This window comes from Yinghuangia sp. YIM S09857 (assembly GCF_051388915.1).
GTDB lineage: Bacteria > Actinomycetota > Actinomycetes > Streptomycetales > Streptomycetaceae > Yinghuangia.
Genome location: NZ_JBPKBH010000009.1, coordinates 202,233 through 259,903 on the forward strand (window position 1 = coordinate 202,233; position 57,671 = coordinate 259,903).

The 57,671-nt window shown below is 73.1% G+C and carries 43 protein-coding genes and 1 pseudogene (1 of these 44 only partly in view); 16 read left to right on the forward strand and 28 right to left on the reverse strand.

Annotated elements, in window-relative coordinates; all coding sequences use genetic code 11:
* On the reverse strand, positions 1-1,175 hold a 1,175-nt coding region (locus tag ACRX5S_RS21130), incomplete at its 3' end, for a GAF domain-containing protein (protein WP_436774567.1).
* 150 nt (positions 1,176-1,325) lie between these two features.
* On the opposite strand from ACRX5S_RS21130, the gene ACRX5S_RS21135 reads away from it, so the two are divergent.
* The 6 genes from ACRX5S_RS21135 (at position 1,326) to ACRX5S_RS21160 (ending at position 11,369) form a co-directional block, all read left to right on the forward strand.
* Positions 1,326-2,126 carry an alpha/beta fold hydrolase gene (locus ACRX5S_RS21135; protein WP_436774568.1) on the forward strand — a complete coding sequence of 267 codons (801 nt, stop codon included), beginning with the start codon at positions 1,326-1,328 and terminating at the stop codon, positions 2,124-2,126.
* Positions 2,127-2,221: 95 nt separating this feature from the next.
* Positions 2,222-3,151 carry an SAM-dependent methyltransferase gene (locus ACRX5S_RS21140; protein WP_436774569.1) on the forward strand — a complete coding sequence of 310 codons (930 nt, stop codon included), beginning with the start codon at positions 2,222-2,224 and terminating at the stop codon, positions 3,149-3,151.
* A 459-nt stretch (positions 3,152-3,610) separates the two neighbouring features.
* A complete protein-coding gene (locus ACRX5S_RS21145) occupies positions 3,611-6,340 on the forward strand; it encodes a SpoIIE family protein phosphatase (RefSeq protein ID WP_436774570.1) in 2,730 nt (909 codons plus the stop codon).
* Positions 6,315-8,441, forward strand: a complete 2,127-nt coding sequence (locus tag ACRX5S_RS21150; protein ID WP_436774571.1) for a SpoIIE family protein phosphatase — start codon at positions 6,315-6,317, stop codon at positions 8,439-8,441. Before ACRX5S_RS21145 ends, ACRX5S_RS21150 begins: the two co-directional genes overlap by 26 nt.
* 298 nt (positions 8,442-8,739) lie before the next feature.
* Positions 8,740-9,435: a polysaccharide deacetylase family protein gene (locus tag ACRX5S_RS21155; RefSeq protein WP_436774572.1), complete on the forward strand. Its 696-nt coding sequence runs from the start codon at positions 8,740-8,742 to the stop codon at positions 9,433-9,435.
* A 149-nt stretch (positions 9,436-9,584) separates the two neighbouring features.
* Positions 9,585-11,369, forward strand: coding sequence for a hypothetical protein (locus tag ACRX5S_RS21160; RefSeq protein WP_436774573.1), 1,785 nt, complete (start codon positions 9,585-9,587; stop codon positions 11,367-11,369).
* A 122-nt stretch (positions 11,370-11,491) separates the two neighbouring features.
* Here ACRX5S_RS21160 and ACRX5S_RS21165 read toward each other — a convergent pair whose 3' ends face one another.
* The 19 genes and pseudogenes from ACRX5S_RS21165 to ACRX5S_RS21255 form a co-directional block, all read right to left on the reverse strand.
* Positions 11,492-12,613, reverse strand: coding sequence for a glycerophosphodiester phosphodiesterase (locus ACRX5S_RS21165; protein WP_436774574.1), 1,122 nt, complete (start codon positions 12,611-12,613; stop codon positions 11,492-11,494).
* 141 nt (positions 12,614-12,754) lie between these two features.
* Positions 12,755-14,419 carry a serine/threonine-protein kinase gene (locus ACRX5S_RS21170; protein ID WP_436774575.1) on the reverse strand — a complete coding sequence of 555 codons (1,665 nt, stop codon included), beginning with the start codon at positions 14,417-14,419 and terminating at the stop codon, positions 12,755-12,757.
* Between the two features lie 188 nt (positions 14,420-14,607).
* Entirely contained in the window at positions 14,608-16,878 is a 2,271-nt protein-coding gene (locus ACRX5S_RS21175; protein ID WP_436774576.1) for a (Fe-S)-binding protein, read from the reverse strand.
* A 189-nt stretch (positions 16,879-17,067) separates the two neighbouring features.
* Positions 17,068-18,048 (reverse strand): electron transfer flavoprotein subunit alpha/FixB family protein, encoded by a 981-nt coding sequence (locus ACRX5S_RS21180; RefSeq protein WP_436774577.1) that lies wholly within the window; start codon positions 18,046-18,048, stop codon positions 17,068-17,070.
* 92 nt (positions 18,049-18,140) lie between these two features.
* A complete protein-coding gene (locus ACRX5S_RS21185) occupies positions 18,141-18,938 on the reverse strand; it encodes an electron transfer flavoprotein subunit beta/FixA family protein (protein WP_436774578.1) in 798 nt (265 codons plus the stop codon).
* A gap of 239 nt (positions 18,939-19,177) precedes the next feature.
* On the reverse strand, positions 19,178-20,893 hold the full coding sequence (locus ACRX5S_RS21190; RefSeq protein WP_436774579.1) for an alkaline phosphatase D family protein: 1,716 nt from the start codon (positions 20,891-20,893) through the stop codon (positions 19,178-19,180).
* Between the two features lie 152 nt (positions 20,894-21,045).
* On the reverse strand, positions 21,046-21,852 hold the full coding sequence (locus ACRX5S_RS21195) for an SDR family oxidoreductase (protein WP_436774580.1): 807 nt from the start codon (positions 21,850-21,852) through the stop codon (positions 21,046-21,048).
* A complete protein-coding gene (locus ACRX5S_RS21200) occupies positions 21,849-23,510 on the reverse strand; it encodes an FAD-binding dehydrogenase (protein WP_436774581.1) in 1,662 nt (553 codons plus the stop codon). Before ACRX5S_RS21200 ends, ACRX5S_RS21195 begins: the two co-directional genes overlap by 4 nt.
* Positions 23,507-24,112, reverse strand: coding sequence for a TetR/AcrR family transcriptional regulator (locus ACRX5S_RS21205; RefSeq protein WP_436774582.1), 606 nt, complete (start codon positions 24,110-24,112; stop codon positions 23,507-23,509). The genes ACRX5S_RS21200 and ACRX5S_RS21205 overlap by 4 nt, the downstream gene beginning before the upstream one ends.
* A gap of 402 nt (positions 24,113-24,514) precedes the next feature.
* Positions 24,515-24,931, reverse strand: a complete 417-nt coding sequence (locus ACRX5S_RS21210) for a universal stress protein (RefSeq protein ID WP_436774583.1) — start codon at positions 24,929-24,931, stop codon at positions 24,515-24,517.
* Between the two features lies 1 nt (position 24,932).
* On the reverse strand, positions 24,933-26,456 hold the full coding sequence (locus tag ACRX5S_RS21215) for an APC family permease (protein ID WP_436774584.1): 1,524 nt from the start codon (positions 26,454-26,456) through the stop codon (positions 24,933-24,935).
* 289 nt (positions 26,457-26,745) lie between these two features.
* On the reverse strand, positions 26,746-29,067 hold the full coding sequence (locus tag ACRX5S_RS21220; protein WP_436774585.1) for a restriction endonuclease: 2,322 nt from the start codon (positions 29,065-29,067) through the stop codon (positions 26,746-26,748).
* Between the two features lie 798 nt (positions 29,068-29,865).
* The gene (locus ACRX5S_RS21225) at positions 29,866-30,153 is read right to left on the reverse strand and encodes an SCO5918 family protein (RefSeq protein WP_436774586.1); all 288 of its coding nucleotides are present in this window, start codon (positions 30,151-30,153) and stop codon (positions 29,866-29,868) included.
* Between the two features lie 288 nt (positions 30,154-30,441).
* The gene (locus ACRX5S_RS21230; RefSeq protein ID WP_436774587.1) at positions 30,442-32,157 is read right to left on the reverse strand and encodes a DEAD/DEAH box helicase; all 1,716 of its coding nucleotides are present in this window, start codon (positions 32,155-32,157) and stop codon (positions 30,442-30,444) included.
* Between the two features lie 243 nt (positions 32,158-32,400).
* Complete coding sequence (locus ACRX5S_RS21235; RefSeq protein ID WP_436774588.1) at positions 32,401-32,604, reverse strand: cold-shock protein; 204 nt, start codon at positions 32,602-32,604, stop codon at positions 32,401-32,403.
* A 439-nt stretch (positions 32,605-33,043) separates the two neighbouring features.
* Positions 33,044-33,304 (reverse strand): annotated as a pseudogene (locus ACRX5S_RS21240) (MerR family transcriptional regulator); the annotation flags it as partial.
* Between the two features lie 215 nt (positions 33,305-33,519).
* On the reverse strand, positions 33,520-34,827 hold the full coding sequence (locus ACRX5S_RS21245) for an MFS transporter (protein WP_436774589.1): 1,308 nt from the start codon (positions 34,825-34,827) through the stop codon (positions 33,520-33,522).
* Entirely contained in the window at positions 34,824-35,465 is a 642-nt protein-coding gene (locus ACRX5S_RS21250; RefSeq protein WP_436774590.1) for a GntR family transcriptional regulator, read from the reverse strand. The genes ACRX5S_RS21245 and ACRX5S_RS21250 overlap by 4 nt, the downstream gene beginning before the upstream one ends.
* A gap of 127 nt (positions 35,466-35,592) precedes the next feature.
* Positions 35,593-36,789 (reverse strand): amidohydrolase family protein, encoded by a 1,197-nt coding sequence (locus ACRX5S_RS21255; protein WP_436774591.1) that lies wholly within the window; start codon positions 36,787-36,789, stop codon positions 35,593-35,595.
* A 136-nt stretch (positions 36,790-36,925) separates the two neighbouring features.
* On the opposite strand from ACRX5S_RS21255, the gene ACRX5S_RS21260 reads away from it, so the two are divergent.
* Positions 36,926-37,549 carry a TetR family transcriptional regulator gene (locus ACRX5S_RS21260; protein WP_436774592.1) on the forward strand — a complete coding sequence of 208 codons (624 nt, stop codon included), beginning with the start codon at positions 36,926-36,928 and terminating at the stop codon, positions 37,547-37,549.
* A gap of 9 nt (positions 37,550-37,558) precedes the next feature.
* Here the strand turns inward: ACRX5S_RS21260 and ACRX5S_RS21265 are convergent, their stop codons facing one another.
* A complete protein-coding gene (locus ACRX5S_RS21265; RefSeq protein ID WP_436774593.1) occupies positions 37,559-39,988 on the reverse strand; it encodes an FtsX-like permease family protein in 2,430 nt (809 codons plus the stop codon).
* On the reverse strand, positions 39,985-40,710 hold the full coding sequence (locus tag ACRX5S_RS21270) for an ABC transporter ATP-binding protein (protein WP_436774594.1): 726 nt from the start codon (positions 40,708-40,710) through the stop codon (positions 39,985-39,987). Before ACRX5S_RS21270 ends, ACRX5S_RS21265 begins: the two co-directional genes overlap by 4 nt.
* A 163-nt stretch (positions 40,711-40,873) precedes the next feature.
* On the opposite strand from ACRX5S_RS21270, the gene ACRX5S_RS21275 reads away from it, so the two are divergent.
* Together ACRX5S_RS21275 and ACRX5S_RS21280 are read left to right on the forward strand one after the other, a co-directional pair.
* Positions 40,874-42,208: a sensor histidine kinase gene (locus ACRX5S_RS21275; protein ID WP_436774595.1), complete on the forward strand. Its 1,335-nt coding sequence runs from the start codon at positions 40,874-40,876 to the stop codon at positions 42,206-42,208.
* Entirely contained in the window at positions 42,205-42,945 is a 741-nt protein-coding gene (locus tag ACRX5S_RS21280; RefSeq protein WP_436774596.1) for a response regulator, read from the forward strand. Before ACRX5S_RS21275 ends, ACRX5S_RS21280 begins: the two co-directional genes overlap by 4 nt.
* Positions 42,946-43,036: 91 nt before the next feature.
* On the opposite strand, the gene ACRX5S_RS21285 is transcribed toward ACRX5S_RS21280, so the two are convergent.
* Positions 43,037-43,966: a S41 family peptidase gene (locus tag ACRX5S_RS21285; protein WP_436774597.1), complete on the reverse strand. Its 930-nt coding sequence runs from the start codon at positions 43,964-43,966 to the stop codon at positions 43,037-43,039.
* A 133-nt stretch (positions 43,967-44,099) separates the two neighbouring features.
* Between ACRX5S_RS21285 and ACRX5S_RS21290 the strand changes: the two genes are divergently transcribed.
* From ACRX5S_RS21290 to ACRX5S_RS21305, 4 genes are all read left to right on the forward strand, one after another.
* Complete coding sequence (locus tag ACRX5S_RS21290) at positions 44,100-45,185, forward strand: phosphotransferase family protein (protein WP_436774598.1); 1,086 nt, start codon at positions 44,100-44,102, stop codon at positions 45,183-45,185.
* A complete protein-coding gene (locus ACRX5S_RS21295) occupies positions 45,182-45,742 on the forward strand; it encodes a hypothetical protein (protein ID WP_436774599.1) in 561 nt (186 codons plus the stop codon). The genes ACRX5S_RS21290 and ACRX5S_RS21295 overlap by 4 nt, the downstream gene beginning before the upstream one ends.
* Positions 45,736-46,899: a hypothetical protein gene (locus tag ACRX5S_RS21300; RefSeq protein WP_436774600.1), complete on the forward strand. Its 1,164-nt coding sequence runs from the start codon at positions 45,736-45,738 to the stop codon at positions 46,897-46,899. Before ACRX5S_RS21295 ends, ACRX5S_RS21300 begins: the two co-directional genes overlap by 7 nt.
* A 289-nt stretch (positions 46,900-47,188) precedes the next feature.
* A complete protein-coding gene (locus ACRX5S_RS21305; RefSeq protein ID WP_436774601.1) occupies positions 47,189-49,135 on the forward strand; it encodes a PhoX family protein in 1,947 nt (648 codons plus the stop codon).
* Between the two features lie 121 nt (positions 49,136-49,256).
* On the opposite strand, the gene ACRX5S_RS21310 is transcribed toward ACRX5S_RS21305, so the two are convergent.
* The 3 genes from ACRX5S_RS21310 to ACRX5S_RS21320 all read right to left on the reverse strand — a co-directional run bounded on the left by ACRX5S_RS21310 (position 49,257) and on the right by ACRX5S_RS21320 (position 52,838).
* Positions 49,257-49,667 carry a hypothetical protein gene (locus tag ACRX5S_RS21310; RefSeq protein ID WP_436774691.1) on the reverse strand — a complete coding sequence of 137 codons (411 nt, stop codon included), beginning with the start codon at positions 49,665-49,667 and terminating at the stop codon, positions 49,257-49,259.
* A gap of 408 nt (positions 49,668-50,075) precedes the next feature.
* A complete protein-coding gene (locus ACRX5S_RS21315; protein ID WP_436774602.1) occupies positions 50,076-51,311 on the reverse strand; it encodes an MFS transporter in 1,236 nt (411 codons plus the stop codon).
* 243 nt (positions 51,312-51,554) lie between these two features.
* Positions 51,555-52,838, reverse strand: a complete 1,284-nt coding sequence (locus ACRX5S_RS21320) for an aspartate aminotransferase family protein (protein WP_436774603.1) — start codon at positions 52,836-52,838, stop codon at positions 51,555-51,557.
* Positions 52,839-52,970: 132 nt separating this feature from the next.
* On the opposite strand from ACRX5S_RS21320, the gene ACRX5S_RS21325 reads away from it, so the two are divergent.
* Both ACRX5S_RS21325 and ACRX5S_RS21330 read left to right on the forward strand, forming a co-directional pair.
* Positions 52,971-53,909 carry a LysR family transcriptional regulator gene (locus tag ACRX5S_RS21325; protein ID WP_436774604.1) on the forward strand — a complete coding sequence of 313 codons (939 nt, stop codon included), beginning with the start codon at positions 52,971-52,973 and terminating at the stop codon, positions 53,907-53,909.
* A gap of 87 nt (positions 53,910-53,996) precedes the next feature.
* Positions 53,997-54,437: a hypothetical protein gene (locus ACRX5S_RS21330; protein ID WP_436774605.1), complete on the forward strand. Its 441-nt coding sequence runs from the start codon at positions 53,997-53,999 to the stop codon at positions 54,435-54,437.
* Between the two features lie 32 nt (positions 54,438-54,469).
* Here ACRX5S_RS21330 and ACRX5S_RS21335 read toward each other — a convergent pair whose 3' ends face one another.
* Positions 54,470-56,026: an MFS transporter gene (locus ACRX5S_RS21335; RefSeq protein ID WP_436774606.1), complete on the reverse strand. Its 1,557-nt coding sequence runs from the start codon at positions 56,024-56,026 to the stop codon at positions 54,470-54,472.
* Between the two features lie 127 nt (positions 56,027-56,153).
* Here ACRX5S_RS21335 and ACRX5S_RS21340 point away from each other — a divergent pair, with 127 nt between their 5' ends.
* Positions 56,154-56,852 carry a TetR/AcrR family transcriptional regulator gene (locus ACRX5S_RS21340; protein WP_436774607.1) on the forward strand — a complete coding sequence of 233 codons (699 nt, stop codon included), beginning with the start codon at positions 56,154-56,156 and terminating at the stop codon, positions 56,850-56,852.
* Between the two features lie 218 nt (positions 56,853-57,070).
* Here ACRX5S_RS21340 and katG read toward each other — a convergent pair whose 3' ends face one another.
* On the reverse strand, positions 57,071-57,671 hold the final stretch of the coding sequence (gene katG, locus ACRX5S_RS21345; RefSeq protein WP_436774608.1) for a catalase/peroxidase HPI. Its footprint extends 1,631 nt past the window's final position; the window shows 601 of its 2,232 coding nt (coding positions 1,632-2,232); its start codon lies off the right edge, out of view; it ends in the stop codon at positions 57,071-57,073.

Sequence of the window (57,671 nt, forward strand, 5' to 3'; positions counted from 1 at the left end):
GCCGCGACGTCGCGGTCCAGGTCGAGGAAGTCGGCCTCGTACTCGCCCGTGACGCGGTACGGGTCGGAGGCCAGGCGGTGGCCGAGGATCGCGCGCAGCCGGGCCAGTTCGGCGCGTACGGTGATGGCGCGACCCTCCGGCCCGTACACCTCGGCGGCCAGCGCCTTCGCGGTCAGGCCGCCCGGCTCGGCGAGCAGCAGCGCGATGATCTCGCTGTGCCGTCGGGCCAGTTCGTGGGTCGTCCCGGCCACCTCCAGGCTCGCCCGGGCGCGGCCCAGGCCGTGGAAGCGCAGGGTCGGGGTGACGACCGGGCCGGTCGCCGCGTCTCCGGCGGTCACCAGGAACAGCCCTCCCGCGGCGAGGCGTTCGACCAGCACGACCTGGCCGCCCGGGAGCACCGCGTGGCCCTCCTGCGGGGGGCCGGGCAGCTTGCCGGGCAGCCAACCGGGCGGGTCGGCCTGCACGACGGCCCCGTCCGGCGCGACTATCGCGCTGCGCGTGCCGAGGCGGCGGGTGAGGCGTTCGACGTAGCGGTTGCGCACGCGGGCGGTCTCGCGCAGGCGTACCGCCTCCAGTTCGGACAGCGCGAGGCGGCGCGCGGTGTCCAACAGCGGCACCGCGAGCGGCTGCCAGTCGCGTTCGGCGCAGGTGAAGTCCAGGATGCCGAGCAGTTCGCCGGTCGCCGGGTCGTGGATCGGTGTGGCGGTGCAGGTGAACGCGGTTGCGGCGGACAGGAAATGCTCGGCGCCGAAGACCTGGAACGGCCGCCCGGTCGCCAGCGCGGTGCCCACGCCGCTCGTCCCGGCGAACTCCTCGCTCCACAGCGCGCCCGGCAGCAGGTGTGCCCGCTCGGCGACGCGCAGCGTGCTGTGGTCGCCCTCGACCCACAGGAGGTGGCCGTCGGCGTCGCTGAGGAACAGCAGTTGCCCCGGTCCCGAGGTGGCCGCGGCCAGCGAACGCCTGAGCACCGGCCAGACCTTGGCCAGCGGGTGCGACGCGCGGCGTTCCGCGAGTGCGTGGTCGTCCAACGGCACGGGCGGCAAATAGGCGTCCGGGGGAAGGCCGTTGCGCCGGGCCCGCGACCAGGACGCCCGGATCGACGGCCGGACGGCGGAGGATGTTCCGTCGCCGCCCAGGGCGCGTTCCCGCGCCCGTGTTCCCCCTCGATCCGACATACCGCCCAACCTACAACCCTGACGCAACCCCTTGCGTGCGCGTGCTCACCGCATGGCGTGTCGGCCAGAATCGTGGAACCGAGTCGCCGCGCGACTCGTCGAACTGGTCAGCGCCCGCTGTCGCGGAGGATGGGGTCCCCAGTGCCGTACGTGGAATTGTCCGACGGTGTGCCGCTCCACTACGAGGACCACGGCGCGGGCCGCCCCGTGGTCCTGCTGCACGGCTGGACCATGAACAGCACCTTCTGGGCCGGCAACGTGCCCGCGCTGTCGGCGGACCACCGTGTCATAGCAGCGGACTTCCGCGGCCACGGCAAATCGGGCAAGACCCCTGAAGGCCACTCCATAGCCCAATACGCGCGTGACATCCGGGAGTTGCTGGCGCAACTGGACGCCGAGGACGCCACACTCGTCGGTTGGTCGATGGGCACCGCCGTGATCCTGTCGTACGTCCGGCAGTTCGGCTGCGACGGACTGCGCGGCGCCGTCTTCGTCGACCAGTCACCGCGCTTCCTGGACGGCCCCGACTGGCAGTTCCCCCTCCTCGGCGGTTACTCGCCCACCGACCTCGCGGTCTTCGCGCAAACCGTGCGGTACGCCCGGCCGTTGGCGATCAAGCCGTTCATCGAGGCGTGCTTCGCGAAGCAGCCGCCCGCGGAGAACGTCGACGCGGCGTACGCGGAGACGACGCAAACCCCCACACAGGCCGCATTGGACGTGTGGATGGACATGGCGCACGCGGACTTCCGCACGGTTTTGCCGCGAGTCAGCGTGCCGACCTTGTTGATCTACGGAGAACAGAGCAAGATTTTCCCCGGCGACCTCGCCGGCCACTTGGCCGACACACTTCCGGACGCGCGGGTCGAGCGATTCGCCGAGAGCGGACATGTGCCATTCGTCGAGGAGCAGGCCCGCTTCGACGCCGTCGTGACGGAGTTCCTCCGCCGCTGAGGCCGCCCGAGAGGGCGGCGGAGGCGGCGGGCCACCCCGTCCTGACAGGGAAGGCCCGCAGGGCGCCCCGCGGACCAGACCGGAGACCACGAGTGATGCCGATGCCGGAGGACGAGCGCGGTTCGCGCGCACGCTCCGCGTGCCGGGCGCCGGACGCGATGGGGGCGCAGCGACTGCCCCCGCCGCGCGGACAGGCGGTGCCGCCGCAGGCGGCACACCCGCCGGAGCCGCTTCCGGTGCGCGTCCCGATGTTCCGGACCGACCGGCCGCACCCGGCCCGCATGTACGACTATTACCTCGGCGGCAAGGACAACTTCGCGATCGACCGGGAGGCCGCCGAGACGGCGCTCGCGGCGGCGCCGGAGATCCGCGAGATGGCCCGCCACAACCGGGGTTTTCTGCGCCGCGCGGTGGCTTTTGCGGCGCGCTCCGGGGTCGGGCAGTTTCTGGACATCGGCGCGGGGCTGCCCACCGCGGGCGATACGTACGACTACGCCCGCACCGGCTCCCGCGACGTGCGGGTCGTCTACGTCGACAACGACCCGATGGTCCTCGCGCACGCACGCGCCCTGCTGGCGCGCCCCGGCGGGGCGGCGAGCGTGGTGGGCGGCGACCTGCGGGAGCCGGAGGCGCTGCTGGCGGAGCCGGAGCTGGGCGCCGTGCTGGACTTCGAACGGCCGGTGGCGGTGGTCCTCACCGCCGTCGTGCACTACCTCTCCGAGGAGGACGAGCCCGGCCGCGTCCTCGCCACCCTCATGAACGCCCTCGCTCCCGGCAGCCTGCTGATCCTGTCGCACACCACCGGCGACGTGAACACCGACTCCGCCCACGCCGCCGCGGGCGCGTACCAGCAGGCCTCCACCTCGATGACCCTCCGCTCGCACAAAGAGGTCACCGCCCTCTTCGACGGCCTGGAGATCGTCGACCCCGGCATAGTCCAGGTCCCTTACTGGCGCCCCGACCGCCACCCCCGCAACGGCAGCGACCGAATGTGGATGTACGCCGGCGTAGCCCGCAAGGTCTGAACGACACCTGGAACCCCCGACCCACGAGCCTGCTCGGTGACGTCCCCCGGGCGCGCCCGGACGGCGGGTCGACGGTGGCGGTCTCCGGCTGATCGGCGGGGAGGGCCCGTCCGACGTGGTTTCGGGGGTTGGGGCGGTGCTTGACGGCGCTGGACCGCGGCGTCGGCGATTGCTCCACCGCGAGTTCCGGGGCGTGCTTGACGGCGCTGGACGGTGGCGTCGGCGATCGCTCCACCGTGACTTCACGAGCGCGATCCGTGGGGCGGGTTGTTCGGCTGTCCCGTTGGGACAGGTCTTGGTGGGCGGGGGTTTTGGGGGTGGTGTGACCGGGATGTTTAGGTGAGCGGGTTTGGTGGTTGGCTTGACATGGGGGCGGGGGAGGCGTACCCCGAGAAATATGTGCGAGCGATTTGCGTGGGTGGAACTGCGCTGCGCGAGCCGGTGTGGAGGGGCGGCACGGTGACCGGCATTGCGCCTGAGCCGGGGGCCGTTCACGGGCGTGCCCAGGAGGGGGCCGGGCGGGGGGCGCCGGAGGCGGGGGCCGAGGGGGCGGGCGCGGGCTATCAGGACGCGTTGGGGGATGCGCTCGACGAGGCTCTGTCGACGGGGCTCGCGCAGGCGGTGCAGGCCACGGGGGCGTACGGCGGGGTCGCCTATCTGCGGTCCCCCGATCGGCGGGCTCTGGTGCTGGCGAAAGTCGCGGGGCTGTCGGTGTCGCTGGTTGATCCGTGGGCGCGTATTCCGGTGCATGGGGCGATGCCCGCGGCTGAGGCGTTCCGGACCGGGCGGATCGTGTTTCTCGCCGACGCGGGGGAGACGATGCGGCGGTTTCCGCAATTGGCGCTCGGTATGCCGTACGCGTTCGCCTCGGCGACCGCCGCGGTGCGGTGTGGGAGCGAGGCGTACGGCGCCCTCGTGCTGCTCTGGCCCGCGACGCCCGGGCAGGATCTCACCGCGGCGCGCCGTCGCCGGCTGCGCGCCGCGTGCGTGCGCCTCGGCACGGTGCTGGACGAGATCGCCGACCGTGGTGAGCCCGTCGAATACGACGGCATGCCGACCGCCGCCGCGCTCTGGACCCCCGTCCTGTCCCCGATCCGTGTCGGGCTGTTCGACTGGAACACCGAGACCGGCGCCTTCGAGGCCGACGACGTGCTGTGCGAGCTGTTCGGCGTACCCCCGGGGGACTTCGACGGCCGCGCCGCCACGCTCGCCGCGCGCGTGGTGTCCGGCGGTGGCCGGGAGTTCCGTGAGGCGGCCCGGCGGGCCGTGGACACCGGGCGGGTCCTCGCGTGGCGCCTCCAGGTCGAGGCGGAGGGCGGCGTACGCAGGCTGCTGGAGGTGTGGGGCCGCGTCCCCGACAACTCCGGGCCGCACCTCGTCGGCGCGGTCCTCGACCTCGGCTTCGGCGCCGCCGCCGCGGAGGCGGTCGAGCGGCTGCGCGACGGCGTGTTCTCGCTCGACCCCGACGGTCGCATCACGTACGCCAACCGCAACCTCCAGGGCATGCTGGGCGTCCGCCTGGAGGACGTCATCGGCCGCACGCCGTGGGAGGCGTTCCCGTGGCTCGCGGACCCCTCGTACGAGGACCGCTACCGCGCCGCCATGCTGTCGCAGCAGCCCGGCGCCTTCCTGGCCCGCACGCCGCACGACCGCTGGCTCGCGTTCTCGCTCTACCCCGACCCGTACGGCGTGACCGGCAAGGTCGTCCCGGTCGGGCCGCCGCCCGGCGCGCCCGGCGGCCGTGGCGGCGCCCCCGACACCCGCCCCGCGCCTCCGCAGGCGCCGACCCTGCCCGCGACGCCCGCCCGGCTCGGCGCCATCTATCACGTGCTCCAGATGGCCGGCGCGCTCACCGAGGCGGTCAGCGTGGACGAGGTCTGCGAGGTCGTCGCGGACCAGATCCTGCCCGCGTTCGGAGGGCAGGAGCTGGCCGTCTACATCGTGCGGGACGAACGCTTCCACCTGGTCCGGCAGACCGGCTATCCGGAGGGCTTCCTGGACCGGTTCGAGGGAGTGACGACGGAGGCGGTGCTCCCCGGCGTCGACGTGCTCACGCACGGGGTGCCGATCTTCTTCGAGTCGGTGGCCGATCTCGTCGGCGCGTACCCCGGCATCCCCGTCGACGAGATGTCGTCGTGGGCGTTCCTGCCGCTCATCGCCTCCGACCGGCCGGTCGGAAGCTGCATCCTGGGCTTCGACCGGCGCCACGTGTTCAGCCCCGAGGAGCGCTCGGTGCTCACCGCACTCAGCGGGCTCATCGCCCAGGCCCTGGAGCGCGCCCGGCTGTTCGACGCGGAGTCCGCGCTCGCCCGCGGCCTCCAGCACGCGCTGCTCCCGCACCGGCTGCCCGACCTCCCGCACCTGGAGGTCGCCGCCCGCTACCTGCCCGGCACCCAGGGCATGGAGATCGGCGGCGACTGGTACGACGTCATCGACACCGGCGACGCGGTCGCGCTGGTGATCGGCGACGTCGAGGGCCACAACGTCGCGGCGGCCGGGATCATGGGCCAACTCCGCAGTGCCGTCCGGGCGTTCACCACCGGCGGCAAGGAGCCGGGACAGGTCGTCTCGTGCACCAACCAGCTCCTCGCCGACCTGGACCCCGGGCTGTACGCGAGCTGCTGCTACATCGAACTCGCCCCGCGCACCGGCGTCTGCCGCGTGGTCCGGGCGGGCCACCCGCCGCCGATCCTGCGCGGGCCGGACGCCGCGACGCGCGTCCTCGACGTGGCCGGGGGCACCCTGCTCGGCGTGGACCGCGCGTCCGAGTACCCCGTCACCCGGGTCGTCCTGCGCCCCGGCTCACTCCTCGCGCTCTACACCGACGGCCTCGTGGAGGACGCGGGCGACGACATCGGCAACGGCATCGAACGGCTGCGCACGTCCCTGGCCCGCTGCCACCCGCCGGGCGGGACCGACCGCACCCCCATGCCGGTGGCCGAGCTCGCCGACCGCCTGGTGCACGACGCGGGTCGCGTCACCGACCGGGCCGACGACGTCGCGTTGTTGCTGACGCGCTGGACGGGGGAGGGCAGCGACAAGGGAGGCATGGCGAAGACGGAGACGGGCACGGGAACGCGTACGGGATCCGGCACGCGCACCGGCCGGGACAAGGGCTTGGGGGCCGGACGGGAGCACCGGCGACGGAACGGAGCGGAGGACCATGGGCACGCCGAACGCCCGGCCTGACGGCCGCGACGCCGACGGGCCCTGGAGGCTCCCGGCCGGATGGGACTGGGCACTGGTCGACCACCTGCTCGGCCGCGCACCCCTGGGCATGGCCCTCATGGACACCGACCTGCGCTGCGTGTGGCTCAACGACGCACTGGAGCGCGGCGGCGGCATTCCGCGGGCCAAGCGCCTCGGACGCAAGCTCGCCGACATCCTCCCGGACCTCCCCGCCGCGACCATCGAGGCCAACATGCGCCGCGTGCTGGCCACCGGCGAGTCGCTGATCGACGTGGAGTACCGCGGCCGGACGGCGGCCGACCCGGAGCACGAACACGCGTACTCCACCTCGTTCTTCCGCGTCGACGACCCGAACGGCGAACCGCTCGGCATCTGCTACGCCGTCGTGGACGTCACCGACCGCTGGCGCGCGCGGCGGCGCATGGCGCTGCTGAGCGAGGCCGGGATGCGCATCGGCACGACGCTGGACGTGGCGCGCACCGCCCAGGAGCTGGCCGACGTCGCGGTCCCCGGGCTCGCCGACTTCGCCGCCGTCGATCTGCGCGAGCCCGTGCTGCGCGGCATCGAGCCGGCCCCGGGACCGGTCACCGGCGAGCCGGGGCTGCGGCGCGTCGGACAGCGATCGGCCCGCGACGACCCACGGGAGTCGTACGCCAGGAACGGCGAGTACGTCCCGGTCCGCGATGATTCGCCCGCCGCGCGCTGCCTCGTCGACCGGCGCGCGGTCCTGGAACCGGTCCTCGACCCGGAGTCCGTGGGGTGGATCGCCCGGGACCCCGAGGTCGCCCGGCGCCTGCGCGCGGTGGGGCTGCACTCGCTGATGGTCGTCCCGATAGCGGTCCGCGACCGCGTGCTGGGCGTCGCGCACTTCTTCCGGCGCGGCACCCCCGAGCCGTTCGAGGGCGACGACCTCATCCTGGCCGAGGAGTTCGTCTCAAGGGCCGCGGTCAGCATCGACAACGCGCGGCGCTTCGCGCACGAGCACGCCGCGACCCTCGCGTTGCAGCGCAGCCTCCTGCCGCACGGGCTGCCGCGCCAGACGGCCGTCGAGGTCACCTCGCGCTACCTGCCCGCCGACGACCGCACCGGAGTGGGAGGCGACTGGTTCGACGTGATCCCGCTGTCGGGCGCGCGGGTGGCCCTGGTCGTGGGCGACGTCGTCGGCCACGGTACGCACGCCGCGGCGACCATGGGACGCCTGCGCGCGTCCGTGCACACGCTCGCGGACCTCGACATGCCGCCGGACGAACTCCTCGCCCACCTGGACGACTTGGTCATGCGCTTCGTCGACGAGGAGGGCCGGGGCGAGGCCGGTCTCGACACCACCGCCCTCGGCGCGAGCTGTCTGTACGCGGTGTACGACCCGGTGAGCCGCCTGTGCACGCTGGCCCGCGCCGGACACCCGCCGCCTGCGCTGGTACGCCCTGGTGGCGAGGTGGAGTTCCCGGACCTGCCCGCGGGACCGCCGCTCGGGCTGGGCGGCATGCTGTTCGAGTCGACGGAGCTGGAACTGCCCGCCGGGACACTGCTGGTGCTCTACACGGACGGCCTGGTGGAGTCCCGGGCGCACGACATCGACCAGGGCCTCGACCTGCTGGGCGCGGCGCTGGACCGCCCCGACCGGCCACTGGACGACATCTGCGCGACCGTCCTGGACTCGCTCGTGCGCCGGCCTCCGGAGGACGACGTCGCCCTCCTCGTCGCCCGCACTCGCACGCTGGACGCCTCGCGCGTCGTCTCCTGGGAGCTGCCGGCCGACCCCGCGGTCGTGGCCGAGGCGCGCGAGCGCGCCACCACGCAACTCGCCGAATGGGGGCTCGACGACATCGCCTTCACCACCGAACTGGTGGTCAGCGAACTGGTCACCAACGCGATCCGGTACGCCGCCGGGCCCATCAACCTGCGCCTGATCCGGGACGACACCCTGATCTGCGAGGTCTCGGACGCGACCAGCACGTCCCCGCGCCTCCGCCACGCCCGAACCTCCGACGAGGGCGGCCGCGGACTGTTCCTGGTCGCCCAGTTCACGCAACGCTGGGGCACCCGCTACACGGCAGGCGGCAAGACCATCTGGGCGGAACAGCCGATCGCGGAGGCCTGAGCGGAGAACCCGGAACGGGACCACCCGTAAGCCTCCTCCGCCCTACGCGCCTGCCCGTGCCCACGCTTGCACGCCCGCTCGCTGCCGCGCCGACCCGGATCGGTGATGCAGCCTTCCCGGCACGGAATCCGCCACCATCCCCCTTCCCTTCACCCTCTTTCACCCGTCCGTGTCGTCATGCGGCGGAGTCGAATGCCCGTTTGGCGACGTGGGTACGGCCTCCTGCGGCGTCGTCGGGACGCCTCAGGCATCGCCCGGTGCGTGTGTGGCTCGGGGTGGCGGGATGGGTGGTGTTCGCGTGCGGGTTCGTGCGTTCGTCGGTGGGCTGGTCGTCGTCCTGTTGTCCGCGCTCCTCGGCCCCGGGGCCGGTACCGCGCATGCGGACTCGGTGGACTGCCGCCGCGCCAAGTGTGTCGCGCTGACGTACGACGACGGGCCCGCGGCGGAGTCGACCGGGATCCTCCTCGACCACCTGCGCGCGCACCGGGTCCGGGCGACGTTCTTCATGCTCGGCGTGCAGGCCGACAGGTTCCCGCGGGTGGCCCGCCGGGTGGCCGACGAGGGGCACGAGATCGCGAACCACACGTACGGGCACAAGGACCTGCGCACGCTCCGCACCGCGGAGGTGCGACGCGAGGTGGTCCGAGGTGCGGCCGCCGTCGCCCGCGCGACCGGGCGCCACCCGAGCCTCGTGCGGCCGCCGTACGGCTCGCAGGACCAGCGGGTCCGGGCCGCGATCAATGCGCCTGTCGTGCTGTGGAGCGTGGATCCGCGCGACTGGGCCGACCGCGAGGCGCGCACGGTGACGTCGCGGGTCCTCGGCGCCGTACGTCCGGGATCGATCGTCCTGATGCACGACATCCACCGCTCGACCGCCGACGCGGCCCCCGCGATCGTCACCGGGCTCCGTAAGCAGGGCTACCGCCTGGTGACCGTGTCCGAACTGTACGGCGGGGCGAAGCTGACGGCGGCCAAGGTCTACCGACAGCGCTGACCCCGGCGCCGACCCCCCCATCCCCAATCGAACGGCCGCCCGCAACCACGCACGTCCCAAGCTTTGGGCAAACAACGCCCTCCGGGCCCCGGTCCGCTCGGCACAGGGCGGTGCCGCCTCATACGATGGTGATCAAGTGAGGGGGCGGTGTGAGCGTCAAGACCGTAGGGCCGGCATGGCTGCCGGCAAGAGCGGGACTCGGACCGGTCGCCGCGTGGGCGTCCGCAGCGGGGTCGCCGCGTGAGGCGTTGTTCCTGGGATTCCCCGTCGAGCGCGGATCCGAGGCCGACAGCGCCGTCCAGGCCGCGCGCGGGCTCGGAGCCAGGACCGCGGTGATCGCGGACGTGCCGTACGGCGTCCACCCGCCGGCTCCGGAGCGACCGCCGCACGGCACCGGTCGTCCCTTCGCCCCACGCGTGGTGCTCCTGCTCGGCGACGAGTCCGCGCGGCTGGCGATCGGAGCGGCCGGGGCGGCCGAGGCCGCGGACGGCGGCGCCCTGTGGACCTCGCTGGCCTGCGACGGTGGCGCGTCGCACGCAATGCTCGCGGACCTCGCGGACTGGCTGGAGCTGCTGCCCGCGACCGTCGGATTCCCGACGTGGGCGGAGGCGCACCTGCGCGAGCTCGCCGACATCGTCGCCGAACGACATATAAGCGCCCCCGACGACGACGCGCCGCCGGGGCCACCCGGTACCGAAGCCCGCCTCCTGCACAACCTGCAAGCCCCTCTGCTCGACCGCCTTCCCGAGGGCCCCGTCGACGAACTGCACTTGTCCGCACCGGTTGTGGACGCCGATGCCCGCGCCGTACGCGCCCTCGTCGCACGCCTCGCCCCCTCCCGCATCGCCCTCGCCCTCCCGCCGCCGCGCGTCGGTTACGACCCGGACGCCTACGCCGCCGCACTCGCCGGCCGCGACGCGGAGATCCGCATCGTCGACGACGCCCACATGCCGCAGGCCCGCCTCGTGCAGTGGCGCACCGGTGACACCTGGACCGTGCTGACCGGCGGAGCGGACCTCACCTGGGCCGCACTGGGCGAGGCGGCCGGCGCCGGCGGCACGGTGGAACTCGCGGTTCTCACGGGCGGCGACCCGGCGCTGATGCCGCGTGAGGGCCTGCGGATCGCGGGGACCGCGGGCGACCAGGCGGTTCGCGGCGGGTCCGCGGTGGACCGAGAGGCCGCGGCCAGCATGACGGCGGCGGCTTCGAGCCCGACTCCGAGGTCCTCTCCGGCATCCGCACCCGCACCTGCTGCCGGACGCTTCCCCGAACCGGTTCCGCCGCCGGTGGCCGCGCCCGTCGCGACACCGCAGTCTGTCCCGACACCGCAGCCCGTTCCGGTGCCTGCACCTGTTCCGGTCGCTCCCGGTGCCGCCGCCCCCGACAGCCCGCAGCCTTCGTCCGCCGAAACTCCGGCAGCGGCAAGCCTGTCCGCGCCCGCGCCCGCGCCCGCCGCACCCGCCTGGCAGGACGACGATTTCCTGGACGACAAACCGGAGTTCGAGGGCCCGTATGCCGACGCCCTCGCCTCCCTCGCGCAGTCCGGCTGGTCCGCCGACGACCAGGACGGGATCTGGGAGGTCACCGGCTCGTTCGCCAACCCTCTGCCGGTGGCGGCGCAGGCGGTCGACGCGCTCGGGCCGTACCACGAAGGGCTGTTGCTGGTCCGTGCGGCGAGCAAGGGCCGCTGGGTGTTCCTCGCCTGGAACGGCCGCGAGTTGGTGATGCTGAAGCACGACCAGCCGGTGTGGCGGACGTACCGCGTGGACGCGCCCGCAACTCCCGGTTCCCGCTTCAGCGGTGGCAGCGTCGCCGTGCCGGGCCTGGTCGCGACCACGCCGCAGGTCAAGGGGGCGCCGCCCGTACTTGCTGGAATGCTCGGCGAACTGGGCTGGGACTACCCGGAGTTGATCAAGCGGCTGTTCGTCGACTGACGAAGCAGGCGGTTTGTGACGGAACACGCGTGACGCCCGACCGCGGGCCGCGGTCGGGCGTCGTGGCGTATGCCGTGCCGTGCGCGCACGGCATACCGGGGAATCCGCGCTGCTGACGGGAGTCAGTCCGGCAGGCCCTCGCGGGCCGCGACCGCGGTGTCCGGCTGGTCGGCGAACACGCCGTCCACGCCGAGGCCGTAGAACAGCTCGTACTCCGCGGTGACGTCGCCGCGGGCGTTCGGGTCGGCGCCGATGCGGAAGTCGGTCGGCAGGAACTGGTTCTCGGCCCGGAACGTCCACGCGTGCACGACCAGTCCGACGCGGTGCGCGTCGCGTACCACCGTGGTCGGGGGCAGCAGCTTGCCGCTCGCGTCGCGCGGCACGAGGAGGTTCTTGTTGGTGCCGACGCCGTCCGCGTATGTCGCGATCCACTTCAGGTTCGCGGCCGTCGCGAGATCCTGGTAGGTGCGCGGGTCGCCGGAGACGGTGAAGTCGTAGGGCTTGCCGGACGCGTCGAGCAACTGCGCCAGCTTCACGTCCGTCATCTTGTCGAGCCTGCGCAGGTTCGCCGTCTCGAACGACTGGATGATCACCGGCGCCTTGCGGCCGGTCAGCCGGTTGCGGCGAAGCAGGTCCACCAGCGGCTCTTCGAGCGGCAGCCCGATGGACCGGAAGTACGTCGGGTGCTTGGTCTCCGGGTAGATGCCGATCGTCCGGCCCAGGCGGCGGCCCTCGCTGCGCGCCAGGTCCACGACCTCCTGGAGCGTGGGCACCTCGAAGCGGCCGTCGAACGCCGTGTTGGTCGGCCGGACCAGCGGCAGGCGCTCCTTCGCGCGGAGCGTCTTGAGTTCGGCGAGCGTGAAGTCCTCGGTGAACCAGCCGGTGACGGCCGTGCCGTCGATCGTCTTGGTGGTCTTGCGCCCCGCGAACTCCCCGCGCGCGGCGACGTCGGTCGTGCCGGAGATCTCGTTCTCGTGCCGCGCCACCAGCACCCCGTCGCGCGTCGACACGAGGTCGGGTTCGATGTAGTCGGCGCCCATGCGGATCGCGAGACGGTACGCCTCAAGCGTGTGCTCCGGACGGTGGCCGCTGGCTCCCCGGTGCGCGATCACCAGCGGCTCGGCGGACGGGCGCGACGGCAGGTCCCCGCTGCCGTGCGCCGACGCGGGGCCCGCGGCGCCCGTCGTGACCAGGGTGGCGAGCAGCGCGCCGGCCAGGCCGAGTGCGGGAAGAACACGTCTCAACGTCGTCTCCTGTCGATTGACCCGACTGACTGTCCGGGCCGAGTCAAACGACGAAGGGCGACGCGCGGTGGCGGTGCATCTGACGCCCTGATGAAGCTCTCGCGAACGTCCGGCGTGAACCGGGGGCGCTGCGGTGCCCGGTCAGTACTCCGAGCAGGCGGACGGCACCTGCGCGCCGACGACGGTCCCCAGGCTACAGATCGCGTCGGCGCCCACCACCCAGCGCCCGTCCTCCAGGACCGCGCTGTACGCGATCTCCCCGGTCGTCGGTATGCCGTTGGTGAGCCACTTGACCAGGACCTCCGCCGTCGTGGCGCCGACGTCGACCCGGTGCACCGCCACGGTGACCGTGGCCAGAATCGGATTGGCGAAGACCTGGTCGATGAAGGCGTCCAGGCGGTCCGCGTCCTGGATCTTCCCCTTTCGCAAGTCGATCGGTTTGGAACCGTCGAAGGCCAGGGAGTACGCCTCGACGATCGACTTCTGCGCACTGGTGCCGGGGATCAGGGTCGGCTCCGCGGTGGCGAGCGGGGCGTTCGTCCGGCCTGCTGCCGTCGCTGCGCCGGGGGTGGCGCCGGAGCCCGGGGCGTTCGCGACCGACGAGTCCGACGTGCCGGTGGCGGTTCCGGTGCCCGTTGCCGATGCGGTCGTGGGCTGCTTCGCGGCGTCCGAGGACGGGTCGTCGCCGGAGCCCGAGCCCCGCACGGCGAGCCACACGACGAGTGCGACGACCACGGCACCGGCTGCGATGGCGATGACGGGCTTGGGGCCGAGAGCGAACCGCCGTGCGGGGGCGCCGGTTTGTCTGCCGGCTCCGATCACTACCGGATTCCCGTCCGGTCGCGCGACCGGGTCCGTGGGCGCGTCGGCCGGTGGCGGCGGCGCCGGGATTCGCAGGTCGGTCGGACCGGCGCCCGGCGGATACTCGGGCGGTGCGGGACGCGGTTGCGCGTTGTTCTCCCGCGGCACAGGGCTCGACGGCGCCGTGCGGCCGACACTCGGGATGCGGTTCAGCCGGTCGAGCGTTTCCGCGGCCGAGTTCGGGCGGTCGTCGGGGTTCTTCGCGAGCAGGGCCAGGATCAGGTCGTCGAGTTCCGGGGGTACGCCGCCGCGCAGCGCGCCGGGGCGTTCCGGCGGTGTCTCCAGGTGGGCGTACATCAGCGCCATCGGCTCGGTGGTCCCGAACGGTGTTTTCCCGGTGAGGAGTTCGTGGAGGACCCAGCCCAGCGAGTAGAGGTCGCCGCGCGCGTCGCCGGACCGCCCGCGGACGCGTTCCGGGGCCATGTAGGCGAGGGTGCCCATGATCGCGGTGGACCGCGTGGTGGCGGCCGCGAACCTGGCGATGCCGAAGTCGAGGACCTTGACGGTTCCTTCGGTGGTGAGCATCAGGTTGGACGGCTTGAGGTCGCGGTGCACGACGCCGTTCGCGTGCGCGACCGACAGCGCGGCGGCCACCTGGGCCGACCAGTCGACCGCGACGGCGATCTCGGGAGGCCCGGCGTCCCGCAACTCCCGGGCGAGGTCGTGGCCTTCGAGGAGTTCCATGACCAAGTAGAGGGTGCCGGTGCCCGGTTCCCGGCCGAGGTCGAAGACGGTGACCACGCCGGGGTGCCGGAGCCCACCGGTGATGTGGCCCTCGCGGAGGAAGAGTTCGGCCCCGGACGGGTCGTCGAGGTCGTGCGGCAGCAGTTTGACCGCGACACCGCGGCGGATGCGGGCGTCGCGGGCCTCCCAGACCTCGCCCATGCCGCCGCGGCCCAGCAGCCGTATCAGCTCGTACCGGCCAGCCAGGACCCGACCGATCACCCTGCACACCCCCGTTGCCACGCGACTTGCCGCCGCCCGGAGTTTACGGGCGCGGGGCGCGGGCCGGGCGTTCACGGGGACGGCCGGAGCACGAAACCCCCTGGCCGGGCGGCGCGGGCAGGCGCGGCCGGGGGTTTCGCACTGCGGCGTTCGGCGGCGTGGACTGGATGCCGCCGGGGGTACGCGGATCAGCCGTCGCCGGGGGACACCTTCGTCTCCGGCGGGTTGGCGGAGTCCGTTCCGCCCGCGGACGCGGAGCCGTTGGACCGCGCGGCGGCCGTGCCGTTCCCGGCCGCGGTCGAGGGCGTTGCGGAGGGTGCCGCGGCCGGCTTATCCGGCATGCCGGGGCGGCGTTGGATGGAGCGGAGCAGCACTTCGGACACGTCGGTGACGCGTACCGACTCCGCCGCCTTGCCCTCCTGCTTGCGCACCGCGACGCCGTCGGTCAGCATCACGATGCAGTACGGGCATGCCGCGGTGACCAGGTCCGGTTCGGTGCTCAGCGCCTCGTCGGTCCGCGTCTCGTTGATGCGGGAGCCGATCGTCTCCTCCATCCACATGCGCGCGCCTCCCGCCCCGCAGCAGAAGGAGCGTTCGCGGTTGCGCGGCATCTCGGTGAGGCGAACGCCCGGGACGCTGCCGAGGATTGCCCGCGGTGGGCTGAACACCCGGTTGTGCCGGCCCAGGTAGCACGGGTCGTGGTAAGTCACCGCCGCGTCCACCTCGTTCGCCGGCACCAGCTTGCCCTCCTCGACCAGCTTGGCCAGCAACTCCGTGTGGTGGACGACCTCGTAGTGGCCGCCGAGCTGCGGGTACTCGTTGCCGAGTGCGTTGAAGCAGTGCGCGCAGGTGACCACGATCTTCTTGGTCTCGCGCTCGCCGAAGGCGGCGTTGAGCGTCTCGACGTTCTGCTGCGCCAGTTCGTGGAAGAGGAGTTCGTTGCCCATGCGCCGGGCCGCGTCGCCGGTGCAGCCTTCGTCGCGGCCGAGGACCGCGTACCCGACACCGGCCTCGTGCAGCAGCTCGGCGACCGCCCGGCTGGTCTTCTTGGCATGGTCGTCGAGCGATCCGGCGCAGCCGACCCAGTAGAGGTATTCGACGTCCTCGGGAATCTCCTCGCCGCCCAACACCCGGACCTCGAAGGGGAGTCCGGCGGCCCATTCCATGCGGGCCTTCTTGCCGCGGCCCCACGGGTCGCCCTTGCGCTCCAGGTTGCGCATCATCGAGGCGGCTTCCTTGGGGAACTCCGACTCCATCATCACCTGGTAGCGGCGCATGTCGACGATGTGGTCGATGTGTTCGATGTCGACGGGGCACTGCTCGACGCACGCACCGCAGGTGACGCACGACCACAGGACGTCGGGGTCGATCACGCCGTTGACGTCCGAGCCTCCCACGAGCGGGCGTTCGGCCTCGGCGGCCTGCGCCTCGGGCAGGGCCGCGCGGGCTTCGTCGGACGAGGCGAGCAGGTACGGCGCCTTCGCGAGCGCGTGGTCGCGCAGCGACATGATGAGGAGCTTGGGGGAGAGAGGCTTGTCGGTGTTCCAGGCGGGGCACTGCGACTGGCAGCGGCCGCACTCGGTGCAGGTCGCGAAGTCCAGCAGGCCCTTCCAGGTGAAGTCCTCGATCGCGCCGCGACCGATCTTGTCGTCCTCGTCGGGGTCCTCGAAGTCGACCGGCTTGCCGCCCGAGTAGACCGGCAGCAGTGTGCCGAGCGCGCGCGGACGGCGCGAGAACAGGACGTTCAGCGGGGCCAGGAAGATGTGCAGGTGCTTGGAGTACACGACGAGCACCAGGAACGTCAGGACGATGCCCAGCGAGAGCAGCACCGCGACGTGTTCCAGGATCTCGTTGTTGTGCTCGCCCATCGGCTCCAGCAGTTCGCCTACCGCTTCCGAGGCGAACGCGCCGTTCTCGAACGGGAAGGTGCCGGTGTTGGTCTGCGAGCCGCGGAAGAGCAGAAGCGTCCACATGACGTTGAAGATCATGAAGAGGACCAGCCAGGCGGCGCCGGTGTGCGAGCCGAAGAACCGCGAGCCGCGACCGCCGCGTTCGGGCGACTGGCGCAGACGGATGGCGGCGAAGGCCACGATGCCGACCAGCACGGCGACGATGAAGGTGTCCTCCAGCGCGCCGAGCCAGGCCATCTTGCCGATCAGCGGGATGTGGAAGTCCTCGTCGAACAGTGCCCCGTAGCCCTCCACGATCGTCGCGCCGAGGATCACGAAACCCCAGAACACCGCGAAGTGCGCGGCCCCCGCACCGGTCCACTTGAGCAGCTTGCGTTGCCCGAGCACCTCGGTGGTGACGGCCCACAGCCGGGTCCCGACGTCACGCGTGCGGTCCGGATCCACCGGCTGGCCGGTGCGGCCCAGCCGGTAGAGGGTCAGGACACGCCGACCGGCGAGCGCGAACGCCACCGCCGTGATCGCCAGTCCGATGATGAGTCGTGCGACCACTTGCGCCTCCGAGGTCTCGGGTACTCGTACGCCGTGCCTGGTGCTCCGTTCTCGCCGTGCTGTTCTGCGGTGCTGTGCTGCGGTGTTGTCCTGCGGTGCTGTCCTGCCGTGCCGTCTCGCGGTGCTGTCCTGCGGTGCTGTGCTGCCGGGTTGTGCCGCCGTGCTGTTCCCCGCCCGGCTTTCGGTACGTCAGATCGCTTCGTCGGCAGCGGGGTTCCGCCGCCGGGCCAGTTCCTCCAGCAGTGCCGGGAGCACTTCGTGGAGGTCGCCGACCACCCCGACGTCCGCGATCTGGAAGATCGGCGCCGACGGGTCGCGGTCGATCGCCACGATGGTCGCGGCGTGCTGGATCCCCGCGCGGTGGTGCACCGACCCGGAGATCCCGCAGGCGATGTAGAGGCGCGGGTGCACGATCGCCCCCGTCTGCCCGATGAGCGCGTCCTGCGGGCACCACCCCAGGTCGGCCGCGGCGTGCGTCCCGCCGACGGCCGCGCCCAGGGCGTCCGCGACCTTCTCCACCAGGGCGAACCCCTCGGCCGATCCGACGCCGCGGCCGCCCGCGACCACCACCGAGGCGGCGGCGACCGACGGCCTGCGGTCCGGCTTGCGGGTGCGCGCGACGACGCGTACCCGCCGCTCGGCCTCCGGCAGTGTCACGCGCATCAGTTCGACAGCGGGTTCCACCGCGGCCTCCGGGGGAGCCGGGGCGGGCGCCGTGGTCCCGCACGCGACGGTGACGACGGGCGTGGCCCCGCGTACCACCGACTCGACGCGGTACGCCCCGCCGCAGACCTCCTGCACGGCCACCGGCCCGTCGGGATCCGCGAACACGTCGACCGCGTCGGTGATGATCCCCGAGCCGAGGCGCACCGCCACGCGCGCGGCGATCTCTCGGCCCTCCCGGTCGGACGGCACCAGCACGGCCGCCGCCGACATCTGCCATGCGAGTTCGGACAACGCGTGGACCGCGACCGCGGTCGACGCCGCGCCGCGCGCGGCACCGGCGGCCGTCCCGTCGGCCGGCTCCGCAGCCATGTCCTCGACGACGCACACGCGCGTCGCGCCGTGCCGTCCCAGGGCCGCGACGACGCGCGGCGCGGCCGGCCGGCGCATCACCGCGACGGGCGGGCCGAGGCGTCTGGCCATGCCGAGCAACCGGTACCCGGACACACAGACGGCGCCTTCGGCACCGTCACACTCCACGAGCACGAGCACAGGTTGCACAGGGAGCCTCCCGCGCGTTCCTCGGCCGGACGCCCGGCTCAGATCAGTTGGTGCTCCGTCAGATAGCTCGCCAGTTGCTCCGCCGCGTCGCGGGCCTCGCCCCGGACGATCAGCGCGGGCCGCTGCCCCGCGTACGGCGTCACGCTGCGCACCACCGTCGCGGAGGCGCCGAGGCCCACTTCGTCGGGGCGGATGCGCAGGTCGGCGAGCGACCACGTGCGTACGACCTTGCCCCGCGCCTCGACGACCGAGCGGTAGGCCGGATAGCGCGGTTCGCCCACGCGGTCGGTCACCGAGACCACCGCGGGTATGGGGACGGCGATGTCGTCGGTGGTCGCGCCGCCGTCGCGCCGCACGACGACCTCGTCCTCGCCGACCCACACCGCGTCCGCCTCGCAGGCGGCCGGCACGCCGAGGCGTTCGGCGACCATCGCGGGCACCACCGACATGCCCGAGTCGGTGGACGCCGTACCGCACAGCACCAGGTCGAATCCGATGCGGCGGACGGCCGCGGCCAGCACCAGCGACGTCGCCTGCGCGTCGGATCCGTGCAGCGCGTCGTCGACCACGTGTACCGCCTCGTCGGCGCCGAGGGCCAGGGCCCGGACCAACGCCCTCGCGGCGCCCGGCGGTCCCATCGTCACGACGCAGATCTGCACGTCCATGCGGCGTCTCGCGATCCGCATGGCCTGTTCCACGGCGTACTCGTCCGGCTCACCGAGCCGACAGGTCAGCGCTTCCCGGTCCAGTGTCAGGTCGTCGGCGAACATCCCGTCCGCCAGGGGACGGTCGACGGTCTCGTCCGGGACGTGCTTGACCAACACCACAAGCTTCACCGCTGCTCGCCTCCGCTCGCCTGCGGATCGTGCTGCCGGATGCCGAGTGTAGGGGCAGCGCACCACGATCGACAGGGGCACGCGGGCATGGGATCAACGACGAAATCCCTTGCTGTGCTTGATCATTCGGCACATGATCGAGGATCTTGGACGGGGTCGGGGGCGGCGGCCGCGACGTCGGCGTTCCGCGGCGCGGGCGCTGCCGCGCAGTGGTGCGGGCGGGGCAACGCGGGCGCGGTTCAGCGGAGTTTGGCGGTGCCGATCCGGCGGAGCCACGGGTCGCCGCCGCCGCGCGGGCGCATGGCGCGGTCCAGGGCCAGTTCGGCTTCGCGGCCGTGGAGTGTGAGTGACATCAGGTGGTTGCCGAACCACGGGCCGCCCAGTTTCGTCCAACGCACCGGTCTCGGCGGGAGCTTCGCGTGCCGGGCGAGGAGGGCGCCGATGCGGGTGGCCACGGCGCCCCAGCCGAGCCGGAAACCGAAGCGGATTCCGACCGGGACCGCGTTGTGCAGCGGGGAGCAGGTGAACTGGACCACACGGGCGGGGCGTTGGGGCTCCTTGCCGTTGGTGGCGGTGGTCTCGTGCGCCGGCCAGTCCGCCTCCGCCGCGTACGCGTGGTGCACGTCCCCCGACAGGACGGCGATCGTCGCGGGCGGCCGTCCCTCGGCCCGGGGGCCGTCCGCCGCGATGCGTTCGAGCACCCCGGTGAACGCCGCGAACGACTCGCGGAACGCGGCCCAGTGCTCCAAGTCGCCCGCCCGGCGCACCTTTTCGCTGATGCGCGCGATCCGTGGGCCGCGGGCGCCCGCGCACAGGGCCTCGTTCCACGATTCCAAGTCGTGGATGGCGTGCGGCAGCAGCCAGGGGAGCGAGCTGCCGATCAGGAGGTGGTCGTACCCGCCCTCGTCGAACTGCTCCTCGGCCCAGGCCAGTTCGCCGGAGCTGATGATGTGGCGGTCCTTGGGCGTGAGGACGCGTCCGGCCCGGGTGTCGAGCATGACGAGGCGCGTGCGTCCGAAGTCGCGGCGGTAGCTCCACCAGGCGCGCGGGTGGTCCCGGTCGCCGTTGCCGGCGTCCGCGTCGGCGCGGAGTGCGAAGGCGCGCAGGATCTCCTCGGCCTGCGCGGGGTCGGCGGCGTCCCGCACCTTCGCGTAGGTCTCGTCGGCGGCCAGCGCGCCGGGGTCGAGGTTGCCGAGGTGCTGGTACACCCAATAGGACGCGAACGCCCCGCCGATGCGCTCGGGCCACCACGGCAGCGCGGCCATGTCGGTGCGCCACGTGTGCGAGGTGTTCCAGTCGTCCACGATCTCGTGGTCGTCGAAGATCATGGCGCTCGGCACGGTCGAGAGCAGCCAGCGGATCTGCGGGTCGCCCCAGGACTCGTGGTAGAGCAGCGCGTACTCATGGTAGTCGGCGACCTGCGGACCGGGTGGTCGGGAGATGTCGCGGCGGGCGGCCAAGCGGTCGCGCATGCGGACCGAGATCTCGTCGGCGTACACCTGGTCGCCGAGCAGCAGCAGGGCGTCCGGCAGTTCGTCGGGGGTGCCGCCCGCGAGCCGGGTCGCGAAGGTGTCGAGGACGTCGGGGTCGAGATGCCTTTCGTCGGGCTCCTCGCGGTTCGGCGGTCGCGACCAGCGGCACGAGCCGAAGGCGATGCGCCGCGGCTCGGCGTCGTCCCCGGCCGTGCGGATCACGCTCGGCGGGAACACCGCCGGGTGGGGCGGCCACACCTGGCGTCCGTCCAGCAGCACGCGGTAGGGGCGGGTGCGGGCGGGAGCCAGGCCGTCCACGACCACGATCGCGTAGTGCCTGCCGAACACCGACCACGTGGCGGCCTCGCCCGCGGCGTCGTCGCACTCCACGCGCACCGAGCCCGGCCCGTCGGTCTCGACCCACACCGTGGCGGTCGTGCGTCCCGCGTAGCGCAGCGCGGGGCCCAGCACGAGGTCGGCCATCGCGGCACCCCTCCTCCACCGGCACTGTGGCCGGGTCGGCGTTTCGGTTCCGCTTTGTGTGTGCCCGGTCGAGGGCGGGGTACGCGGCATGCCTCGGTCGCGCCCCGCTTCGGTCGCGCCCCGCCTTGCTCGCCCGCGCACCGCCGAGGGTCTCAGCGCAGCCCGTGCCGCCGCGACACCATGCGCTCCGCCGCGCCGCGCGGCAGCACGCGCCGCAGCGCGAACACCAGCGGGGCGTTGCTGCCCACGGCGTACAGCGGCCTGGGCCGGGACGCCTCGATCGCGCGCAACACCACCGCGGCCACCTCGTCCGCCGAAATGCCGTTCGCCTCGTTGGCGTTCAGCGCGGACAGCATCGTGTGGTACTCCTCCTTGTAAGGGGAGTCGTCGGCGATGTACTGCGTGCGGCGGGCACTGATCCCGGTGCTGATCGACCCGGGCTCGACCGTCGTGATGCCGATGCCGTACGGCGCCACCTCGCGCCGCGCCGCGCTCGCGAAGCCCTTGAGCGCCGCCTTCGACGCCACGTAGGACGAGCGGTAGGCGAGCGGGAAGCTGGCCAGCATCGAGCCGACCATGACGACGCGGCCCCGGCGCCGCGCGCGCATGCCGGGCAGGAACAATTGCGTGAGGCGTACGGGACCCAGCACGTTCGTGCGGAAGAGCCGGTCGAGTGCGTCGGGCGGCAACTCCTCCAACGGTCCGCTCTGGCTTTCCCCCGCGTTGTTGACGAGCACGTCGAGGTCGCCCACCGCGGCCGCGCATGCCTCGATCGAGGCGTTGTCGGTGAGGTCGAGCGGCAGGTACTCGACGCCGGGCAGCGGATCGGCGATCTTGCCGGGGGCGCGTGCGGTGCCGAACACGAGGTAGCCGTGCCGTACCAGGGCCGCGGCGACGGCGGCGCCGATGCCGGAGGACGCGCCGGTGACGAGCGCGGTGCCCCGGGCCGGGGCGCTCATGCGAGCCTCTTGGCGAGTGCGCGACCCGCCGCCCGGCCGGAGAAGATGCAGCCGCCGAGGAACGTGCCCTCCAGCGCGCTGTACCCGTGCATGCCGCCGCCGCCGAACCCGGCCACCTCGCCCGCCGCGTACAGCCCGCCGAACACCTCGCCGTCCGGCCGAACCACCTGGGAGTCGAGCGTCGTCTCCAGCCCGCCGAGCGTCTTGCGGGTCAGCAGGTGCAGGCGCACCGCGATCAGCGGGCCGTGCGCCGGGTCCAGGAACCGGTGCGGCGCGGCGACGCGGGTGATCTTGTCGGGCAGGTAGGCACGCGCGTTGCGCACCGCCATCAGTTGCAGGTCCTTGCTGTACGCGTTGTCCACGTTCCGGTCGTGGGCGAGCACTTCGCGCTCGACGTCCGCGAAGTCGAGCGCGGGGCCGGGCGAGATCGCGTTCATGCCGTCGACGAGCTCGCGCAGCGTCGGGCGCACCACGAAGTCCTCGCCATGGTCCAGGAACGCCTGGACCGGGCCCGGGGCGCCCTTCTTCACGCGCGACAGCACCAGCTTGAGGTCCTTGCCGGTGACGTCGGGGTTCTGCTCCGAGCCGGAGAGTGCGAACTCCTTCTCCACGATCGAGCGCGTCAGCACGAACCAGGAGTGGTCGTACCCGGTCGCCACGATGTGCCGCATGGTGGCCAGCGTGTCGTGGCCGGGGAACAGCGGCGCGGGCAGGCGGCGGCCGGTCGCGTCCAGCCACAGCGACGACGGCCCGGGGATGATGCGGATCGCGTGGTCGGGCCACACCGGGTCCCAGTTCTTGATGCCCTCGGTGTAGTGCCACATGCGGTCGCGGTTGACGATCGAGCCGCCCGCGCCCTCGGTGATCTCCAGCATGCGGCCGTCGACGTACGCCGGGACGCCGGTGATCATCGCGCGCGGTGCCGGGCCCATGCGCTCCACGGGCCAGTTCTTGCGGACCAGTTCGTGGTTGCCGCCGATGCCGCCGGACGTCACGACCACCGCCTGCGCGCGCAGCTCGAACTCCCCGGCGGGCTCACGCTCCGAGGCCACACCGCGGCCTCGGGACGAGGGGGCGAGCACGGTGCCGCGGACGCCGACCGCCGCGCCGTCCTCGACCACCAGGCCGTCGACCCGGTGGCGGTACCTGAACGTGACGAGGCCGCGCGCCGCGGCGTCCAGCACCGGTTCGCGGAACACCCGTACAACCTCGGGGCCGGTGCCCCAGGTCAGGTGGAAACGCGGCACCGAGTTGCCGTGCCCGGTCGCCGTTCCGCCGCCGCGCTCGGCCCAGCCGACGGTGGGCATCACGCGCAGCCCGAGGCCGTGCAGGTACGCGCGCTTCTCGCCGGCGGCGAAGTCGACGTACGCGTGCGCCCATTGGCGCGGCCAGTGGTCCTCGCGCCCGCGGTCGAACGCGGCGGAGCCGAGCCAGTCGGCGAGCGCGAGCTCGTAGGAGTCCTTGATGCCCATGCGGCGCTGCTCGGGGCTGTTCACCAGGAACAGCCCGCCGAGCGACCAGAAGGCCTGGCCGCCGAGATTGGCCTCGTTCTCCTGGTCGACCACGAGCACGCGGCGTCCGGCGCGGGTGAGTTCGTAGGTCGCCACGAGCCCGGCGAGACCGGCCCCGACCACGATGACGTCGGCGTCGTCCTTCATGCTGCGTCCTCCGTGCTGTAGGCGTCGACAACGGCCAGGAACAGCGCCTCGCGGCGCTCCCGTACGGCAGGGTCGTGCGGTTCGAGGAGCACCTGCACGGCGGTCCCGTCGTGCACCGCGACCAGCGCGTGGCCGAGCGCGACCCGGTCGGTGACGCGGCGGCCGAGTCGGTCCAGTGCGGCGACGAGGGCGGGCAGCACGGTGTCCTGGATCGCCTGCTCGCGCGCGGCCATCACCCGGCGCAACGGCGGATTACGCAACGCGTGCGCGGTGAACTCGGCGGTCACCCGGTACCACGCGTCGTCCACCGGAATCGCCGCCAACGCGGTCCGCAACCCGTCCTCGGCCGACACGGCGGAAACCTCGGCCAGCGCGGCCCCGACATCGTCGAGCATCCGCCGTGACCGCTGCTCCCACATCGCGAGGAACAGCTCGTCGAGCGAGGTGAAATTCGAGTAGAACGCCCCGCGCGTGAACCCGGCCCGCTCACAAACCCGTTCGACCGTCGCGCGCCCGAAACCCTCCTCCGCGAACACCTCCAGCGCGGCCTCCAGCAACCGCTCCCGAGTCCGAGCCCGCCGCGCCGTCAACGCTTCCGTCAATGCCCTCACCCCTCCCGATACAAGAACGTATCCAATACACCCATGTATGGAAAGGCCCCACGCCCACACGGCCGGGCTGCCGCGGAGACCCCGACCCGCCGACGCGCACGAGCAGGTCCCGACCGGGACCCCCAGGCGAAGGCCCCAAGGCTCGCACGTGCCCCCACGCTGACGCGCTCGCGCTGAGGCTGACGCGCTGACGCGCTGACGCGCTGACGCGCTCACGCAGTCACGCGCTCACAGGGTGACGCTCACGCGGTCACGCGGTCACGCGGTGACGCTGACGCGCTCACGGCTCGTTGCACTTGCCGCGCCGCCCGCCCCGCCCCCGGCCCCGTGTGCTTGCTCGGCGTGCTCTTGGGTTGGGTGGGTGTTCCCCGGCACTTGGTCCGTCCGATTGCGTTAGTGCGTGGTGGGGACGCACAGGACCGGGAACGGGGACAGGTGGAGGAGTTTGTGGGGGGTTGAGCCCAGGAGGGCTCCGCGGAGGGGGCTTTCGCTCCACGTGCCTACGACGATCACCCGGGCGGCATGGCGGGTCGCGGCGTCCACCAGGGCCTCGGGGGGTTTCTCGTCGAGGATCTCGACGGTGGTTTGCAGGCCGGCGGCCTCGGCGGTTTGGACGGCGCTGCCGAGTGCGGTGCGGCCCATCTGGCGCACCGCCTCGTAGTGGGTGCGGTATTCCTCGCCACCGACCCCCGGCGGGGCCGCGCCGAAGACCAGGACCAGCGGTTCGCCGAACGCCGCCGCCCATTCGATCGCGACCTCCAGCGCCCGCGCGGCCCCCGCCGACTCGTCGTATCCCAGGACGACGGACATCTCACGACTCCTTGCCGGCCGCGGACTTCCGCGGCACCAAAGCGGGATCCACCACGCCACGCCGTTCGGACCAGAACGCGGCCGACCGCAGCCGCCACACCAGCATGATCACGACGCCGACGGCCGTGATGCCGAGGCCGATCACCAGCGGCGGTCCCAGTCCGAGCCAAGAGTCGCCGCTGTACGAGTTCTCCGGGTCGGCCATGTCCCGTACCGACTCCACCAGAAGCCACGCCAACAACCCCGCGCCGACCAGCGGGCCGATCCCGATCAGGAACAGGTTGCGGGCGCTCTCCAGGAGGTGCCGCCGGTAGTAGACGACGCACGCTACGCCCGTGAGCGCGTAATAGAAGGCGATCAGCAGTGACAACGCCGTCAGCGAGTCGAACAGCGCGTTCTCGCTGATCCGGTTCACCACCACGTACCAGACGACGGCCACCCCGGCGACCCACCACGTGGCGATGTCCGGGGTGCGGAACCGCGGATGGATGCGAGCGAACGTCCGCGGGAGGGCACCGCGCCGGGCCATCGACAGCGCGGTGCGCGAGGCCGGGATGATCGTCGTCTGGGTGGACGCGAACGCCGACGTCGACACCGCCAGCAGGACCACCCAGTCCCAGCCGCCCATCGCCTCACCTGCGAGGAGCGCGAAGATCGACTCCTCCTCGTCCGCGTTGTCCGTGAGGAAGGTGGTACCCGCGTAGGCCACCACCGCGATGGACACCGAGAGGTACGTCGCCAGCAGCAGAATCGTCGACCAGATGCCCGCCTTGCCCGGCGCCGTCGCGGAGTCCTCGACCTCCTCGGTGAGGTTGACCGCGGACTCCCAGCCCCAGTACATGAACACGCCGAGCAGGAGCCCGCCGGTCAGCGCCGCGCCGCCCTCGCCGAACGGGTTGAGCCAGGACCAGCCCGGTTCGATGCTGTCCGGCAGGCCGCTCCCGGCGTACACGCGCGAGATCGCCACGATCGCGAACACGAGCAGGAACGCCACCTGCGCCAGGATCAGCACGCGCTGGACCCGGGCCGAAGCCTCGGTGCCGATCACGCACAGGGCGGTGAGCGCGATGATCACGACCACCGCGAGGGACTGCCGTACCGGCTCGTCGTCCGCCCAGTCGTCGAGGTTGACGGCCAGCAGGCCGAACCGCACGGCGACGTCGGCCAGCGAGCCGACCACCAGCACGCCGGTCATCATGATCGCCCAGCCGCCGAGCCACCCGGCCCACGGGCCCATCGCCCGGGTGACCCACGAGAACGTCGTCCCGGCGTCCTGGTCGGCCTTGTTGAGGTGGTAGAAGGCCGAGGCGATGAGCAGCATCGGCACGAACGACGCGAGCACCACGCCCGGGGCGTACACCCCGACGAACGCGACGACGGCGCCGATGACCGCGGCCAGGGAGTACGCGGGGGAGGTGGCGTTCAGGCCGATCACCAGCGCGTCGAGGAACCCGATGGCGTCGGCCTTCAGACCGACCTCCCCGGGAGCGGGGAGCTGCGCGTCGCGCCCGGCATCGTGGGACATGGCCTGCCTCGCTTCAGCGGTACGCCGACAGGAGTGGCGGCGCCCCCGGCGGGCCGGTCGCCCCCGCCACCGGTGCGCGTGTGCCGCGCGAGCCTGCCGAGCCGCCGTCCCCACCGCTCGTATACCCCGCGCGCGGGTACGGCGCATAGGCCGTACGAGTGTCGGTGTCCTACCGAAACGGAGCACTTGTGCCGCACCGCCCGGACCGCTGCACCGCCGGGCCGTCGTGCGCCGGACCGTCGTGCCGCCCGGGCCGACGCGCCCGACCCGACCGGTGCGCGGCCGTCGGTCAGGCCACGTCGATGCCGAAGTCGCCGAGCAGCGGTTCGAGCCCGTCCGGGTAGCCGCGGCCGCCGACCACGAACTTCCAGTCGCCGTTCGCCCGGCGCCGGAACGAGCCGAGCACGAGCGCCGTCTCCCCGGCCCGGCCGTCGGAGACCGCGAGCCGGTCCAGCTCGTCGCCGGACGCGTTCGACAGGCGGATCGCGGCGTCGGTGAACCCGGACAGGTCCGCCGTCGGGTTGACCGACGGATCCACCGCGGCGACCAGCACGACGCGGTCCGCGCGCCCCGGCAGCGCGTCGAAGCGCACCGCGACCGCGGCCTTGTCGGAGCCGCGCGCCGCCACGGAGCGCACGGTCCCGTCCGGGGTCGCGGTGTTGTTGTAGAAGACGAAGTAGTCGTCGCCGAGAACCTGGTCGCCCCGGCACACGAGCACGCACACGTCCAGCGCCACGCGGCCGGACCACGTCATGCCGAGCACCGCGGCGTCCTCGGCGGGTCGTTCGTCGGTGGTGCCTGGGACCGTGTCGGGAATCGCGCCGGGAATCGCGAAGCCGCTCGCGGGCAGCGTCCCGGCCGGGGGTGCCGCATCGGCGGCGGCGCGGGGGCCGGGGACCGCGTCGTCGCGGCCCGAGCGTGTGCCGGAGCCGCGGCCACCGCGCGTACCGCGTGCGGAACCGCCCGAGGAGCCGGCGGAGGGACCGCCCGCGCCGCCGCGTCCGCCGCCCGTTCGGCCGCCCGCGGGCGAGCCGCCCGGAGCGTCCACCGTGCCGAGGCGCCCACGGAGCCCGCATTGCGCCAGCAGGTCCACGAGTTCGTCCCCGTTGATCAGGGTCAGCGGCTTGCCGCGCGCGAAGGTGTAGGACGTGGGACCGAACGACGAGGTCGTCACCAGAACGCCCTTGTTCGCCCCGACGTCGTGGACCGTGCCGTACAGATCGCGAACCGCCGTCGGCGGCACGGTGTGCCGGTACCGCTTCACCTGCACGACGATCTTGCCGCCGCTCAGCGGGTCCGGGTCCAGCGCCTCGACGTCCACCCCGCCGTCGCCCGAGCGCTGCGTCGTCACCGCCTGGAGCCCGCGGGCCCGGAACAGTTCGGCGACCAGGCCCTCGAACGCGATCGGGTCCATCTCCAGCAGGTTCGGCACCGCGTCGTCGTCGGCGTGCGACACCACGGCCGCGCTGCCGCCGACCTCGTCGGGACGGCGTACCGCGCGCACCGCCGTGCGCTGGTCCGGCCGCGCCGACAACTTGCCGTCCAGCGCGTCCGCGAGGCAGTCGAGCGCGGTCACCCGGGCCAGGTCCAGCCGCGTGAAGTCGGCGCGTGAGGCCCGCACCGACGCCAGCACGATCTTCGCCGGACGCCCGGTCGCCGGATCGCGGTCGTCCACGAAGCCGTTCACCACGGCCGACTCCAGCGCGCCGAACTCGTCGGCGGCGTACACCTCGCGCAGCACCAGCAGCACCGTCTGCGCGAGCACGTCGCGGTAGAGCGCCCGCCGTTGCGTCACCGGGCGCGCCACCTCCTTGTCCTGGTCGGTACTCGGCATGTACCGCACGGACTTCGCCTCGGGGACGACCTCGATGCCCGGCAACTGCCAGTCCAGCACCAGTTCGCGCGAGCCACGGTCGTACGCCGCGGCGACCTGGTGCGGGAAGCCGTCCGGCCACGCCGCCGACGCGTACAGCGCCGCGGAGAAGTACTGCACGGCCGCTTCCGCGTCACCGCGGCGCAGCGTCCCGCCCAACGTCCGCACCTGTGCGTTGTGGTCGCGGATCTGCGCCAGCGTGGTGTCCGCCCACTGCTGGTACTGCTGCCGGTACGCCTCCAGTTGCCGCAGCCGCTGCGCCTCGGCTTCCTGCGCCGCGTACCAGTCCCGCTCGAACCTGGCCCGCGCCTCCGCGCGCGCCTGCGCACTCGGGCCGAATCCCCAACCACCCTGCGCGGGCTGGTAGTTCGCCTCGACCGGGACCTGGACCGCGACCGCCAGGTGCCCCGGCTCGAACGGCTCCACGTACTCCGCGCGCATCATCGAGGACGAGCGGAACGCGGGCCCGCGGCACCCGGCGGCCAACAGCCCCTCCAGTGCCGCGACTCGCGCCTCGATCTCCTCGGTGCGCACCCGCGCGTCCGCCTCGCGGCGCTGCCTGTACGCCGCCTGCTGCTCGCGGTGCGCCTGGGCCATCGCCCGTTCCGCCGCCCGCTGTTGCCGCTCATAATCGCGCCGCTGCTGCTCCTGGGCCCTGCGCTGCGCGTCCCGGCGCCGCTGCTCCTGCCGCTGCGCCTCGGCCCAGACCCCCATCAGCCCGTCATTGCGCCGACTCATGAACGCCGTCGTCCTCCCCACCACCAGCGGATACCCGCCGACTCTAGCGCGCGCGGACCGACAGCTTCCGGCGGCTCGTCAGGTCCGGTCCGGCGGTTCGAGCCCGTGGTCCCGCGGGGACCTGCGCGGAGCCGGAGGGGAGACGGATCCGCGTCTCGGTTTCGGGCGCGAAGGGTGTGTCCACGAGACCGAGGAGGGGCCATGTCGCAGTACGCCGCCCCTCGTTCGTGCGTGATCGTGCGGCACCGCATCGGGCAGCTCGCCATCACGCCCGGCACCCGCTGCCGGTGATCGACCCGCCCGGACGCGCGCTCCCGCAATAGGTCTCGGCGGCCCAGGTCGCGGCGATCTGGGGCGAGGACGGGATGGCGTCGATGTGGACCGCCGCGAACGTCCGCGCCCACGGGGGCGGTTCGGCGGACGCCCGGTTCCTGTACGACCTGGCGCAGGGCGCGCCGCGGTTCGAACCGCGGACCTGGCCCAAGGCGATGACGCTGAGCCGCCCGTTCGCGGGGTCGGTGACGTTCGCGTCACGCGAGGAACAGGTGCTTGACACCGCGGAGCCGGCCGCCGGGCCGCGCGCGCACTCGTGCGGGCGAGCGGCGCCGCGCCGACGCCCGTCCGCACGGTGCCGCGCCGGCACGGCCGCAACACGCGGACGAGACCGGGAGGCCCCTGGCCGCGCACGCGCGCACGCGCCCGCGGCGGGCGGACACGACCGCGCGCGGGGACCCGGACGCCGGAGTCCCCGCACGCCGACGGCGGCCCGCCGGGTGTCCCGCCGAGGCCGCCGTGTGCTCAGTATCCGAGCGGGGAGGAGGGGTCGAACGGAGTGGCCGCCGGGTTCGCGGCCGGTGCCGGGTGGCATGTGAAGCCGATCCGGGTCAGCGCCCGGACCACCTCCTTCGCGGAGAAGTCCCGGCGGTCCTGGCGGGTGATCACTTCGCCCACCTGCTTGACGGGGTAGACCCGGCGACCGATGGTCACCGAGTCGCCTTCGACGGTTTCCGGCTTGATGTCCCGCATCGCTGCCTCGACCTCGTTCTTGACGAGGTCGAAGGAGAATCCGGCGATGACGCAGCGCATAAGTCCTCGGCAGAGTTGAGAGAAGGGACGGCTTCCGCCGACCCCGGGGGTTCAGCCTGTCACAGCGGGGCTGTGCGGTGGGGGTCCTCGGTCGGTTCGGGGCGGGGAGGACCGGCGGGGGCCGGGTGCCCCGCCCCGGGGATGAGGCGTGTGGCGACCTGAGTCGGTTCGGCGCGGGCAGGCGGGCCGGCGGTGCCGGGTACCCCGCGAACGAGGCGTGTGGCGGTCTGAGTCGATTCCGCGCGGCCCGTCTCGCAGGTCGGCCCCCGCGCCCTGGGGGCGGCGGTCTCAGTCCGTTCCGGGCGGAGCCGACCGGCGGCGCCGCGTGCCCGTCCCCCTGGCCGCGCCACGCCGCCCGGGTTCCGCCGGACGGTCCGAAACGCGGCGGCGTTCGCCGCGCGGCACGCCGCCTCCGGACGGACGGTGCTCGCTCACGCGCTCGGCGTCGGCGCGGCCCGTCCGGGCCGTGCGCTCCGTGCCGACCGTGCGTTCCGTTCGCCCCACGCGATCGGCGCGGCCCGCGCGCTCGGCGTCGCCGCGGCCTGTCCGGCCCGCGCGCTCGACGCGTTCCGTTCGGCCCGTGCGGTCGGCACCCCGGCCACGTCCGCCGCGCCCCGAGCCTCCGGCGCGTCCGGCGCCCCCGGCACGGCCCCCGCGCCCCGAGCCCTCGGCGGCCGGAGCCGTGACCGGCACGACCGGAACGCCGGACGGCGCCTGCGCCCCGGTGATGCGGTTGAGCTCCGCGTCCCCGGCGCGCACGCGCGTCGTACGGGGCGTGATCCCGGCGTCCGCCATCAGCCGCGTCATGTCCCGCCTCTGATCGGGCAGGACGAGGGTGACGACCCGGCCCGACTCCCCGGCGCGTGCGGTGCGGCCGCCCCGGTGCAGGTAGTCCTTGTGGTCGCCGGGCGGGTCCACGTTGACGACCAGGTCGAGCTGGTCGATGTGGATGCCGCGCGCCGCGACGTTGGTGGCCACCAGCGCGGTGAGGTGCCCGGTCTTGAAGTGCGCGAGCGTACGCGTGCGCTGCGCCTGCGACTTGCCGCCGTGCAGCGCGCCCGCCCGTACCCCGTTCTTGAGCAGGTGCTTCGTGAGCTTGTCCACGGCGTGCTTGGTGTCCAGGAACATGATCACCCGGCCGTCGCGCGCCGCGATCTCCGTCGTGGCGGCGAACTTGTCGGCGAGGTCGACCTGGAGGACGTGGTGCTCCATCGTGGCGACCGCGGCGGCGGACGGGTCGACGGAGTGCACGACCGGGTCGTTCAGGTAGCGGCGCACGAGCCGGTCGATGTTGCGGTCGAGCGTCGCGGAGAACAGCATGCGCTGGCCGTCCTGCGGCACCTGGTCGAGCAGCCGGGTGACCTGCGGCATGAAGCCCATGTCGGCCATCTGGTCGGCTTCGTCCAGCACGGACACCGCGACGTCGCCGAGGCGGCAGTCGCCGCGTTCTATGAGGTCGGTGAGGCGCCCCGGGGTCGCCACGACGATCTCGACGCCACCGCGCAGGGCCGTGGACTGGCGGCCGAGGGAGACGCCGCCGACGACGGTGGTCACCCGGAGGCGCAGCGCGCGGGCGTACGGCGTCAGCGCGTCGGCGACCTGTTGGGCCAGCTCGCGCGTCGGCACCAGGACCAGGCCGAGCGGCTGCTTCGGCTCGGCGCGGCGGCCCGCGGTCCGGGCCAGCAGCGCCAGGCCGAAGGCCAGCGTCTTGCCGGAACCGGTGCGTCCCCGGCCGAGGACGTCGCGGCCCGCGAGCGTGTTCGGCAGCGTCGCGGACTGGATGGGGAAGGGGACGGTCAGGCCCTCGGACCGCAGGGCGGCCAGCAGTTCGGCCGGCATGTCGAGTTCGTCGAACGCGGAAACCGGGGGCAGTGCGGGTGTGGCGGTGACCGGAAGGGCGAACTCCCGGGGGCGGGCGGGTGCGGCGGAGCGCTGCGGGCGGTGGGCGCCGGAGCGGCCCCGGCCTGCGGGGCGGCCGTCCGGACGGCGTGCCGTGCGGGTCATGCGAAACCTCCTTGATCCGGCACGCACCACGGAATTCCGGCGGCGCCGCGGGCGCCGCCGGATCGCCGGACCGAGCCGGGTAATGCCGGCGGAAAACCGGGAATGCCCGGTGCGCCGGTCGGCGGGAATTACCGTGCCGGTCCCGCCGCGAGCGCCGCGGGACCCGCCCCGGTAAATCCCGGCGGGAAAACGCAGCGCTGGGGCCCGCACCCGAAGGTGCGGGCCCCAGCGCCGGAAAAAGCGTCAGGCGGGAACGATGTTCTCCGCCTGCGGGCCCTTCTGGCCCTGCGTGATGTCGAAGGAGACCTTCTGGCCCTCCTGGAGCTCACGGAAACCCGACGTGGCGATGTTCGAGTAGTGCGCGAACACGTCGGCGCCGCCGCCGTCCTGCGCGATGAATCCGAAGCCCTTTTCCGAGTTGAACCACTTCACGGTACCGGTAGCCATAATCGTCTCCTTGGGGGCAGTTTGCCCGGAATCCGCACTGCGCGAAATCCGCATCGCCGCAATCATGCCCCTCCGAAATAAGCCGGAGACACAGAAATGCACCCGACTGCCGAATGGCTGAAGAGTGCACTTGAAGTCTAAGGGAACCACAACCGCAACTGAGGCAACCGTATCACGTTGCACGCGGTCGTATGCGGGACGTTATATCGGTGTCGTGATGCCCGGGCCCGCATAGGCGCCTCACATAGGTGCCCCGCATAGCGTCCCGCATATGGCCGCATCCGGAATTCTCTCGCGGTCAGTGCAGATTTTTTGTGTCCGCGGTCGCCGCGGCCCGTGCGGTCTCCGGGGCACCCGCGGGCGCCGCCGATCCCACCGAGGCCGACGCCGAGCCCGAGCCCGACGCCGAGTCCTCCGCCGAGCCCTCCGCCGACTCCGCCGTCGTGTCCGACGACCGCCGCAGTTCCTCGTTGAGCCGCAGCGCGCCTTCGAGCTGGTCCTCCAGGCTGATGATGCGGCACGCGGCGTCGATCGCGGTGCCCTGGTCGACCAGTTCGCGGGCCCGCTGGGCGACGCGCAGGTGCGAGCGCGAGTATCTGCGGTGCCCGCCCTCCGAGCGTTCGGGCGTGATCAGCCCGGCCTCGCCGATGGACCGCAGGAACGCGGGCGTGGCCCCGATCAGCTCCGCCGCCCGACCCATCGTGTACGCGGGGTAGTCGTCGTCGTCGAGCCGGTCGCCCTGACCCGCTCCGCTGCCTGGAACCACTGCACCTCTTCATCCGGTTCATCCGGCCCTCGCACGGCCCTCGCACGGCCCTTCCGGCGGACGCCGCCGACACCGCCACGGACACCGCCGCCGGGGAAAAGGTTAGCCGCGCCGCGACGGCCCGGGAGCCGCCGGAACACCCGTGTGGATCAGGCGGCCGAGCGTACGGCCGGGGCCGGGGGAGCGGCCACCAGGTGCACCCGTTCGCGCGCGGCCGCCGCCTTCCGCAGCCGCAGGATCTGCGCGAGGCCGACGAGCTCCAGCACGAACACCGAGGAGAAGGCGATGCGGTAGTCGTCCCCGGTCGCGTCGAGGAGCACACCGATCGTGAGCAGTGTCGTCATCGACGCCACGAAGCCGCCCATGTTGACGATGCCGGACGCGGTGCCCTGCCGCTCCGGAGGGTTGGCGGGCCGTGCGAAGTCGAAGCCGATCATGGACGCCGGGCCGCACGCGCCGAGGACCGCGCACAGCACCACGAGCAGCCACATCGGAGCGCCGTCGTCCCCCGGATATCCGATCGCCGCCGCCCAGCTCGCCGCCGTCGCGCCGACCGTGGCGAGCGCGAGCGGCAGCCTGGCGGCGCGCGCCCGCGTGATGATCTGGCCGTACGCCAGCCCGAAGACCATGCTCGACACCACCGTCAGCGTCAGCAGCCCGCCCGCGGTCCCGCGCGACAGCCCCTGCGCCTCGACGAGGAAGGGCATGCCCCACAGCAGCAGGAACACCATCGCCGGGAACTGCGTGGTGAAGTGCGTCCACAGGCCCAGCCGGGTGCCGGGTTCGCGCCAGGACTCGGCGATCTGCCGCCGGACGAACGCCGCCCCGCGCTGCGGCGCGGCCTCCGGCTCGTGCCCCTCCGGATGGTCCTTCAGGAACGCCAGCAGCAGGACCAGCACCACCACACCGGCCAGCGCGCTGCCCGCGAACGCCTGCGTCCAGCCCAGGTCGTGCAGCAGTCGGGACAGCACCAGCGTCGAGACGAGGTTGCCGGCCATGCCCGCGAGCGCCGCGAGCTGGGCGACGAGCGGGCCGCGCCGGGCCGGGAACCAGCGGGTGCCGAGCCGCAGCACGCTGATGAAGGTGAGCGCGTCGCCGCAGCCGAGCAGCGCGCGGGAGGCGAGGGCCATGCCGTACGTCGGGGAGAAGGCGAAGCCCAGCTGGCCCGCGGTGAACAGCACGACGCCCATGGCCAGCACCCTCTTGGTGCCGAACCGGTCGACCAGCACGCCGACGGGTATCTGCATGCCCGCGTAGACCAGGAGCTGGAGGATCGAGAACGTCGACAGGGCCGACGCGTTGACGTCGAACCGGTCCGCGGCGTCCAGCCCGGCGACGCCCAGCGAGGTCCGGAAGATCACCGCGACGAAGTACACCGCGACGCCGACCGACCACACGGCGACGGCCCGGCGGCCGCCCAGGGGGTCGCGCCGGACCGCGCCCGCGGCGGTGCTCATCGCGCCTCGCCCCGGGCCAGCTCGGACACCCGGCCGATGTGCCGGTGCACGGCGGCGACGGCCGCGTCCGCGTCCCCCGCGCGCAGGGCCGCGAGGATCTCCTCGTGGCCGGTGAGCGTGCGGGCGATGCGGTCGGGGTGCGCGTGCAGGACGGCCACGCCCATGCGCAACTGCCGGTCGCGGAGCTGGTCGTACAGCCGGACCAGGATGGTGTTGCCGCAGTTGCGCACGATCTCGGCGTGGAAGCAGCGGTCGGTGGTCGCGGCGGCGGCCAGGTCGCCCTCCTCGACCTCGCGCCGCTGCCGCTCCAGCAGTTCGGCCAGGCGCGCGAGGAGCTCAGGCGGCGCGGGCACCGCCTTGCGGGCGGCGTGCTCCTCGACCAGTTGCCGGGTCTCGACGACATCGGCGATCTCCTGTGCGGAGACCGCGAGCACGAGTGCGCCCTTCTTGGGGTAGAGGCGGATCAGCCCCTCGACCTCCAGACGCAGCAGGGCCTCGCGTACGGGAGTGCGCGACACGCCCACGGCATCCGCGACCTCGCCCTCGGTGAGCAGCGTGCCGCCCTCGTACCGGCGTTCCAGCACGCCCTGCTTGACGTGCCGGTAGACGCGGTCGGCTGCGGTGGGCGCGGAAGGCATGCACACAAGATAGATACAACAGGGCCGCACCCGTTGACCCGTCCACGATCCGGACCGGATCACGCGTGTCCCGAACGGCCGGACCGGGCGAGACCGGGCCGGATCGGGTCCGGCCGGCCCCGCGCCGTCAGGCGGCCGGCAGGTTGTACAGCCGCACCGCGTTGTCCTGCATCACGAGCCGCACGCTCTCGTCGTCCAACTGCCGCAGCGCGCGGGCCGCCGTGCCGATGCTGTCCGGGAACAGGCAGGTCGGGTGCGGGAAGTCGGTCTCGAAGAGCACGTTGCGCGCGCCGACGCGCTCGATGGTGCGGGCGATGTCCTCGCTCTCGAACCAGAAGCACGCGTGGATCTGCCGGTCGAAGTACTCCTTGGGGGACAGCGTCAGGTGGTCCATGGACCCCGGGCTCGTCTCGCCGAGCTGGTGGCCGAGGGCCTCCAGGAAGAAGGGGATCCAGCCGATGCCGCTCTCGACGGACACGATCTGGAGGCGCGGATGGCGCTCCAGCACGCCGGAGTAGATGAAGTTGCCGATGACCCGGGCGTTGCTCAGGTACATCATCGACGAGCCGAGGGCGAGCTTCGCGTCCAGGCCCAGGCTCGGCCAGCCGGAGGTGCCGAGCCAGCTCATCGACTCGTGTGCGGCGCCGATGTGGAAGTTGACCGGCATGCCGAGGTCCGCGCAGACCTCCCACAGCGGGTCCCAGTCGGCGTGCGAGAAGTCCGGCAGTCCCGCGTGCTGCGGGTCGCTGGTGGTGTTGACGCCGCGCAGGCCGAGCCGGTGCATGCGCTCGACCTCGCGGACCGACGCGTCGATGTCCCACCACGGCAACAGGCCCATCGGGAACAGCCGGTCGCCGGACGACTCCTGCATCTCGGCCATGGCGTCGTTGTAGAGCGTGGCGCACAGGAGCTTGAGCGCCGCGTCCTGCACCTCGCCGAACTTCTGGCCGCCGAAGCCGGCCGTGTTCGGGTAGACGATCTGCGCCCAGACGCCGAGTTCGTCCATGAGGGCCAGGCGCTCGCGCACGTCGTACGCCGCCGGGCTCACGCGTTCGAACGGCCACGAGATGAAGTCGGTGCCGCGCGAGCGCACGCCGTCGCGGTCCACGACCGCCGAGGCGGTGGCCGGGCCCAGGGCACGGCCGTCGACGATCCACTGCGGGCGTCCGTCGATGTCGGCGACGTGCGGGACGCGGTCGCGGTACGCGCGCGGCGCCCGCGAGGTCCACAGGTCGTGCGGCTCGGTGACGTGGGTGTCCGCGTCGACGACGCGCAGGCCGGCGAGGGCGGGGACCGCGGAGGCGGTGGAGGAGGGGGCGGGCATGGGGTCTCCCATCGTGGGGCCGAAGGGCGCGGGTGGGCCGTCGGTGTGTGCCGCGCTCGTAGTAAACAGTATGTTTCACTACGGCGGAAGAGCCGCCCGGCCCCGGGATGCGCGGCGGGCCGGTAGCGTTTCCGGTATGCCGCGTGATCCCGAGCCCGCCCGCCGCAAACTGCTCGACGCCGCTCTCCTGCTCTTCGCCCGCGACGGCATCGAGGCCGTCAGCATGCGCGAGATCCGGCTCGCCGCCGGCCAGCGCAACTCCGCGGCCACGCAGTACCACTTCGGCTCCAAGGAAGGCATCCTCAAGGCCCTCCTCCAGGACGTGCTCCCGCCGGTCGTCGCCCGCCGCCGCGAACTGCTCGCCGCCGCCACGCCCGACGAGCCGCGCACGATCGCCGAGGTCGCCGTCACCCCGCTCGCCGAACTGGCGACCGGCGACGACCGCCAGCGCGCGGTCATCCGGTTCCTCTCCCAGCTCGTCGACGACGAGAACCGCTCGCTGGCCCGGCTGACCGACCTGCTCGGCGACACCGTCGCCACCGAGGCCACCGCCCTGCTGCGCGCCTGGATTCCCGACGTCCCACGCGCGGTCATGGACGAACGCATCCTCGTCGGCCTCACCGGCGTCACGCACGCCTGCGCCTTCTACGCCCGCGGTGTCGACGCCGGGCGGCGGCGCGATCCGGTCCTGTTCGCGGACAACCTGGTCGACATGTTCATCGGTGCCATGTCCGCGCCGGTCCGCACCGCCGCCCGCTGACGTCCTCCGTCACTCGGTACGCCACGCCGCCGCACGGGACCTCGCCGCCCAACCCGCCGGAAGCAGCGCGCCCAGCGCGGCCAGCACCGCCCCGGACACGGCCAGCACCGCGTACGCGGGGACTCCGTACACCTCCACCATCGTGTCCGGCAGGCGCAGGTCCGCGGTCGACGCCATCACCGGAGCCACCACGTGGTGCAGCGCCACCCCGAGCGGGATCCCCGCGGCGCCGCCGACGAGGCCGAGCCCGACCACCGACGTCACGACCATCGCCATGGTCTGACGCGGCGTCATGCCGAGCGACTTGAGCACGCCGATCGACTGCGCGCGCTCACGCGTGTCGAGCGCGACCGTATTGAGCACCCCCAGGCCCGCGACCCCGGCGATCAGCAGGGTCAGCGTGCCGATCAGGCCGATCAGGACCGCCAGCGTCTCGTTGCTCTCGCTGCGCGGCACCGCGGCGCCGTGTCCGGCCGCGAAGACACCGGCCGCGGAGATGCGCTTCGCGTACGCCGCCGCGTTCGTCCCCGGTGCGACCTGCACCTCGTACGAGGTGACCGCCGCATCGGACTTGAGTCCCAGCAGCGTGGCGCGGTCGGTGTACAGGGCCTCCTCGTCGTTGGCGAACACCTCGCCGACGATCCGCACGGTCACCCGCCGCCCGTCGCGGTCGAGCGCGATCTCGTCGCCGACCCGCAGCGCCGACGCCCGCAGGAAGGAGGTGGGCACCACGACCTCCCCCGGCCCCTCGAACCAGCGCCCGGCGACCACCGGATACCCCAGCCACGACGAGTCGATGTCGTACCCGGTCAGTTCCAACGCCCGGGTCCGCCCCGGCACTTCGACCTCCACCGTGGTGACGGACGTGAACCGCGCGGTCCCCGCGTCGGCACGCAGAGCCTCCGCCACGGCCACGGGATCCGCGGTCGGCATCTGTTCGGGCATCGGCCCCGGACCCCGGGGTGGCTCGCCCGGACCGCCGGGCGGCTCGCCCGGACCCCCGGATGACCCGCCCGGCCCCCCAGGCGGTCCCTCGTGCATGCCGCCGCGCTCACCCGGCATCCCCAGCGCGACGGTCACCTGCGAGGAGCCCTCGCGCGACAGCCCGTCGTCGGCCCGGTTCAGGGTCTGGCCGAGCCCGTAGGCGAAGGTGACCGCCGTCGTGCCCAGGAGCAGCGCCGCCAGCGTCATGCCGGTGCGGGCCGGGCGCGCGAACGGGCTCGCGAGGCCGAGGCCGACCGCCCGCGGCAGGCGGGAACGGGCCAGCAGCCGGTGCGCGCGGAACCCGCGGCCGGTGCGGGGCGCGCGTCCCACCGCGATGGCCTGCACGGCCGGGATGCGCCCGGCGCGCAGGGCCGGGAGCAGGGCCGCGACGGCGACCACGAGGAGCAGGCCGGCGGGCACCGCGAGGTCCACCCACCAGGGGATCGCCGGCACTTCGGGGACCGCGTACGACCGCTCGGTGTCCGCGAGCAGCGGCACCGCCAGTGCGTGGCCCGCGAGCGTGCCCGCCACCGCGCCGACCACCGCGGGGAGCAGGACCTGCGCCAGGTAGGCCGCGCTCACCTGCCGCGGCGTGAACCCCAGCGTCTTCAGCACCCCGATGCCGCGGTACCCGGCCACCACCGCGCCGCTCACCACGTTGCCGACGATCAGGACCGACATGACCACGCCGAGCACGCTGAAGGCGGTGACGAACGGGACCACCAGCGCCGCCGTCCCGGCCGACTCGCGCCGCGCGTCCAGGTAGGACGTCGAGCCGAGCACCGCCCCGGAGGGCAGCGCGGCGCGCACCGACGAGACGCCGTCCGCGACCGCGGTGCTGTCGTCCGCGTCGGTGAAGCGGTAGAGCGCCTGGAACGTCTTGGCGGTGCCGACGGGTTCGAGGGCGGCGATCTGCTCGGGCACCGTCCACGCGCCCGCCGTGTCGGTCACCGACGCCGCGGTGCCCACCACGGTCAACTCGACGTCGCCGAGGCGCAGCTTCTCGCCGATCCGCAGCCTCGGCCCCTCGCCGTCCGCGAGAACGACCTCGCCCGGGGCGCGGGCCCACCGGCCCGAGCGGATCTTGAGCCGGTCGACCGGGCCGTCCGGGTCGGTGCGTCCGACCACGGTCAGCGTGCCGCGCGCGAACGAGTCGCCGGGGAAGGTCATCGGCGCGCTCGTCGCCGGGTAGGGGCCGCCGACCTCGGCGATCCCGGCCGACGCGGCGGTGGCCTCGACCTGCTCCGCGGTCGCCTGCGCGGCGTCGACGCTCACCGCCGCGTGCGCGCCGTGCAGCGACGAGAACGCGTGGTCGAACGGCGCCATCGACGCGACGAGCAGGCCGAGGGCGAGCACCGACGTGGCCGTCGCGAGCAGCGCCACGACGGCGGTCACGACGGTCTGCACACGGCGGCGGACGACGGCCGCCCAGGCGGCCTTGACGACGGCGTTCACCGGGCGGCCTCGTCCCACAGCGGGTCCGTCTCGGTCGGGTCGTACGACGGCGGCGCGGTGTCGAGCCGCCCGTCCACGATCCGCACGATGCGGCTCGTGCATGCGCGGGCCAGGCGGATGTCGTGCGTGACCAGCAGCAACGCCTGCCCGTCGCGGTTGAGTTCGGCGAGCAGCTCGGTGATGTGCCGCCCGTTCGCGGTGTCGACGGCGCCGGTCGGCTCGTCGGCGAGCAGCAGCGGCGGCCGGTTCATGAGCGCGCGGGCGATGGCCACACGCTGGCGCTCACCGCCCGACAGGCGCGCGGGGTAGGCGTCGGCGTGCCCCGCGATGCCGAGGTAGCCGAGCAGTTCGTCGGCACGCGTCCGGGCCGCCCGCGGCGAGATGCCGCCCAGGCGGGCCGGCATCAGCACGTTGTCGAGCACCGTCAGGTCGTCCAGCAGGTTGAAGAACTGGAAGATCATGCCGATGTGCCGGCGCCGGAACTTGGCGAGCGCGGTCTCCGACAGGCCGCCGAGGCGCACCCCGGCCACCGTCACGTCGCCGTCCGTCGGCCGGTCCAGACCCGCGATCAGATTGAGCAGCGTCGACTTGCCGCTGCCGGACGGCCCCATGACGGCCACGGCCTCGCGCTCGCCGACGGCCAGGTCCACCTGGTCGAGTGCGGCGGGGCCCGTTCCCTCGTACCTCTTGGTCACGGCTTCGAGCCGGATCACCTCTGTCATGGCCCCGGACGTTAGGTTCCGCACCCGCCGCCGGACGTCCGCACGGCGAGCCAACCTGCGGTCGCTCCCGCGGGGGAGGGCGCGCCGGGTAGCTCTCGCGAGGGACCCGGCACGGCTCGCACGCATGATGTGCGCCCCGCCCGGAACCGGCGAGAATGCGCACGTGACGCCCGCCGCACCCCCTACGCCGAAGCCGACCCCGCGCCTGCGGTCGGCGCTGCCCGCGGGCCTCGGCCGCGTTGTGGCGCTGCTCCGCCGCCCGGGACCGCTCGGGGGCGACGGCCTGCTCGCCCTCGGCCTGGCGATCGCGTCGGCCGCCACGCTCGTGTACGGCCTCCCGACCGACGACGTCGACGGGCCGCCGCCCGAGCTGAAGGCGCCGTACTCGATCCCGCCGGAGCACGTCCAGTTCTCCCAGGGCGACCCGGGACCGAGCGCGTGGACCGTGGTCGTGTGCCTGCTGGTCGCCGCCGCGGTCGCGTGGCGGCGCACGCAGCCGGTCATGGCTTTCGTCGGCCAGGTCGTCGCGACCCTCGCCGTGGACCAGGACTACATGGAGATCCCCGGCATCCTGGCCCTGGCGCTCGGCGCGTACTCGCTGGCCGCCCATGTGCCGCGCCTCGCCGTCGCGTCGGGGGTGTCCGCCGCGGCGACGCTCGCGCTCATGGCGAAGTTCCCCGACGAGGACAACGGGCCGCCGGGGCTGCTGGTCTTCGTCGTCATGGGGGCGATGTTCGTCGTCGGCCGCACCATCGGCACCTGGCGCAGCCGTGCCGGGGCCTTCCACCGCCGGGCGCTGCGCGCCGAGCGCGAGCGCGAGGTCGCGGTGACCCACGAACGCGCCCGCATCGCCCGGGAGTTGCACGACGTGGTCAGCCACAATGTGAGCGTGATGGTCATCCAGTCCGGCGCCGCCCGCATGGTGCTGCGCTCCGATCCCGACGCGGCGACCGAGGCGCTGCGCGCCGTCGAGGCCAGCGGGCGCGAGACGATGGCCGAGCTGCGGCAGATGCTGGACGTGCTGACCGCCCAGGGCGCGCCGGGGACGCCCGGTGACCCGGCGGCGGCCCCGGACGGCGACGCGCTCGGCCCGCCGCTCGCCCCCCAGCCCGACCTGACGCGCCTGCCGGTGCTGGTGGACCGGGTGCGCACCGCGGGCCTCGACGTCCGGCTGCACACCGAGGGCGAGGCGCGGCCGCTGCCGCCGGGGATAGAGCTGACGGCGTATCGGGTGGTGCAGGAGGCGTTGACCAACGCGCTCAAGTACGCCCCCGGGGCGCGCACCGAAGTGACCCTGACCTACCGGCCGGACGCCATGCGCATCGAGGTCGCCGACGACGGCCCCGCGGACGGCCGCCGCCCCGAACCCCTGGGGGCCGGACGCGGGCTGCTCGGCCTCACCCAGCGCCTCGCGCTGCACGGCGGCGGCCTGCGTGCGGGGCACCGGCCGACCGGCGGCTACCGCGTCCAGGCCTCGATCCCGGTTCCGGCGCCGTGAGCGGGCCGACGGCGCTGCGCGTCGTGGTGGCGGACGACCAGGCCCTCGTACGCTCGGGGTTCCGCATGATCCTGGCCGCCGACGGCATCGAGGTGGTCGCCGAGGCGGCGGACGGCGACCAGGCGTGCGCGGCGGTGCGCCGCACCCGGCCCGACGTGGTCCTGATGGACATCCGCATGCCCGGCCTCGACGGCCTGGAGGCCACGCGCCGCATCATGGCCGACCCGTCGCCCGCGCTGGACGGACGGCCGTGCCGCATCATCATCCTGACGACCTTCGACCTCGACCACTACGTCTACGAGGCCCTGAACGCGGGCGCGAGCGGGTTCCTGCTCAAGGACGTCACGCCGGAGCAACTGGTGGCGGCCGTACGGCTGGTCAGCGCGGGCGACGCGCTCCTCGCACCGACCATCACGCGCCGCCTCGTGGAGCGCTTCGCCCGCCCGGCCCCGGCCGAACGCCCGCCGGGCGGCGACCTGTCGCTGCTGACGCCGCGTGAGTTGGAGGTGTTGCGGCTGCTGGCGCGCGGCATGAGCAACGCGGAGCTGGCGTCGGCGCTGACGCTGAGCGTGGAGACGGTGAAGACACACGTCACGCGCATCCTGGCCAAGCTGCACCTGAGGGACCGGGTGCAGGCGGTCGTGCTCGCGTACGAGACCGCCCTGGTGACACCGGGCGCGCTCGGAGCGGGCGACGAAGCGGGCGCGGGGAACCGGCCGGGTGGCGGGGGGATTTGAGGCGGCGGTCCTCGTTGCGGTCCTTCGGGGCGGGTCTCCGGGTGTGTTGACGCGCGCGGATTGGTGGGCTGATGTGCTGTCAGTCAGTCAGTCAGTCGGTCAGTCGGTCAGTCGGTCGGTCGGTCAGGCGGGCCAGGGCCAGTGCGTGCGCGCGGTCGAGGGCGTCCGCGACGGGACAGGCGACGTCCGGCTGCACTCCGGTGCCCTCCCAGTTCGTGCCGGACACGGGATTGACCGCGCGGCCGACCGGCACGGTGGCCTCCAGGTGCGGGTGCACCGTCCAGCCCTGGCACGGGTACGCGCCGCCGCGGGTGCGCTCGCCGACCACGATGGCGCGCCCGAGCTGCTGGAGGTCGTACGCCAGCTCCTCGGCGGCGGAGAACGAGGTCTCGCCGGCGAGCACGTACAGCGGCTTGGTGCCGCCGAAGCGGGCGCCGGGGACGTGCGGCTGGCTCCAGGACTGCTCGGTGCGTCCGCCGTCGCGCCAGAACATCGAGTTGAGGTGGGTGCGTTCGTCCAGGAGGTGGCTGCACACGAACGCGACGGTGTCCGGGTCGCCGCCCCGGTTGGCGCGCAGGTCCACGATCAGCGCGTCGGCGCGCGAGACCAGGGCGAGCGCGGCGCCCAGCGGCTCGGCGGCCCACTCCAGCGGAAACAGCATCGGCGCCAGCTCCAGCACGGCGACGCCTCCGTCGAGCAACTGCACGTGGGGTGCGCCGCCCAGCGAGGCGTCGAACTCCCGGCGCATGGCCTCCAGCGTGGCGGCTCCCCGCTTCGCGGGCACCTGGTCGGCGTGGTGCTTCAGCCGCAGGTGCCGGTCGTTGTTGAGGGACTGGAGGTCCGTGGTGACCAGGCGGGCCAGTTCCGCCGCGTCGTCGACGTCGTAGGCGCTCTCGGCCAGCCGGCGCCGCAACAGGTCCGCGAGCTGCTCGGCGGTGTCGGGGAAGACGTAGTGCTCGGCCACGAGCCGGGCGGTCTCTTCGATGACCTGGGCGGGTATGAGCTTCGTCGGCGTTGTCATGGGAGCGAGTAGATCATCGCGCGTTTGTGCGGGGGCAGCGTGCCCCGGCGGCGTCCCGGGTGTTGCCGAGGTGTTCGTGGCCCTTGTCTCTTTCTAAAACATGTTGTTCACTACGGCGCGAAGGAGGTCGCCTATGCTCTCGACCCACTCCGCCGCGGAAGCCGGCACCGGGACCGGCACCGGGACCGAGGCCGCCGGGCTTCGTGACCGCCTGCGGGCATGGCTCGCCGACGAGACGGGGGATCCGCACGCCGCGGTGAGTCTTCCGGCGCGGACCACCATGGGCTTCTCACGGGAGAACTGGTTCTTCGACGCGTCGTGGACCACGACGGGCGGACGACGCGAAGTCCGGCTCGTGGCCCGGCGCGACCCGGCGGGCAGCGTCCTGGACAGCGACCGCACGGTCGAGGCCGCACTGCTCCGCGCCTTGCACGGCACCCGCGCTCCGGTCCCGGCGCTGCACTGGGCCGACCTGACGGGAGTACGCGCGGGACGTCCCACGCTCGTCATGGACCGCATGCCCGGCGACTGCCGCCCGTTCATCCTGGCCGGGCCGCAGCCGGAGGACGAACGCGTCGCCCTCGCGGGCCGTTTCTGCGACGAACTGGCGGCGATCCACGGCCTCGACACCACCGCGTCGGGCATCGCGGACGTCCTGCCCGATCCGGGGGCGGGCGCGGCGCACGCGGCGGTGGACCACTGGGAGGCCGAGCTGCGCAAGGCGCAGTTGGGGCCGGAGCCGGAACTTGAGTACGTGTTGGCCTGGTTGCGGACCACGGCCCCGCCCGGCTCCGGGCCGAACGTGCTCGTGCACGGCGACTTCAAGCCCGGCAACCTGCTGATCCGCGACGGGCGGGTCACCGCGGTCCTCGACTGGGAGACCGCCCACCTCGGGGATCCGCTCGAAGACGTCGGCTGGGTCACCAACCCGCTGCGCGCCCGCGAACACCTGGTCCCCGGGCGCTGGGAACGCGAGGAGCTGATCGCCGGATGGGAGCGGCGCACCGGACGCGTCGCGGACCGCCGCGCGGTGCGCTGGTGGAACGTCCTGGCCAACCTCAAGTTGACGGTGCTCGTCCTGGCGGGGCAGAAGGCCCTGCTCGACGGTCGGTACGACCGCATCACGCAGACGCCCGTGACCCTGACGAAGCTGCTGTTCGAGCTGATCCGGACGTACGAGCGGGAGCGGCGCGGGCACGGGAAGGGAGCGTCCGCATGAGACCCACCCCGACGGAGCAACTCGCCTCGGCACGCCGGATCCTCGGCGAACTGGTGGCCCCCCACGTCGCGGGGGAGTACCCGGCCGCGCTGCTGGCGGGGGTGATCGACGCGTTGGGCGTGCTGGAGCGCGGGTGGGAGGAAGTGCCGCGGTTCCTGGTACGCGACACCGAGCGGCTGCGCGAGCTGCTGGCCGAGCAGGGCAAGGCACTTGAGGCCGCGGGGTCGGCCGGGCCAATTGGGGATCATGGCGAACTACTCGGCGAAATCGCCTCGTTCGTCGCCACGCAGATCCCGGACGCCACCGAGCTGCGCGCGCTCGGGACGCACCACGAGCGCGGGCGCGAGTTGCTGGTACGTGCCGTTCCGGCGCTCGCGGACGCGGACCCGATCGCCAACTCGGCTTCGATGGCGGCGACTTGGTCCGGCTCCGAGGCGCTGCTGCGCTACTTCGACGACCACATCCGGGAGTTCCCGCTGCGGCCGGCGCCGCGCGTACCGCCGACCTCCACGGAGTCGAACTCCGCACCCGAAGCGAAGGGTTCCCCATCGTGCTGACCCCCATGGACGACTCCCACTGGCACCAGACCTCGTCCACGTTCGACCATGTCGCCACCAGCGACCCGCGGTTCTTCGACCGCGTGTGGCTCGCCGCGTCCTCGCGCGACGGCACCCAGACCGTCCATGTCACGCTCGGCGTCTACCAGAACATGAACGTGGTGGACGCGGGGTGCGTCGTCATCCTCGACGGCGTCCAGCACAACGTGCGCGCATCGCGGGAACTGCGGCCGGAGTTCACCACCGTCTGCGGTCCGATCGGCATCGAGGTGGTGGAGCCGCTGCACCGCGTGCGGATCACCCTGGAACCCGGTGAGCACGGCATCTCCGGGGAACTGACCTGGACTTCGGTCGTCCCGCCGCACGAGGAGCCGCAGCACTTCCGCCGGGTGCGCGGCCGCGTGGTCGAGGACTACGCACGCTTCGACCAGATCGGCGTGTGCGACGGCCGGCTCGACGTCGCGGGCACCCGCGTCGAGGTGGCGGACTGGTGGGCCTGCCGCGACCATTCGTGGGGCGTACGCGAGCGTGTCGGCGTCCCCGAACCGGTCACCGGCGCCGACGCGCCGCGCGCGGGCGGACTGTTCGCGTTCCTCTTCTACTCGACGGACACCCATGCCGGGCACGCGCAGGTCGCCCGGGGAAGCACGGAGTATTCGTCGGCGGGGACCACGGACCGCAAGACGGGGATGGTCGTGGACGGCATTCCGGTCACCGGCATTTCCGCGGCCTTCTCCGACGGCGAGCGACCGCGTCGCATGACGCACGTGTCCCTCACCCTCGACACGCCGGGCGGCCCGACCCGGCTCGACCTCGATGCCGACCGTCCGGCGGTGGCGATGCCCGGGCTCGGGTACGGCGGCTACCGCGACGGGCGGGGGCTGGGTGCGTACCGCGGTCCCGCGCACATCGAGCACGACCGCTGGGACGTCCGCCACCCGGCGGTCGTCGGGCTGCCCGACGGCGGCACGGTCCGCCCCAGCCACCGCATCCAGCCGGTCCGGGTGACGCAGCACAATCCGGACGGCACGGTCGCGCAGGGGCACGGAAGCCTGACGTTCGTCGCGGAAGGGGACCTTGCCGCACTGGGGATCGCGCCGGGAGGCGGGACCGTCGGTACCGGGGACCGAGCGGGGCGTGGGCCGAACGGACGCTGACCCTGACACGAGCTGAGCGGACGCTGAGCCTGACACGAGCTGAACGGGCGCAGGCAGCCGCGCGAGGACGGCACGCCCCCGCCAACCGGAACGTGTCCGTCCCCGTTTCCGTACGGCCCCGTACGCCGGGCGTTCACGTGGCGTCCCCGCCGAATCCAACCCACCGCCCTATCTTCCGGATGACCGCATCGACATCGTTCGGAAAGAAGGCGCCATCATGCCGTTGGGTCAGACGCCGGGGCACACTCCGGGACACGCACCGGAACCCATGCCGGGAGAGCCCGCGCACATGACGCCTGTCGCGGACCCCGACGACACCGCGTCCAACCCCTCGGAGAACCGGCCGTTCGCGGACGTCGTCGCCTCGCGGCGCGGTGTGCTGCGCGGCTCCACCCTCGCCGCGGCCGGATTCCTGGCCGGGGCCGGGGTGCTGGGCGGCGCGGGCGCCGCGGCGGCCGCGTCCGACCGCCGGGGCGGCCACGGCAACGGGCACGGGAACGGGCACGGGAACCCCGGCGGGCGGCGCCTGCTCGGCTTCGCCGCGGTCGCGGCGTCCACCGCCGACAACTTCGTCGTACCGCCCGGCTACACCGCCGACGTGCTGATCCCGTGGGGCACACCGCTGCGCTCGCGCGGCCCGGAGTGGCGCAAGGACGGCGGCAACTCCGCCGCCGACCAGGCGCAACAGGTCGGCATGAATCACGACGGCATGCACTTCTTCCCCATCGGCCGCGGCCGCGAGTGCGACCGGCGCGGCGTGCTCGTCCTCAACCACGAATACGTCGACCAGGCGCTGCTGTTCCCGGACGGCGCCGCGGTCATGACCAAGGAGAAGGTCGACAAGGCGCTCGCCGGGCACGGCGTCACGGTGGTCGAGGTCGCCGAGGAGCGCGGACGGTGGAAGGCCGTCGACTCGCGGCTCAACCGCCGCGTGACCGGTGCTACGCCGATGCGGTTCTCCGGTCCGGTCGGCGACCGGCACCCGGCGCTGGCCGCGCGCGGTCCCGCGCTCGGCACGCTCAACAATTGCAGCAACGGGTACACGCCGTGGGGCACATACCTGGCCTGCGAGGAGAACTGGAACAGCTACTTCGGCACCACCGACACCACCTGGCAGGTGACCCCCGAGCAGGCGCGGTACGGCGTCGACCGGGCCGGCTTCGGCTACAACTGGCACCTCGCCGACCCCCGTTTCGACGTCGCCGTCAACCCGAAGGAGCTGAACCGCTTCGGATGGGTGGTCGAGATCGACCCGTTCGACGGACGCGCCACCCCCGTCAAGCGCACCGCCCTGGGCCGTCTGAAGCACGAGGGCGCGACCGTCACCGAGTCGCGCGGGCGCATCGTCGTCTACACGGGCGACGACCAGGACAAGGAGTACGTCTACAAGTTCGTCGGCAGCGACTCGTGGCGCTCGCTGCGCGCCCGGGGCAAGAGCCCGCTGGACCACGGCACGCTCTACGTCGCCAAATTCCAGGCCGACGGCACCGGCACCTGGCTGCCGCTCGTCTTCGGCGCCGGCGCGCTGACCGCCGCGAACGGCTGGGCCGACCAGGCGGACGTCATGCTGCGCACCCGCCAGGCGGCGGACGCGGTCGGCGCGACGCCGCTGGACCGGCCCGAGTGGGTCGCCGTGCACCCGCGCAGCAAGGACGTGTTCCTCACGCTGACCAACGGCAGCGGCGGCGGACCGGTCGGGCCGCGCACGCCCAACCCGTACGGCCAGATCGTGCGGTGGCGCGAGGACCGCGGCGACAGCACGGCGCTCACTTTCCGCTGGGACATCTTCCTGCTCGCCGGCGACCCGAAGTACGACCCGGCGGTCAACCTCCCCGAGGCGCAGGTCTTCGGCTCGCCGGACGGGCTCGCGGTCGACGACGACGGCCGCCTGTGGATCCAGACCGACATCTCGAACTCCTCGCAGAACCTCGCGTCCAAGGGCTACGACCGGATCGGCAACAACCAAATGCTGGCCGCCGACCCCGCGACCGGCGAGGTGCGGCGCTTCCTGACCGGGCCGCGCGGGTGCGAGATCACCGGCGTGACGTTCACCCCGGACCACCGCACGATGTTCGTGAACGTGCAGCACCCGGGCGAGGCCACGTCCTTCTGGGGCACCCCGACGCCGGAGAACCCGCGCGCGGTCAGCAACTGGCCCGACTTCGACCCGGCGGGGCGCCCGCGCTCGGCGACGGTCGTGATCCGCAAGCGCGACGGGGGAGTCATCGGTACGTGACGGCCGATCCGTCCGCCGTCCCCTCCAGCCGGGGCGGCGGACGGGTCACTTCGTGTGACGCGTCGTCACAACGCGTCGTCGCACCGCGTTGTCGCACCGCGTCGTCGCGCTGCGCCTTCGCTCACGGCCCGAGGCCGGAGAGCGGCAGCACCAGCGCCTCGGCGTCGGCCGCCTCGCGGATGGTCTGGTCGAACCTGAGCACGCTCGTCCCGATGGCGGCGAGGTCTTCGGGGCCGAGGAGTACGACGATGCCGGAGTCCGTGTGCGCGAGCACGCAGGGGGTGCGGCCTTCGCTGGCCGCGGCCACCGCCTCGTCCCGCTCGTTCAGGTGCACGACCTCGAACGGCACGCCCATCGTCGCGACCAGCGCGTCCCATTCCGGTCTGCGGCGACGGCCCGCGTGGGTCAGGTCGCTCAGCGCACAGTGTGCGGTGCCGCGGGCCTTGCCGAGGGCGAACGCCAGCTCGCCGCGGATCCCGCCGTCCGCGGCGCAGACTCCGGTCAGTCGCCGTACCGTCCGTGCTCCTGCCATGGATCCAGTGTGCGCCAGCGCCGCAAGGGCGCACCTCACCTGTTGCCCTGCGCACCACACGCCCCGGCACTGCTCACATACCGCTCTGGGCCGTGTGCGTCGGACCTTTGCACCGTTCACAGCCGCCGGACACCGCGCCTCGCGGCTTTGCGGACCCTCGCGAGTACGACCGAGTACGAGCTTCGGGCCTGCGCTCGGGAGGGCCGTCAGGCCCGGCGAGCGACGCACGGCACCAGAAACCGGGCGGCCCGACGCGACACGATCGACGAGCATCCGCCTGCCGTGGACGGTCAGCCGGGCGTTACGGTGGCACACGAAGACCTCGTTGTGCGGTGAAGCGTAGACACCTCCACCACACCGGAGGTCTTCGTCATGATCAAGACCCACCAGCGTCGACAACGCTCGTGCCTAGGTGCGCAGTCCGCCCCCGTCCGCATCGACGGCCTTTTCCGCACCTGCCGGTGCCTGCGAACCGGCCACCACCGGCCGCGACGTCCGCACCCGTGGCACGCTGGCCAACGCGAGGACCGCGGCTGTGGCGCATGCCGTGGCGAGCAGCGCGAACATGTGCGGGTAGCCGCCTAGCGGCCCGGCCAGCGCGGCGCCCGCCCACGGGGCGATCGCGGAGGCGGCCATGGCGGGGGCGGAGAGGATGCCCGAGAGCGTCCCGTACGACGACGCGCCCCAGCGCTCGGTGATGGCCGTGGCGTTCAGCAGCGTCGCTACGCCGCGCGCGGTCCCGGCCAGAATCGCGAGGGCGACGAGCAGCCACACCGGCCCCGGAACGAACGCGAGCAGCGTCGTCGTCGCGGCGGTCGCGGCCAGGACGCCGACGGTGCGCGTGCGCACGCTGGTACGGCGCGCGAACGCCGCGTACCCGATGCGCCCGACCACCTGCCCCGCGCCGCCGAGCCCCAGCGCCCACGCCGCCACGGTCGTGCCGGAGCCGCGCTCGTCGAGGAGCGGGACGATGTTGACGACGCCCGCGTACATGCCGAACGAGCCGAGCGTCATGGCGACGACCAGCACCACGAAGGGGCGGCTGCGGACGATCGAGCGCACGTCGTCCGGCACTTCCGCCGACCGCTTGGCCGGCGGCGCCTCCGGCCACGGGCGGCGCAGCACGATCGCGTGCAGCGGGATGGTCACGGCGGCGAGCACCGCGGCGAGCACGGCGTACACCCCGCGCCACGACAGCCAGTGCGACAGCGCGACCGTGATCGGTGCGAACACCGTGCTGGCGAGGCCCGCGACCAGGGTCACCGTCGTCAGCGCGGCGAGGTGCCGCGGCCCGTACCACCGCGTCAGCGCCGCGAACGCGGGCTGGTACAGGATCGACGACATCGCCACCCCGGCCAGCACCCACCCCGCCGTGAACCACACCAGGTTCGGCGCCCACGCCACCACCAGCACCGCCAGCGACGCCACGACCGACCCCACGGTCATCAGCAGATGCGGCCCGCGCCGGTCCAGCACCCGCCCCACCGGGATCCCGACAATCCCCGAAACGGCCAACGCCACCGAAAACGCCGCCGTGGCCGCCGAAGTCGACCACCCCGTGTCCCCGGTGATCTCCGGCGCAAGCACCGGGAACGCGTAGTAGAGGACCCCCCAACTGGTGATCTCCGTAATACACAGAGCCACCAACACCCCGCGAAGCCCCACCCCCACCCCGCACCCCTCCCGACCCGGGCCAAAACATAGCCATGTTAACCAGCCACCCCCAGCCCACGAGGAAAGCCGTCGGCCCCGCAGGAAGGCGCGCGTTCAGGTCGGACACAGACACCCCCACCGCACCACGACCCGGCCCGGGGCGGGCCACGTCGTACCCCCCACCCCACGACACCCTTCCGCAGCCCGACAACGGCGTTCACGTCACACCACTGCTCAAAGGCGCGTCTGGGCGAGGGCTTCGTCGAGGATTTGGGCGGCGGTGTCTATTTCTTCGTTGGTTGCGGTGAGGGGTGGGGCTATGCGCATGCAGGCGCTCATGGGGCCGGAATGGCTGCGGACGATGTTCATGCAGAGGCCTGCTTGTTCGCAGGCGGCGGTTACCGCGTCGCCGAAGTCGGAGGCGGGTTCGCGGGTTTCGCGGTCGGATACGAACTCGACGCCCCAGAGCAGGCCGAGGCCGCGTACGTCGCCGATGGCCTCGTGGCGCTTTTGCAGTTCGCGGAGGTGACCGCCGAGGCGTTCGCCTCGTTCGCGGGCCTTGGTGACCAGGTCTTCGTTGCGGACGACGTCCACGACGGCGAGTCCGGCGGCGGCGGGGAGCGGGTCGGACTGGTGGGAGGTGAAGTAGAACAGGCCCTTGTCGTGGGCGTCCTGCTCGATTTCGGACGTGGTCACCACGGCGCTGATCGGCAGGCCGCCACCGAGGGACTTTGACAGGGTGACGAAGTCCGGTTGGAAGTCGAAGAGTTCGAAGCCGAACATGGCGCCGAGGCGGCCGAAGCCTGTTTGCGCCTCGTCGAGGACGACCCGCATGCCGCGTTCGCGGGCCAGGCCGGCGAGACGGGCGAAGTAGCCGGGGGGCGGGACGATCACGCCGCCCGCGGACAGCACCGGTTCGGCGATCACGGCGGCCGGCGCGCCGGTGGTCTGTTCGTCGTACTGCTCGAACCCGACTTCGAGGCACGTGGTGTCGCACGTCTCGGTGCAGTGTCGGATGGGGCAGCGGTAGGCGTACGGTGCGGGCAGCGCGAACGCGCCTGGCGCCAAAGGCCCGTGGCCGCGCCGGGCGGCCGCGTACGTGACCGCTTGCGAACCCATCGTCATGCCGTGCCAGCTGCGCGTCAGCCCAAGTACCTCGAAGCCTCCGGTGACCAACTTGGCCATCCGCAGCGCGGCCTCGTTCGCCTCGCCGCCGGTGCTCAGCAGCATGACCCGGTCCAGGCCCTCCGGCATGAGGTCCACCAGGGTTTCGGCGAGGTCGAGGACCGGGGTGGACAGCATGCGGGAGTTGAGGTGCACGGTCTCGCGCAGTGAGCGTTCGATCGCGGCGGTGACGTGCGGGTGGGAGTGTCCGACCGTGGCGCAGAGCTGACCCGACGTGAAGTCCAGGACGCGGCGCCCGTCGGCCGTCTCCAGCCAGGATCCGGACGCGCCGGTGATCACCCCGGGCCAGAAATCCCCGGCGTACCGGATCATCAACTCCGCGCGTGGGTCCATGACTTGGCTCCTCGGGGTAGCGGCTCGCGGCGGCGCCCGCCGCGGCGTGGCGCCCTGCCGTCGATGCTCCCGGGGCGAATCCGTCGAATCCAGCGGATCTTTTCGATGGATTCACCTGGCAATATTCGTACGATGATGGACCTGCACCGATTGCGCCTGCTCAGCGAGCTGCGGCGCCGCGGTACCGTCGCCGCGGTGGCGCAGGCGCTCGCGTACAGCCCTTCGACCGTTTCGCACCAATTGGCGGTGTTGCAGCGCGAGGTGGGAGCCGAGCTGTTCCGGCGGGAGGGGCGCGTGCTGCGCCTGACCTCGGCGGCGTACGTGCTCGCCGACCATGCGGACGCCCTCCTCGCCCGCGTGGAGCAGGCCGAGGCGGAGGTGGCGGCGACCGCGGGCCGGGTCGCCGGAGTCGTCCGGGTGGCCTGCTTCCCCACGGCGGTCAGCCTGGTCGGCCCGGCGATGGCGCAGCTTGCCGGGCGCCACCCCGGCGTGCGGGTCGAGACCACGGTCACGGAGCCGCACGTCGCGCTCGACATGGTGCAGAGCCGGAGCTGCGACCTGGCGATATGCGACGAGTTCGACTCCGACCCGCGGCCGCGTGTGCCCGGCCTGCACTTCGCGGAGCTCGACCCGGACCGCATTTGGCTCGTCGTGCCGCGAGACCACCCGCAGGCCGCCGCGCCCGCCGCGCGCCTCGGCGAGCTGGCCGACGAGATATGGGCCTGCGGCCCGGCGGACACGAGCCACGGGCGCATCGTCGCCGAAGTGTGCCGGGAGCGCGGCGGGTTCGCGCCGGACATCCGGCACCGGACGTCCGACGCGCAGGCGCTGCTGTTCCTGGTCGCGGCGGGCCAGGCCGTCACGCTGCTGCCCGAACTCGCGCGCCCGGAACAGGCGGTGGAGGTCGCGGCGGTGGCGATCGAGGGCCCGCCGGTCGTACGGCGCATCCTGGCGGTCGTCCGCGACACCGCGCTCCGCGATCCTGCGGTGAGTGCGGTGCGGGCGGCGCTGCGTCCGCCCGCATCGCATTACCTATACGCGACCGATTCCCCGTCCTCGCGGCGCTCGTAGCGTTCCGGTCACGGAGCACGAACCGCACCACCACGCGGCAAGTGCCACAGGCCAAAGGCTCAACGCCAACGAAAGGACGTGGTGACCATGTCGACCAACGTGATCGGCGCGACGATCGGCGGGCTCCGGACCTACCGCGCGGACCGGCAGGGCTTCCTGCGATCGGTCCTCTACCTCGACGCGGTCGTCACCGGCGCCAACGGTCTCGCGTACCTCGCGCTCGCCCAGGTGCTCGACTCCTTCCTCGGCGTCGAGGCCGCCGTCCTGTACGGGATCGGCGCCTTCCTCACCCTCTATGCGGTCGATGTGGCGCTCGTCGCCCGCAAGCCCGCGATCAGCCGTACGGCGGTCGTCGTCATCGCGCTGCTCAACGCGGTGTGGGCGGTCGGCAGCATCGCTCTCGCGGTGACCGACACCTTGACGATGACCACCGTCGGGACGACGTGGGCGATCATGCAGGCCGTCGTGGTCGCGCTGTTCGCGGACCTCCAGTTGCTCGGGCTGCGCACCAAGGGCACGCGGGCCTGACCGGCCACGCCATTCACGCCGTCGCCGCCGTCTCAGTGCGCCATGGCCCTCGCCTGCGAGGGGTCCGGCCGGCCGGGCGGGAGCAGCAGCGCCGCGGTCACCGCGACCACGGCGGCGATGGCGGCGGCGGCGGTGAACGCGTCCCCGAACCCGCCGGTCCCGCCCGACCCGTCCGACGGCACGCCCTCCAGGCTTGCCCCGGCGACGGCCGCGAACACCGCGACGCCGAGTGCGGCGCCGAGTTCGTGCGCGGTGCCGACGAGGCCGGACGCGGTGCCCGTCTCACGGTGGTCGAGCCCCGTCATGGCCGCCGTGGTGGCGCACACGAACCCGGCGCCGAGACCAAGCGACATGAGGGCGAACCCGGGCACGAGCCCGGTCCAGACGCCGCTGTCCGCCGACAGCCAGGCCAGCAGGCCCGCCCCGGCGGCGGCGAGGGCGAACGCGCCGGTGCCGACCGCACGCCACCCGAACCGGCCCACGGCGACGCCACCGACGTGGGCGCCGATCGTCACGGTCACCGCGACCGGCAGGAACGCCAGGCCGGTCTTGAGCGCCGAGTATCCGGCGACGTGTTGCAGGTGGAACGAGCACAGGAAGAACGCCGAGATCAGCAGGCCGGACGCGGCCAGCATGACGACGCTTCCGCCCCAGAGGTTGCGGCGCGCGAGAACCTCCAGCCGTACCAGTGGGTTTCGCGCGCGCCGCTCGACGGCGACGAACACGGCGGTGCAGACGAGGGCGGCGCCGATCGGGGCGAGCGTGGACGGTGCGCCGAAGCCGTGGTCGCGCGCTCGCACCAGGCCGTAGATGAGCAGCGCGGGTGCGGCGGTCAGGGCCGACGCCCCTGGTAGGTCAAGAGGTACCCGTTCCGGCGACGGCCCCACGTGCGATGCCGCGTCGCGGATCAGCAGCGGCACCCCGACGAGTGCCGCGAGCCCGACGGGCACGTTGACATAGAAGATCCACTCCCAGCCCGGCCCGGATACGAACAACCCGCCGAGTAGCACCCCGACGGCCGATCCGGCGCCCCCCACGGCCGCCCAGACGCCGAGTGCCTTGGTGCGCGCGGGTCCGTGGAACAGCGTCGTGATCAGCGCCATCGCGGCGGGGGAGAGGAGCGCGGCGCCCACGCCCTGGGCGGAACGTGCCGCGATGAGCACCCCGCCGTCGGACGCGAGGCCCGACGCGACGGACGCCGCGGTGAACACTCCGAGCCCGATGAGGAACATGCGCAACTTGCCCACCGCGTCCGACAGTCGGCCGCCGAGCAGCAGCAAGCTGCCGAAGAAGAGCGCGTACGCGGTGACCACCCACGTCAACGCCGAGCCGCTGAGGTCGAGTTCGTCGCCGATGGTGGGCAGCGCGACGTTCACCACGGTCACGTCGGCGACCAGCATGAACTGGGCGAGGCAGAGCAGGACGAGGAGGCGTCCGCGATGGGGGAGGTCCGGCGGCGGCTCGTGGTGGTGCGGATGGTGCTGCTGGTGGTGGCGCTGCTGGTGGTGGCCTTCGGGATCGTGGCCGTGGTGGTGCCCCTCGGGGGCCGGCGAGGCATGTGGAACAGGCGAGTTCGCATCGGAGTGCACGCGGACGCTCCCTAAACTTAACGGGGGTGTTAGGGATAACCTAGACCCACCCGCCGCCAAATGTGAACACCTCTGTTAGGTTTGACCCGGCGGATGAGTGCAGGTGCCGGCAGGCAAGGAGGCGGCAGTGGCAGGACGAGCGGCTCAGGGGTCGGCAAAGCCATCCGCGAGGTCATCCGCGAAGCCATCGGCAGGGCCGTCCGCGAAGCCATCGGCCGGGCTGTCCACGAAGCCATCCGCGGAAGGCGCCGCCCCCGGACGCCCCCGGCGCCGCGACGCCGAGCGCAACGCGTCCGCAATCGTCGAGGCCGGCCTGACCTGCCTGTTGGCCGATCCTCAGGTGGGCATGGCCGCCATCGCGCGCGCCGCGGGCGTCAGCCGCGTCACGCTCTACTCGCACTTCCCGACGCGCGAAAGCCTGTTGGAGGCCGCGTTGGACCGCTCGGTTTCGGAGGCCGTCGAGGCGGTGGCCGGTACGACCGACAGCGGCCCCGCCGACGAGGCGCTTGCCGGGCTCATCCGCTCGTCATGGCAGGTCCTCGACCGCCACGCGTCGCTTTTCTCCGCCGTCTCCGCGTCGCTGACGCCCGATCAGATGCGGGACCGGCACGAACGGATCCTCGCCCCCGTCCACGAACTCGTCCTGCGGGGGCGGCGCGACGGCGTCTTCCGCGACGACGTCCCGGCCGCCTGGATGGTGACCGTCCTCTACAGCCTCGTCCACGCCGCCGCGGCCGAAATGCAGGCGGGGCGCCTGAGTTCGGAGGACGCGCCGACCCTGCTCCTCACCACGATCCTCGGCACCTGGCGGCGGCAACCGGCGTAGCGCAGCGCGGCCCGACGTGCCCGCGCGAGCAAGTCCCAGCAACACAAAAAGAGTTCGTACGCAAAACAATGGCGGCGCCCCGACCGGTCCCAAAGGACCGGCCGGAGCGCCGCCGTCACAACTCCGTGCCGAACGTCGGGCACGAACGTCAGGCCCGGCCCGCATGTCAGGCCCAGGTCCGGACGTCAGGTCCGGACGTCAGGCCCACGCCCCGGACGTCACGCCCGGAGGTCGAACCGGTCGAGGTCCATCACCTTCGCCCACGCCGCCACGAAGTCCTTGACGAACTTCTCCTTCGCGTCGTCGCTCGCGTACACCTCGGCCAGCGCCCGCAACTCCGAGTTCGCCCCGAAGATCAGGTCGGCCCGGCTCGCCGTCCACTTCAGCTCGCCCGAGGCGTCACGGCCCTCGAAGGAGTTCGCGTCCTCCGACTCCGGCGTCCACACCGTCCCCATGTCGAGCAGGTTGACGAAGAAGTCGTTCGTCAGCACACCCGGCGTCGCGGTGAACACGCCCTGCTGCGACTGCTGGTGGTTGGCCCCGAGCACGCGCAGGCCGCCGACCAGCACCGTCAGCTCCGGGGCGCTCAGCGTGAGCAGGTTGGCCCGGTCGAGCAGCAGGTACTCGGCCGGAAGACGGTTGCCCTTGCCGAGGTAGTTGCGGAACCCGTCCGCGGTCGGCTCCAGCGCCGCGAACGACTCGACGTCCGTCTCGTCCTGCGACGCGTCGACGCGGCCCGGCGTGAACGGCACCTCGACGGCGACCCCGCCGTCCTTGGCCGCCTTCTCGACCGCCGCCGCGCCCGCGAGCACGACCACG

What these genes read in the sequence shown, in the direction of transcription:
- ACRX5S_RS21325 (WP_436774604.1), top strand. Translation starts at nt 52,971, where the DNA reads ATGATGGACCTGCACCGATTGCGCCTGCTCAGCGAGCTGCGGCGCCGC.
- ACRX5S_RS21195 (WP_436774580.1), bottom strand. Translation starts at nt 21,852, where the DNA reads ATGAGCGCCCCGGCCCGGGGCACCGCGCTCGTCACCGGCGCGTCCTCC.
- ACRX5S_RS21255 (WP_436774591.1), bottom strand. Translation starts at nt 36,789, where the DNA reads ATGCCCGCCCCCTCCTCCACCGCCTCCGCGGTCCCCGCCCTCGCCGGC.
- ACRX5S_RS21320 (WP_436774603.1), bottom strand. Translation starts at nt 52,838, where the DNA reads ATGGACCCACGCGCGGAGTTGATGATCCGGTACGCCGGGGATTTCTGG.
- ACRX5S_RS21200 (WP_436774581.1), bottom strand. Translation starts at nt 23,510, where the DNA reads ATGAAGGACGACGCCGACGTCATCGTGGTCGGGGCCGGTCTCGCCGGG.
- ACRX5S_RS21330 (WP_436774605.1), top strand. Translation starts at nt 53,997, where the DNA reads ATGTCGACCAACGTGATCGGCGCGACGATCGGCGGGCTCCGGACCTAC.
- ACRX5S_RS21190 (WP_436774579.1), bottom strand. Translation starts at nt 20,893, where the DNA reads ATGGCCGACCTCGTGCTGGGCCCCGCGCTGCGCTACGCGGGACGCACG.
- ACRX5S_RS21210 (WP_436774583.1), bottom strand. Translation starts at nt 24,931, where the DNA reads ATGTCCGTCGTCCTGGGATACGACGAGTCGGCGGGGGCCGCGCGGGCG.
- ACRX5S_RS21225 (WP_436774586.1), bottom strand. Translation starts at nt 30,153, where the DNA reads ATGCGCTGCGTCATCGCCGGATTCTCCTTCGACCTCGTCAAGAACGAG.
- ACRX5S_RS21270 (WP_436774594.1), bottom strand. Translation starts at nt 40,710, where the DNA reads ATGACAGAGGTGATCCGGCTCGAAGCCGTGACCAAGAGGTACGAGGGA.
- ACRX5S_RS21295 (WP_436774599.1), top strand. Translation starts at nt 45,182, where the DNA reads ATGAGACCCACCCCGACGGAGCAACTCGCCTCGGCACGCCGGATCCTC.
- ACRX5S_RS21235 (WP_436774588.1), bottom strand. Translation starts at nt 32,604, where the DNA reads ATGGCTACCGGTACCGTGAAGTGGTTCAACTCGGAAAAGGGCTTCGGA.
- ACRX5S_RS21230 (WP_436774587.1), bottom strand. Translation starts at nt 32,157, where the DNA reads ATGACCCGCACGGCACGCCGTCCGGACGGCCGCCCCGCAGGCCGGGGC.
- ACRX5S_RS21215 (WP_436774584.1), bottom strand. Translation starts at nt 26,456, where the DNA reads ATGTCCCACGATGCCGGGCGCGACGCGCAGCTCCCCGCTCCCGGGGAG.
- ACRX5S_RS21305 (WP_436774601.1), top strand. Translation starts at nt 47,189, where the DNA reads ATGACGCCTGTCGCGGACCCCGACGACACCGCGTCCAACCCCTCGGAG.
- ACRX5S_RS21310 (WP_436774691.1), bottom strand. Translation starts at nt 49,667, where the DNA reads ATGGCAGGAGCACGGACGGTACGGCGACTGACCGGAGTCTGCGCCGCG.
- ACRX5S_RS21260 (WP_436774592.1), top strand. Translation starts at nt 36,926, where the DNA reads ATGCCGCGTGATCCCGAGCCCGCCCGCCGCAAACTGCTCGACGCCGCT.
- ACRX5S_RS21290 (WP_436774598.1), top strand. Translation starts at nt 44,100, where the DNA reads ATGCTCTCGACCCACTCCGCCGCGGAAGCCGGCACCGGGACCGGCACC.
- ACRX5S_RS21150 (WP_436774571.1), top strand. Translation starts at nt 6,315, where the DNA reads ATGGGCACGCCGAACGCCCGGCCTGACGGCCGCGACGCCGACGGGCCC.
- ACRX5S_RS21140 (WP_436774569.1), top strand. Translation starts at nt 2,222, where the DNA reads ATGCCGATGCCGGAGGACGAGCGCGGTTCGCGCGCACGCTCCGCGTGC.
- ACRX5S_RS21220 (WP_436774585.1), bottom strand. Translation starts at nt 29,067, where the DNA reads ATGAGTCGGCGCAATGACGGGCTGATGGGGGTCTGGGCCGAGGCGCAG.
- ACRX5S_RS21285 (WP_436774597.1), bottom strand. Translation starts at nt 43,966, where the DNA reads ATGACAACGCCGACGAAGCTCATACCCGCCCAGGTCATCGAAGAGACC.
- ACRX5S_RS21245 (WP_436774589.1), bottom strand. Translation starts at nt 34,827, where the DNA reads ATGAGCACCGCCGCGGGCGCGGTCCGGCGCGACCCCCTGGGCGGCCGC.
- ACRX5S_RS21250 (WP_436774590.1), bottom strand. Translation starts at nt 35,465, where the DNA reads ATGCCTTCCGCGCCCACCGCAGCCGACCGCGTCTACCGGCACGTCAAG.